Annotated in this window: 41 protein-coding genes and 1 tRNA gene (2 of these 42 cut by a window edge); 19 read left to right on the top strand and 23 right to left on the bottom strand. The window is 36.9% G+C overall.

All coding sequences use genetic code 11. The features are described from left to right. The 3 genes from HW347_RS00445 to HW347_RS00435 all read right to left on the bottom strand — a co-directional run. Positions 1 to 669, bottom strand: the 5' portion of a protein-coding gene (locus HW347_RS00445; RefSeq protein WP_214610002.1) for a YihY/virulence factor BrkB family protein. Its footprint begins 237 nt before the window's first position; the window shows 669 of its 906 coding nt (coding positions 1-669); it begins with the start codon at positions 667 to 669; its stop codon lies beyond the left edge, outside the window. A gap of 242 nt (positions 670 to 911) precedes the next feature. Next, a complete protein-coding gene (locus tag HW347_RS00440) occupies positions 912 to 2,396 on the bottom strand; it encodes a mannitol dehydrogenase family protein (protein WP_214610001.1) in 1,485 nt (494 codons plus the stop codon). A gap of 13 nt (positions 2,397 to 2,409) precedes the next feature. Continuing rightward, on the bottom strand, positions 2,410 to 4,134 hold the full coding sequence (locus tag HW347_RS00435) for a purine-cytosine permease family protein (protein ID WP_214610000.1): 1,725 nt from the start codon (positions 4,132 to 4,134) through the stop codon (positions 2,410 to 2,412). 367 nt (positions 4,135 to 4,501) lie between these two features. Between HW347_RS00435 and HW347_RS00430 the strand changes: the two genes are divergently transcribed. Next, on the top strand, positions 4,502 to 5,473 hold the full coding sequence (locus HW347_RS00430) for a bile acid:sodium symporter family protein (RefSeq protein ID WP_214609999.1): 972 nt from the start codon (positions 4,502 to 4,504) through the stop codon (positions 5,471 to 5,473). A gap of 8 nt (positions 5,474 to 5,481) precedes the next feature. On the opposite strand, the gene HW347_RS00425 is transcribed toward HW347_RS00430, so the two are convergent. Then, on the bottom strand, positions 5,482 to 6,228 hold the full coding sequence (locus HW347_RS00425; RefSeq protein WP_214609998.1) for an IclR family transcriptional regulator: 747 nt from the start codon (positions 6,226 to 6,228) through the stop codon (positions 5,482 to 5,484). Between the two features lie 102 nt (positions 6,229 to 6,330). Here HW347_RS00425 and HW347_RS00420 point away from each other — a divergent pair, with 102 nt between their 5' ends. The 7 genes from HW347_RS00420 to HW347_RS00390 are packed head-to-tail and all read left to right on the top strand — an operon-like array spanning position 6,331 to position 15,647. Beyond that, positions 6,331 to 8,883 carry a glycoside hydrolase family 2 protein gene (locus HW347_RS00420; RefSeq protein WP_214609997.1) on the top strand — a complete coding sequence of 851 codons (2,553 nt, stop codon included), beginning with the start codon at positions 6,331 to 6,333 and terminating at the stop codon, positions 8,881 to 8,883. Between the two features lie 25 nt (positions 8,884 to 8,908). Then, on the top strand, positions 8,909 to 10,048 hold the full coding sequence (locus HW347_RS00415; protein ID WP_225901786.1) for an extracellular solute-binding protein: 1,140 nt from the start codon (positions 8,909 to 8,911) through the stop codon (positions 10,046 to 10,048). Positions 10,049 to 10,050: 2 nt separating this feature from the next. Further along, positions 10,051 to 11,196 carry a CaiB/BaiF CoA transferase family protein gene (locus HW347_RS00410; RefSeq protein ID WP_214609996.1) on the top strand — a complete coding sequence of 382 codons (1,146 nt, stop codon included), beginning with the start codon at positions 10,051 to 10,053 and terminating at the stop codon, positions 11,194 to 11,196. 2 nt (positions 11,197 to 11,198) lie between these two features. Continuing rightward, complete coding sequence (locus HW347_RS00405) at positions 11,199 to 12,341, top strand: CaiB/BaiF CoA transferase family protein (RefSeq protein WP_214609995.1); 1,143 nt, start codon at positions 11,199 to 11,201, stop codon at positions 12,339 to 12,341. Between the two features lie 2 nt (positions 12,342 to 12,343). Continuing rightward, the gene (locus HW347_RS00400) at positions 12,344 to 13,123 is read left to right on the top strand and encodes an enoyl-CoA hydratase/isomerase family protein (RefSeq protein WP_214609994.1); all 780 of its coding nucleotides are present in this window, start codon (positions 12,344 to 12,346) and stop codon (positions 13,121 to 13,123) included. Between the two features lie 16 nt (positions 13,124 to 13,139). Next, positions 13,140 to 14,597 (top strand): aldehyde dehydrogenase family protein, encoded by a 1,458-nt coding sequence (locus HW347_RS00395; RefSeq protein WP_214609993.1) that lies wholly within the window; start codon positions 13,140 to 13,142, stop codon positions 14,595 to 14,597. A 24-nt stretch (positions 14,598 to 14,621) separates the two neighbouring features. Next, positions 14,622 to 15,647, top strand: a complete 1,026-nt coding sequence (locus HW347_RS00390; RefSeq protein ID WP_214609992.1) for an L-rhamnose/proton symporter RhaT — start codon at positions 14,622 to 14,624, stop codon at positions 15,645 to 15,647. Between the two features lie 90 nt (positions 15,648 to 15,737). Here the strand turns inward: HW347_RS00390 and HW347_RS00385 are convergent, their stop codons facing one another. The 5 genes from HW347_RS00385 to HW347_RS00365 form a co-directional block, all read right to left on the bottom strand. Beyond that, positions 15,738 to 17,105, bottom strand: coding sequence for a DEAD/DEAH box helicase (locus tag HW347_RS00385; RefSeq protein WP_214609991.1), 1,368 nt, complete (start codon positions 17,103 to 17,105; stop codon positions 15,738 to 15,740). 120 nt (positions 17,106 to 17,225) lie between these two features. After that, the gene (locus HW347_RS00380; RefSeq protein ID WP_214609990.1) at positions 17,226 to 19,226 is read right to left on the bottom strand and encodes a DUF4962 domain-containing protein; all 2,001 of its coding nucleotides are present in this window, start codon (positions 19,224 to 19,226) and stop codon (positions 17,226 to 17,228) included. Between the two features lie 217 nt (positions 19,227 to 19,443). Then, positions 19,444 to 19,665 (bottom strand): hypothetical protein, encoded by a 222-nt coding sequence (locus HW347_RS00375; protein ID WP_155598212.1) that lies wholly within the window; start codon positions 19,663 to 19,665, stop codon positions 19,444 to 19,446. A gap of 63 nt (positions 19,666 to 19,728) precedes the next feature. Further along, complete coding sequence (locus tag HW347_RS00370; RefSeq protein ID WP_225901785.1) at positions 19,729 to 20,511, bottom strand: arylamine N-acetyltransferase family protein; 783 nt, start codon at positions 20,509 to 20,511, stop codon at positions 19,729 to 19,731. 55 nt (positions 20,512 to 20,566) lie between these two features. Then, positions 20,567 to 22,411, bottom strand: a complete 1,845-nt coding sequence (locus tag HW347_RS00365) for a PLP-dependent aminotransferase family protein (RefSeq protein ID WP_214609989.1) — start codon at positions 22,409 to 22,411, stop codon at positions 20,567 to 20,569. 192 nt (positions 22,412 to 22,603) lie between these two features. Between HW347_RS00365 and HW347_RS00360 the strand changes: the two genes are divergently transcribed. The 5 genes from HW347_RS00360 to HW347_RS00340 all read left to right on the top strand — a co-directional run bounded on the left by HW347_RS00360 (position 22,604) and on the right by HW347_RS00340 (position 25,668). Further along, positions 22,604 to 23,416, top strand: a complete 813-nt coding sequence (locus tag HW347_RS00360) for a glycoside hydrolase family 16 protein (protein ID WP_214609988.1) — start codon at positions 22,604 to 22,606, stop codon at positions 23,414 to 23,416. Positions 23,417 to 23,541: 125 nt separating this feature from the next. Next, the gene (locus HW347_RS00355) at positions 23,542 to 24,123 is read left to right on the top strand and encodes a Crp/Fnr family transcriptional regulator (RefSeq protein WP_214609987.1); all 582 of its coding nucleotides are present in this window, start codon (positions 23,542 to 23,544) and stop codon (positions 24,121 to 24,123) included. A gap of 81 nt (positions 24,124 to 24,204) precedes the next feature. After that, positions 24,205 to 24,555 carry a YciI family protein gene (locus HW347_RS00350; RefSeq protein WP_214609986.1) on the top strand — a complete coding sequence of 117 codons (351 nt, stop codon included), beginning with the start codon at positions 24,205 to 24,207 and terminating at the stop codon, positions 24,553 to 24,555. 13 nt (positions 24,556 to 24,568) lie between these two features. Beyond that, a complete protein-coding gene (locus HW347_RS00345) occupies positions 24,569 to 25,012 on the top strand; it encodes a DUF1569 domain-containing protein (protein WP_214609985.1) in 444 nt (147 codons plus the stop codon). Positions 25,013 to 25,020: 8 nt separating this feature from the next. Beyond that, a complete protein-coding gene (locus tag HW347_RS00340; RefSeq protein WP_214609984.1) occupies positions 25,021 to 25,668 on the top strand; it encodes a hypothetical protein in 648 nt (215 codons plus the stop codon). A 120-nt stretch (positions 25,669 to 25,788) separates the two neighbouring features. Here the strand turns inward: HW347_RS00340 and HW347_RS00335 are convergent, their stop codons facing one another. The 7 genes from HW347_RS00335 to HW347_RS00305 form a co-directional block, all read right to left on the bottom strand. Continuing rightward, positions 25,789 to 26,910: a methyltransferase gene (locus tag HW347_RS00335; protein ID WP_214609983.1), complete on the bottom strand. Its 1,122-nt coding sequence runs from the start codon at positions 26,908 to 26,910 to the stop codon at positions 25,789 to 25,791. Between the two features lie 359 nt (positions 26,911 to 27,269). Then, the gene (locus tag HW347_RS00330) at positions 27,270 to 27,992 is read right to left on the bottom strand and encodes an adenine nucleotide alpha hydrolase (protein ID WP_214609982.1); all 723 of its coding nucleotides are present in this window, start codon (positions 27,990 to 27,992) and stop codon (positions 27,270 to 27,272) included. 396 nt (positions 27,993 to 28,388) lie between these two features. After that, positions 28,389 to 29,276, bottom strand: coding sequence for a glycoside hydrolase family 16 protein (locus HW347_RS00325; RefSeq protein WP_214609981.1), 888 nt, complete (start codon positions 29,274 to 29,276; stop codon positions 28,389 to 28,391). A gap of 83 nt (positions 29,277 to 29,359) precedes the next feature. Continuing rightward, positions 29,360 to 30,142 (bottom strand): glycerophosphodiester phosphodiesterase, encoded by a 783-nt coding sequence (locus tag HW347_RS00320; RefSeq protein WP_225901784.1) that lies wholly within the window; start codon positions 30,140 to 30,142, stop codon positions 29,360 to 29,362. A gap of 91 nt (positions 30,143 to 30,233) precedes the next feature. Further along, entirely contained in the window at positions 30,234 to 31,838 is a 1,605-nt protein-coding gene (locus tag HW347_RS00315) for a RagB/SusD family nutrient uptake outer membrane protein (RefSeq protein WP_214609980.1), read from the bottom strand. A gap of 11 nt (positions 31,839 to 31,849) precedes the next feature. Further along, positions 31,850 to 34,924, bottom strand: a complete 3,075-nt coding sequence (locus tag HW347_RS00310; protein ID WP_214609979.1) for a SusC/RagA family TonB-linked outer membrane protein — start codon at positions 34,922 to 34,924, stop codon at positions 31,850 to 31,852. Between the two features lie 305 nt (positions 34,925 to 35,229). Then, positions 35,230 to 38,061 carry a triple tyrosine motif-containing protein gene (locus tag HW347_RS00305; RefSeq protein ID WP_214609978.1) on the bottom strand — a complete coding sequence of 944 codons (2,832 nt, stop codon included), beginning with the start codon at positions 38,059 to 38,061 and terminating at the stop codon, positions 35,230 to 35,232. Positions 38,062 to 38,760: 699 nt separating this feature from the next. Here HW347_RS00305 and HW347_RS00300 point away from each other — a divergent pair. Beyond that, positions 38,761 to 41,397: a WD40 repeat domain-containing protein gene (locus HW347_RS00300; RefSeq protein WP_214609977.1), complete on the top strand. Its 2,637-nt coding sequence runs from the start codon at positions 38,761 to 38,763 to the stop codon at positions 41,395 to 41,397. Between the two features lie 158 nt (positions 41,398 to 41,555). On the opposite strand, the gene HW347_RS00295 is transcribed toward HW347_RS00300, so the two are convergent. Further along, positions 41,556 to 41,774 carry a hypothetical protein gene (locus tag HW347_RS00295; RefSeq protein ID WP_214609976.1) on the bottom strand — a complete coding sequence of 73 codons (219 nt, stop codon included), beginning with the start codon at positions 41,772 to 41,774 and terminating at the stop codon, positions 41,556 to 41,558. Between the two features lie 47 nt (positions 41,775 to 41,821). Between HW347_RS00295 and HW347_RS00290 the strand changes: the two genes are divergently transcribed. The 3 genes from HW347_RS00290 to HW347_RS00280 are packed head-to-tail and all read left to right on the top strand — an operon-like array spanning position 41,822 to position 47,165. Then, positions 41,822 to 44,935, top strand: coding sequence for a SusC/RagA family TonB-linked outer membrane protein (locus HW347_RS00290; protein WP_214609975.1), 3,114 nt, complete (start codon positions 41,822 to 41,824; stop codon positions 44,933 to 44,935). Between the two features lie 16 nt (positions 44,936 to 44,951). After that, positions 44,952 to 46,691, top strand: a complete 1,740-nt coding sequence (locus HW347_RS00285) for a RagB/SusD family nutrient uptake outer membrane protein (protein WP_214609974.1) — start codon at positions 44,952 to 44,954, stop codon at positions 46,689 to 46,691. Positions 46,692 to 46,703: 12 nt separating this feature from the next. Next, entirely contained in the window at positions 46,704 to 47,165 is a 462-nt protein-coding gene (locus tag HW347_RS00280) for a hypothetical protein (RefSeq protein ID WP_214609973.1), read from the top strand. Between the two features lie 402 nt (positions 47,166 to 47,567). Here the strand turns inward: HW347_RS00280 and HW347_RS00275 are convergent, their stop codons facing one another. The 6 genes from HW347_RS00275 to HW347_RS00250 form a co-directional block, all read right to left on the bottom strand. Next, positions 47,568 to 48,869 carry a glycoside hydrolase family protein gene (locus tag HW347_RS00275; RefSeq protein ID WP_214609972.1) on the bottom strand — a complete coding sequence of 434 codons (1,302 nt, stop codon included), beginning with the start codon at positions 48,867 to 48,869 and terminating at the stop codon, positions 47,568 to 47,570. 64 nt (positions 48,870 to 48,933) lie between these two features. Next, positions 48,934 to 50,526 (bottom strand): sulfatase-like hydrolase/transferase, encoded by a 1,593-nt coding sequence (locus tag HW347_RS00270; protein WP_214609971.1) that lies wholly within the window; start codon positions 50,524 to 50,526, stop codon positions 48,934 to 48,936. Between the two features lie 42 nt (positions 50,527 to 50,568). Then, positions 50,569 to 52,101, bottom strand: coding sequence for a sulfatase family protein (locus HW347_RS00265; protein ID WP_214609970.1), 1,533 nt, complete (start codon positions 52,099 to 52,101; stop codon positions 50,569 to 50,571). A 21-nt stretch (positions 52,102 to 52,122) separates the two neighbouring features. Beyond that, entirely contained in the window at positions 52,123 to 54,168 is a 2,046-nt protein-coding gene (locus tag HW347_RS00260; RefSeq protein ID WP_214609969.1) for a family 16 glycoside hydrolase, read from the bottom strand. Positions 54,169 to 54,202: 34 nt separating this feature from the next. Beyond that, positions 54,203 to 55,135, bottom strand: coding sequence for a sugar phosphate isomerase/epimerase family protein (locus HW347_RS00255; protein WP_214609968.1), 933 nt, complete (start codon positions 55,133 to 55,135; stop codon positions 54,203 to 54,205). Between the two features lie 381 nt (positions 55,136 to 55,516). After that, a tRNA-Met gene (locus HW347_RS00250) sits at positions 55,517 to 55,589 on the bottom strand. A 192-nt stretch (positions 55,590 to 55,781) separates the two neighbouring features. Here HW347_RS00250 and HW347_RS00245 point away from each other — a divergent pair. Both HW347_RS00245 and era read left to right on the top strand, forming a co-directional pair. Further along, positions 55,782 to 57,146, top strand: a complete 1,365-nt coding sequence (locus HW347_RS00245; protein ID WP_214609967.1) for an alanine/glycine:cation symporter family protein — start codon at positions 55,782 to 55,784, stop codon at positions 57,144 to 57,146. Beyond that, a protein-coding gene (gene era / locus HW347_RS00240; RefSeq protein WP_214609966.1) for a GTPase Era crosses the window boundary here: on the top strand, positions 57,133 to 57,671 show its 5' portion. It continues 346 nt past the right edge of the window; 539 of the gene's 885 nt are visible here — the first part of the coding sequence; its start codon is at positions 57,133 to 57,135; its stop codon lies off the right edge, out of view. The genes HW347_RS00245 and era overlap by 14 nt, the downstream gene beginning before the upstream one ends.

Genomic DNA, 57,671 nt, shown 5'->3' with positions numbered 1-57,671 from the left:
CCAGACGGTTTTCCAGCGTATTTTAGCATCGGGAAGATAGCGAAAGATTAAAGCAAAGAGCACTGTAATAATCCCTACAGAAACTACAAAATCTAGAATATAGGCAATGTAGACAATGACCTCTGGGAGTATGCTCCTGATATATCCGTTCAATGCTGAAATGGCTGCGGTAACTAAAAAACTAATTAATAATAAAAATCCGATTGCGAGAATAAAAGCGAAGCTCCTAGCCCTGTCAATCAACATTTTTATAAAATTGGAATCAGGTTTGGGCTCAACTCCCCAAATTTGATTAAGTGAGAGTTGTAGATGATAAAAAACCCCGGTAGCACCAAAAATTAGGGTTCCAATACCAAGAATACTGGCCATGGTGCTACGGTCTTTATTTTGTGTTTCAACCATCATAGATTGTATAGCTTCAGCAGCATCACGACCTAAGGCACTTGATATTTCTTGTGTTAATTCTCCTTGCACAATTTCCGTACCCCAAACGGAGCCTACCACATTAATGATGATGACCAAAAGTCCGGGTAGTGAAAGCACCGCATAGTAAGCCACAATCGCGCTAAGGCGAAAAGGGTCATCTGCTTCCCAAGCTTTGTAGGTGTCTACAATTAACCTAGGTAGATGTTTTAATTTGAATTTTTCTTCGGTACTGGAAGATGCCATAAATGCGATTTGGTTTAATCCTATGAGAGTACAAAATTAAAGGTTGAACTTAGTAGGGGTTGATGTTTTTGGAGAAGATTTTAACCTTAAAAATAACTTCGAATAAAATAGGGATATCCCCCGTAGACCATTAATTGGGGTATAAAATTTCAGATAGAGTTATAGAAATAAAAAGGGCTTCGATTTACCGAAGCCCTTAACAAAATATATTATGCTGTCTTGTTAATTAAAAAAAAGACATTTTAAATCATTTTTTTCATTTGCTGAGCTACATCAGGATTGGTATAAATAATGTCAATCATTTGAGTATATAAATCGGTGAATTCTTTTTTATTCACCAAATCCCCAAATATAGACTCCAACCGAATAAACGATAGTTTATCTGTGGCTGTGCCTTTTGCAGCAGTATGAAGTTCATCTTTCATAGCGTCAACAATGTCCAAAGGTTCGTTATGTTGATTCACTCCTTTATCGCTATAATAACACCACGCGGCAATTACTAGGGTCGCATATTTAATACTACCACCGTTTGCAAGATTATCATGAATAGTGGCAATTAAAAATTTGGGAAGTTTAGCAGAGCTCTCAAGACAGATACGAGCAAGGTTGTCCTTAATGTTGGGATTGCCAAAACGTTCTATTAAACTATCCTTATAGGCATTCAGGTCTACGCCTTCTACTGTATCCAATACTGGAGTTACTTCAATATCCATAAATTTTCGAAGATAACTGCCAAAAAGAGGGTCGGAAACCGTATTGTCTATAGTATCAAATCCTTGAATAGATCCTAACAGGCCAAGAACGGAATGTCCAGCGTTTAAAAGGCGGATTTTCATCTTTTCGTAAGGCGTAACATCGGGAACAAACTGCGCGCCTACATTTTCCCATGCCGGACGGCCATTGCTGAAATTATCTTCAATAACCCACTGGTGGAAAGGCTCACAGGTTACGGGCCATTCATCTTTTAAACCAAAGGTCTCGGTAAGGTAATCCATATCATTCTGGGTAGTAACCGGAGTAATTCTATCTACCATTGCGTTAGGAAAACGCACTTCTTTTTTGATGTATTCTGCTAATTCCGGGTCTTGTTTCTCAGCAAAAGCAGAGAGCATCTTAGCGGCCATAGTACCATTATGCTGAATATTATCACAAGATTGAACGGTAAAGGCGGGAATACCTGCGTTTTTACGTTTTCTTAAAGCAGCAGTCAAATACCCAAATACGGTTTTAGGAGTTTCAGGATTAGCTAGGTCATACTTTACATCTGCATTATCAAAATCGAATTCACCATTTGAAGGTTTAAAATTGTAACCACCTTCAGTTATGGTCAGGGAAATGATTTTAATATCCTTATCCGCCATCTTATCAATAACCGCTTGTGGATTGTCCACAGAGAGCATAAAATCTATGATGGAGCCTACTACTTGAGTTTCTACTTTGCCATCTGGATGCTTGACAATTAAAGTGTAGAGGTAATCTTGTTTTTTTAATATATCGGCCATGTGGCGGTCCCCTTCTCTAAGGCCTACTCCACAAATGCCCCACGAGGAAGCATCTGGTCCGTGTAATAACGTATCTGTATAAACAGCTTCATGCGAACGATGAAAACCGCCTACACCAATATGAACTATTCCTGCCGTAACCGAGTCACGGTCATATTTTGGTATGCTAATGTCCTTTGGTAGACGAGATAGATTTTTTTGGCTTAATTCTATAGATTCCTTCATGATAAGTGTGCGTTTAATGATCGCTTTTATTCAGTGCTTTATTTCTTTGCAAGACCCAATAGGCCGTTGCAAAATAAGTTAACGTGCAGATAAATGCATAGGTGTAAAAAATATCGCGGTTAATTTCGTATTGTGCCATATCCGGACTCCAGAACATGGTGATGATAGCAAGAACCATAGTGATGATTAAGCTGCCATAGGCAACTACACGAAGTAGTTTTGTAAAACCGGATTTGTCATCCAAATGAGGAGGATCATTTTCAGCTTGTTCGTCTTGGTAGGCTATTATTTTTTCATTTCGCTGTTTGTCAAGTGCTTCTTCTGCAGGGTAACTTTCTGCTGCACCATATTTCTTTGCCAAAAGCGTATAGAGTAAGATAGTGAATATCCAAGTAGGTATAAATAAATAATAGAAGGATATAACGTTCATGGCATTGAGACCAAAACCAAAGACTAATCCTAGCCCCCACGAAGCAACGGCCGGAACACTAGTTTTTACGTTTTTATAGGATACCCAATATCTGGTAAGACCTATGCGAGGGAAAATTACATGCTCGGCAAAAACAATGGCGCCAACAGGTACAACTAGAAGTCCTGCGTAAGTTAATAAGGGAAGCATTTGGGTGAAAACGAATGGGAAGCACGCTACCACAACAGTAACAATACCCACCACCAAGGTTGTTTTTCTTCTTGAGTGTTTGTAGAATATGGCCTGAGCAGCTAAGCCTGCTCTATAAAGGTTGGCATTGGCGGTAGTCCATCCAGCAATTATAACGATAACAAAACCAGAAAGGCCAAGCGCGTAATAGGCAACATCGCCAGGATCAAGTTCAGTAATACTTTTCTTTAATAAAACGGCCGTACCTGCACCCATAATACCTGCACAGATCCAAGCAACAAAATGTCCGAATAGCATACCTGAACTGGTAGCTAGTCCGTATGAACTTTTCTTTGCGTAACGGAGTAAAGCCATATCTATTAGACCAAAGTGCGTAATGGTATTTGCGGCCCATGCAAATCCTATAACCTCTAGTAGACCTATGCCCGGTTCTCCAGCACTGTTTATACCGGTCCAAATAGATTGGTCTCCAATAAGTAAAAAGTCGCTCCATCCGTTCAACTCAGTTTTACCTAAAACGGCTTCGGATAAAGCAGGCATAAGCACAAGGGCTCCACTACTAAACATAACAAAAAGCCAAGGGGCACAAATGCTAGAAAATTCAGAAACGGCCTTAAAACCATACATAGCAACAAAGACAACTATAGTTCCCACTAGGAGTACCACTATTACAAAAAATGCATTGGTGGGATACCAATTAAGCTGTGCGGGAATATCAAACGCGAATCTAACGGCTGTAGAGGAAACTGTAATCATAGCCGCAGATATTACGGTGAATATAATTACGTTAGCCCAGTTATATAGCTTGGTCATTGAATCGCCCGCAATTTTATTCAAATAGGTATAAAGACTCTGGCGAGTCTCTACGGCAATAGGCGCGGTAATGAAGGTCCAGCTTAAAATAGCTAAAATATTACCAACCAAGAGGCCCAGTATAATATCTGTCGTTTTAGCGCCAAGGGCAACAAAGGTGGCGCCTATTACAAATTCTGTTGCGGCTACATGCTCACCTGCATATAGGCCCAAAAAATGTGCCCAACCATGTAATTTATGTTTTGAAATTGGTAGCTGCTCCTCATTCAGTTGTTTTAATGCACTATAATCCTCCGAAGCGTTCATAATTTGGGTGGTTAAATGTATAAAATGGTATGAGCGGAAACTAAGCCAGAACGAGAAATGTTCTGAACCAGTCTGCTAACTTAATGAAAGCTTTTTGTATAAGTATTATTTATGTTTTTTTTAAAGAAATTTTAAGATTTCATGTTTTAAGAGCTAACGTTTTATATTAAAATTTTAATATGGATAAAGTAAATATTGAAAGAGCAATTAAACAATGGATACTGTACTATTTTTGCAATAGTTTAATTTAGTCACATAAACGATACTTAAAAAGCAGTAAGGTTCAAAAGCCTATAGCAATTGTGATTATTGGAATTTTTTCCTGTTTTGACGAGAATATTATTAGAGCGTAACAAAGCAAATATTTATGAAATTAAAGGTTGATGGATTTGTTTTGTCTGTTATAGCGGTAATTGGCATAGCATATGTTTTTCCTCAATGGGGAACACCTGAAAGTAAAATTCCAATAGACACAATTAGTGCGATAGGAATTTCGCTTATATTTTTCTTTTATGGACTTAAATTGAGTCCTACAAAATTAAAAGCAGGAATTAAGAACTGGAAATTGCATCTTCTGGTGCAAGGGTCTACCTTTTTGATATTTCCGCTGTTAATTTTGATATTTAGGCCATTTATTCAAAATGAAGCACAGGAAACCATTTGGTTGGCATTTTTTTTCTTGGCAGCGCTACCATCAACCGTATCTTCATCTGTTGTTATGGTTTCTATGGCAAAGGGTAATATTCCTGCAGCTATTTTTAATGCCAGTATATCTGGGATAATAGGTGTTGTTCTTACTCCTTTGTGGATGGGCTTGTTTGTACAGAGTGCGCAGACAGATTTTGATTTCACCGATATTTATATAAAACTATTTATTCAAATAATTTTACCGGTAGTAGTGGGTATTCTTCTGCAACGCTTTTTAGGTGAATTTGCTCAAAAGTATAATAAGCGCTTAACCTTGTTTGATAAATCCGTAATTCTACTTATCATCTATAAGAGTTTTGCAGAATCGTTTGAGGGGGATATATTCAGTACGGTATCTGTTTTGGATTTATTGATGCTTTTTGTAGCCGTTTTAATATTGTTTGGTATCGTCTTTTCTTTAACGGGTTTCTTGGCAAAGAAGATGAGGTTCAATAAAGCAGATCAAATTACTGCCCAATTCTGTGGAACAAAAAAATCATTGGTACACGGAACAGTGTTTTCTAAAATAATATTTGGAAACCTAGCTTCTATAGGTATAATCCTTTTGCCACTTATGATATTCCATGCCATACAATTATTAATAATCAGTACGGTGGCATCCAGAATGAGTAGGAAGAATATCTTAGGGTAACTGGTTTATCAACTTAGTTCTGCCGTTATTTTATCGGCAGTCTGCTTTAACTCTTCAATGAGTATGTTGTTATCTTGTTTGCGGGTTATTGGGTTTAAACTAGATATGGCCAAAACACACATAATATCTTTGTTCAATCCAATTACAGGTACTGAAATGTCCGTTACCCCAACTGTAAGTTCGCTACTGGTTAGGTGATACCCGTTTTTCTGAATGGCATTAATATCCTTCAGAAAACCACTTCTATAATGTTCATCTTGTTCTTTGTAATAATCACTGGTTTCTAAAATGTAATTTCGTTTCTCTTCATTTTCAAAAGCGAGTAAAACTTTTCCTGATGAGGTTTGTAATAACGGAAATAAGCTTCCTACTTTAATGGAAAGCGATACGGCACCGGGGCTTTCAGATTGTGATATAATTAAAAGTTCTCCATAATGTAAAATACTTAAATGGCAAGATTGATTGGTTCTGTTGGCCAAGTCGTCCATATGTTGCTTTGCGGACCTTACCAACCCTTCTACAGGACTATGTCTGTGTGATAGCTGATACATTTTCATGGAAAGTGAATACTGGCCGGTAGAGGTTTTGTTTATGTATTTCCGGTCTTCTAAGCAAGCTAACATTCTGTAAATTTCATTAGGACTCTTGTCAAGTCCTTGTGATATTTCTGCCTGAGTTTGGGGGATAGCTCTTTCGGACAAATACTCTAAAATGTCTAATCCTTTCTCTAAAGCAGGTGCTTTGTATTTACTCATCAATTGGGTTTTTTATTTTTATTCAAATATAAATCTTTAATTTATATTTAAAAAATTAAAGATTTTTTTACATCTTTGTATTCTACTTTAATTGTAAAAATTATGGAACATATTTTCAAAAATGGAAAAATTTGGTGGTCTATACTAACAATAATGCTGTTTAGTTCCGGGGGCTACTCGCAGCCTAATACTACTTTCTCGCATGAGAACAAAGAACAGTCAGTTAGGGATTTTAGTGGTATGAAATGGCGGATGAAAATGATGCTGCCAGGAGAGGGTATCAAAAGAGGGCTGCACAAATTGCCTTCAGAAGATATAGAAACCTTGGTTTGGAACAATGCAGAAGTGCCTGGAGATGTCTATACGGATTTATGGAAAGCCGGTGTTATTGATGATCCTTATTTTGGCAGAAATAGTGTAAAAGCACAATGGGTGCAGCAATATGAATGGTGGTATGCATACCAATTTCAAGTAAAAGAGGGTGTTGAAAACCAAGTAGTGGACATCAAGTTTGAAGGAGTTGATTACAGTTGTGAGGTTTGGCTAAACGGACATTATTTAGGAAAGAATGAAGGGGCACTTTCTGGATTCTCTTTTAATGTTAACGACTATTTACGAATAAGTGAACACGATTATCTAAAAGGGCAGAATATGCTAGTGGTCAAGATTGACCCTGCGCCACAGGTAAATGCGTTTGTTGCGGGTAAAAAAACACCTTGGTTTGGAGATTATTGGAGAGATCTGGCTCCTATGGGTATTTGGCGCCCTGTAAAAATGGTGCGTAGTGGTAAAGTTCGTTTTAATGATGTCTACGCAAATACTACAATAAACGAAGATGGCTCTGCAGATGTTAGCATGGAGTTAACTATTGAAAACACAAATGCTACGGCCAAGGACATGAATTTTGCTGTTTCTTTAAAAGGGAAAAATTTTGAATCCGAAGAAACTAAAATAGAATTCAACCAACTAGTGGCTCCTGGCTTACATAAGGTAGTGAAGAATATTCATTTAGATAAACCCAAACTATGGTGGCCATGGGATTTAGGAGACCCTAATTTATATCTGGCCCGTATTTCACTTAAAGACAACGAAGTATGGCACGATTATAATGAAACCACTTTTGGAATCCGGGAGGTTACTTCTAAATGGAACCCTGGTTTTGTAAAAGATGTAGATGTTACGTTTCCAAGATCAACCTATATAAATGGCAAATTTCATTTCATTCGTTCTGCATGTTGGGGTGGTCCAGTAGATATTTTTACGGGAAGAACATCTAAAGAAGAATACTTTGAGCTGATTAAAATGGCCAAAGAGATGAACATGAACAACATTCGAATCTTTGGATGGCACCCACCGGAAATTCCTGAATTCTATCAATATGCAGATGAAATGGGCTTGACCATTTGGCAAGATATGATTCCACTTGGGACAGGTAATATCCCAATGGAAGAGGAGAATGTTGCTCAGATATTCAATGAAGGTGTTAAGGTGATTAAAGAGCGTAGAAACCATCCGTCATTAATTATGATGGAAGGAGGAGAAGAAATGATGTTCCGTACGCGTGATCCAATAGCAGGAAGAAAATTTTTGGAGCGTTTGGGAGATTCATTACAGGCGTATGCCAAGTTACCTTATGTACCAGATTCTCCAATGACAGACCATGTTGCTCAGCAAGCAGGTTTTAAGCCTAAAGAAGCGGTACACGCACTGCGTTATTTTTATGATATGGGCGAGTGGCTGCATGAAGATTGGTATCAAACCAAAGCAGATGGCTATCCTATTGTTCCAGAATTTGCTATTACTTCTGTACCTTCTGTAGAGAGTTTAAAGAAATTTATTCCTAAGGATGAAATGTGGCCTCCGGGATTAAGCTGGGGACATCACTGGGCAGATTTAACACGTCTACGTATGCAGAATTGGGATGTGTTTGGTAGTGAAATGAAAGGCTCATTAGAGGAATTTGTAAATGCCACACAAGATGCACAAGGAATCATTTTTCAAAATGGAATAGAACACTTTCGTAGAGATAAACCAAGTTTAAGTGCAATTGCATTGTGTCATTACATTACCTACGGACCGGATATGAAATGGGCCATTGTAGATAATTATCAAAAGCCTAAAAACTCGTACTACTATGTTCAAAAAGCATATCAGCCATTATTAGTGAATTTTGAATTTAATAAACGTAGATGGCATACAGATGAACCTTTTGTAGGGAATATATGGGTGGTTAATGATTTCTATAAGTCCTATGAGGATTGCACCATTAAATTTAAAGTTAGTAATGACGAAAAGAAGACGTTGTTCAAGAAAACTTATGATGTTGCTGCAATAGATGAGAATAGTGTAAAGCAATTGTTTTCAATCAGCGAGGATGTTTTAGGTAAGGTGAAAGGGAGATTTTATGTGGAATTGGAATTGTTGGATAATGACGGAAAGCAAATTTCGCATAATGACTATTTCTTCTTGATAGGAGATCAGGCCCAAGCAACAAAACGTTTTCAAGAATGGAAAGAAGAACGCTTAGAAATGGAAAATGGCAATGCCCATGGAGGGTATGGTTCTTACTATTTCTTCTTTGACGAGTTTACCCGCGAAAACGGAAAAGATTACGATAGTGGCATTCAAAGACCAACAGCAATAGGTTTTGATTAATAGTAAGGATTTAAAAAAAATAAAATTGAAAAATAAGAGAATACAATTAAAGGGAATTACTTGGGATCATAGCAGAGGATTTACTTCGGTTGTGGCAACTGCGCAGCGTTTTCATGAGTTAAATCCTAATGTAGAAATTACTTGGGAAAAAAGGTCTTTGCAGGCGTTTGCTGACGAGCCTATTAATGAATTAGCGAAGCGCTATGACCTTTTAGTTATTGATCACCCTTGGGCAGGTTTTGCGGCCCGTACGGGAGTTATTGTTCCTTTAAACGAACATTTGCCAAAAGCTTTTTTGGAAGACCAAGAGAACAATTCTGTGGGTAAATCTCATGAAAGCTATTGTTTTGAAGGGTACCAAAGTGCTTTGGCTATTGATGCTGCAACACCGGTGGCCGCTAGTCGTCCGGATTTATTGAAGGAAACTCCAAAAACATGGAATGATTTGGTGGATTTGGCAAAAGAGGGTAAAGTAGCTATACCCGGTATTCCACAAGATACGCTCATGAGCTTCTATATGGTATGTTGTACCTTGGGAGAAGACGTGTCTTTATCTCAAGAATATTTTATATCTGAAGAAATAGGGATAAAAGCATTGAAAATGCTACGGGATTTAGGACAGTATATTGCAGACGAATGTTATGATATGAATCCTATTAAAGTCTATGAAGCAATGACTTTAGGGGATACGTATGCTTATTCACCATTTGCTTATGGTTATACCAATTACTCTCGTAAAGGATATGCAAGAAAATTACTGAAGTTTCATGATATGACTTCTATTGGTGGTCAAAAGCTAATAAGTACTCTGGGGGGTACAGGTTTAGCAATTTCGGCTAGTAGTGAGAATACAGAAATGGCGTTAAAATATGCGGAGTACGTTGCAGCACCAGAAACGCAAGCGGGACTTTTCTTTGATAATGGCGGCCAACCGGGACACCGTTCTGTATGGACAAATAAAGAAACCAATGCAGTTTGTATGGATTTCTTTAAGGATACGCTGCCTGCTTTAGATAGAGCTTTTTTACGCCCACGTTATCATGGGCATATGTTCTTTCAAGATAATGCAGGAGCACCTATTCATGAGTACATGAAAAATGGAGGAGATGCAAAAGAGGTTTTAGATACCTTGAATACCTTGTATTTAAAATCAATAAAATTATAGACATGCTACCATTAGAAGGAATTACAGTTTTAGAATTTGCACAGTTTATGGCTGGACCTTCCGCTGGATTGAAAATGGCAGATTTAGGGGCTAGAGTAATAAAAATTGAGCGTCCTAGAACAGGAGAAGCAGGTAGGCAAATTGCACTCAAAAATTTGTTTATTGATGAAAGTAGCATGGTATTTCATACGGCCAATAGAAACAAACAATCCTACGCAGCAAATTTAAAAGATGCCAACGATTTAGAGCGTGTTAAGAAACTAATTGCGCAGGCAGATGTCATGACACATAACTTTCGTCCAGGAGTAATGGAAAAAATTGGGCTGGATTATGATACGGTACATAGCATCAATCCTAAAATAATTTATGGTGTGGTTTCGGGCTATGGTCCTGTTGGTCCTTGGGCCAAAAAACCGGGTCAGGATTTATTAATTCAATCTTTATCGGGATTTGTAAATTTATCTGGTAATGCAGAAGATAACCCCACCGCATCAGGATTGGCTACTTCAGATATTTTTACTGGGGTTCATTTGGTACAGGGAATTTTAGCCGCTCTTATCAGCAGAACAAAAACCGGTAAGGGAGCTAAGATTGAAGTTAGTTTACTGGAGTCTACGTTAGATATTCAGTTTGAATTATTAACTACCTATTTAAACGATGGGAATCAATTACCAAAGCGTGTAAAGAAAGGAAGTGCACATGCTTATGTTGCTGCGCCATATGGACTATACCAAACAAAAGACAGCTATATGGCTATAGCCTTAACTCCGTTAGATGAATTGGTTAAAGCAATGGGGCTGTCATTGCCCAATCAGTTTTTAGCTAAAGAAACTTGGTTTACAGAAAGAGATGCTATTATGGATTTTCTAAGAGAGCATCTTATAAAAGAAACTACCCAATACTGGTTAGACCTTTTTGAACCATTAGATTTTAGAGTTTCGGCTGTTTTTGATTATAAAACGATTCTAGATCATGACGCTTATAAAGTGCTTAAAATGGACCAAGATGTAGAAACTTCTGATGGTATTATCATGAAGACCACTCGTTGTCCTATTCGTATAGATGGAGAGCGAATTTTTAGCAGGAAATCTGCACCAAAAGTAGGAGAAGATAATGGTTTAATTGATAATGAGTTTAATCTGAATTAGTCATGAAAAAACCATTAGAAGGCATATTAGTAATTGATTTTAGTCAGTATTTATCAGGACCATCGGCAAGTTTGCGATTAGCCGATTTAGGAGCAAGAGTAATAAAGGTCGAAAAGCCAGTTAGCGGCGATATGGGAAGACAATTATATTGTTCCAACGTGATTATGAATGGTGAATCCTCTATGTTTCATGCCATCAATAGAAATAAACAAAGTTACGTTGCAGATATGAAATCTGCGCAAGAACGAGAAAAAGTATATACGCTTATTGCAAAAGCAGATGTCCTATTGCATAATTTTAGACCAGGAGTAGCAGATAAATTGGGAATCGATTTTGATACGATTCAATCTATCAATTCTAATATCGTTTATGCAGAATTAACGGGCTACGGAAAAGAAGGTGTTTGGAAGAATAAACCAGGGTTGGATTTATTGTTGCAATCCGTATCAGGTTTGACCCAACTAAACGGAAACGATGGTGCAGGACCCGTGCCTATTGGTTTAGCAGTAATAGATATCTTATCTGGTGCACATTTGGCCCAAGGTATTTTGGCTTGTTTGTATCGAAAACTAACCACCGGTAAAGGTGGCAAGGTTGAGGTTAGTATGCTAGAATCGGCTTTGGAATATCAGTTTGAATCCGTAACCTGCTTCTTTAGAGACGGTGGGCAACCTACTGAACGCCCAAAAACTAATTCTGCACACGCTTATTTGGGAGCGCCGTATGGTGTTTACAAAACCAAAAATGGAAACATAGCTTTGGCCATGGGTTCTATTCCTTTTATAGGGGAGTTGTTGGGTTGTTTGGAATTATTAAACTATCCCGAAGTTGATAGTTGGTTTAGCCAGCGTGATGAAATTAAGGGCATTTTGGCAAATCACTTGAAAACAAAAGATACCAAAGAATGGTTGGCAGTTTTAGAACCTGCTGATATTTGGTGTGCCGAAATTATGGATTGGAAAACCTTGTTTGACAAGGAAGCTTTCAAAATTTTAGAAATGGTTCAAAAAGTCCAAATGTCTGATGGATATGGATATGAAACTACACGTTGCCCCATTCAGATAAACGGAGCGTGGTTGAAATCTGAAAAGGGAAGTCCTATTTTAGGAGAGCATACAGAAAAGATAAATACGGAATTTGCATAAAGATGAGTTTAGAAGAACAGGTAGTAGTTAAAAAAGAAGCCGCTGTAGCCATCATTAGCTTAAATAGACCTAAGGCGAACAGTTATTACAAAGGCTTCTTAGAAAATATTAGTCAATCAATAAAAGATGCAAGTGCAGATGCCGCTGTTAAAGTAATATTGATAAACAGCACTTCTGAAAAGTTTTTCTGTGCTGGCGCCGATATAAAGATATTCAGTAGCAATACAACGGAGCAGAATGCCGAAATGGTGGTAGCTGCTAATCAAGTTTGTAAAGCAATGGTATCAAGTAAAAAAATAATTGTTTCCGCAATAAGAGGCCATGTATTGGGAGGCGGATTAGAAATGATAATGGCTTGTGATATCCGCTTGGCTGCCCAAGGCGATTATTTAATTGGACTCCCAGAAGTTAAATTGGGATTGATGCCGGGTAATGGAGGAACTCCTCGTTTAATAGATTTAATAGGCGCTAGTAGAGCTATGGAACTGTTAGTAACTGGAAATTCCATTTCGCCACAAAAAGCATATGATTTTGGTCTGTTTAATCAATTGTATGCAAAGAAAGATTTTGAACAAAAGGTTGCTGATTATGTGAATGCATTAGCGCAAGGAGCAGGGCAAGCTATGGCGGCCATTAAACATTATGTGCAGGAACATAAAGGAATGTCATTACAAGAGTCATTAGAGCATGAAGCAACTTTGGTAGCTACTCTGTACAATACATTTGATGCTAAAGAAGGTTTCCAGGCATTTGTAGAAAAGCGAAGCCCAAAATTTAAGTAACGGAAAAAATAAGAGTATGCAACAAGATATAAAGCATTATAGGTGTTACATTAACGGAGAATGGTTAGACTCGGCTATCCGAGAAAAAATAGAGGTTGAAGACCCTGCAAACAATACCGTATTTGCTACGGTTACTGCCTGTACTACAGAAGATGTTCAGTATGCATTGGAAACCTCAGAAAAAGCTGGATTTGAATGGAAACTTTTACCGGCACAAAGCAGGGCTAACTATATCTATGCTATTGCAGACCGTCTAAAATTAGAACGAGAGCATTTTGCCAAACTTTTAGTACATGAACAAGGTAAAACCTACATGGAAGCCTTAGGGGAAGTAGATGACACTATTCGCTACATGACCTACGGAGCCGAAGCTGCTCGTAGAATTCAAGGAGCAGTATTTCCATCGGATAATGCAAATGAGCGCTTAACCATATATAAAGTGCCTTATGGGGTTACCGTTGCTTTATGTGCTTTTAATTACCCATTGGCACTAATAGGCCGAAAGTTAGGGCCTGCGTTGGCCACCGGGAATACAATTATCTTAAAACCACACGAATTAACGCCAACTACGGCATCAGAATTTTGTCGTTTAGTAGCTGAGGCCGGGTTACCTAAAGGAGTGGTAAATATGGTGTCTGCCAAAAGTGTAGAAGTAGCTTCTTTATTAGTAGAAAGTCCTATTACAAAACTTATTAGTCTTACAGGTAGTACCAATGCGGGTAGAGCTATGTACCGTGCTGCGGCAAATAATATTACCGGTTTAATATTAGAGCTAGGAGGAAAGGCCCCTTTTATTGTTTGTGCAGATGCAGATGTGGATAAGGCGGTGGAAGCTGCCGTAATTTCGCGTTATGCGAATTGTGGTCAAGTATGTATTTGTAATGAAATGGTCATGGTAGATGAAAAAATTGCGGATGAGTTTACAGACAAACTTGTACAACGCGTGAAACAAATAAAAACAGGAAATCCGTTTGATAGTACTATTAATATGGGACCAAATGTGAGTACCAAAGGGTTAGAAAGAGTAGACCAGTTGGTAAAAGATAATATTGCCGAAGGAGCAGAATTAGTGCTAGGAGGCAAAAGACCTCAAGGAGCAGAGTTTGAAAGGGGTAATTGGTATGAGCCAACGGTTTTAACTAATGTAAAAAACGGAGATGCTACAACTAAACACGAGTTATTTGCGCCAGTATTACCCATTATGAAGGTTTCAGGTTTTGAAGAAGCAATGGCCTATTCTAACGCAAGGGAAGAAGGCTTGTCGGCTTACTTATATTCTAATGACTATAGAACCCACCAGAAAGCAATTGACCAATTAGAAGTGGGTACAATCTTTATAAACAAACACATCGTAGGTTATATTCAAGGCTATCATTCTGGTCATAAAACATCAGGTACAGGAGGTGAAGATGGTGTATACGGTATAGAAGACCACTTACAGAAAAGAACTATCTATCTAGATTATTCAGAATAAAAATTTTCATTAAGAAAAAGGAATATGATACTAGGATTTTTCTGGGTGCTTTTGGCAGCAATTATGCTAGGTTTTTATGCTTTTCCAAGTAAATACATAAAACGTTATGAGGTAGCTAATTTGTGGGGTAGCTTCTGGCTATTCGCCATGTTCATTGTTCCCGTACTAGCTTCTTTTATTTTAGTAAACGGATTAGGCGATACCTATGCACAAGTTCCATCTTCAGTTTTTGTAAGCGTATTCTTTTTAAGTCTGCTCTGGGGAATAGGCAACCTTCTTTGGGGAATTAGTATTTCTAAAATAGGAATGGCTTTAGGCTTCTCTTTGCTAATAGGAGTTGCCACCTTAGTAGGCTCTATGATACCTTTTTTTATGGGGAATATGGAACAATTGCAAACTCCGGGTGGAATGGTGATTGTGCTAGGGATTTTGATAATCATGGGCGGAATTATACTAAACGGAAAAGCAGGACTTTTGCGGGAGTCTAATGAATCTATCACGAGTGATAGTAGTTCTTCTAAAAATATGAAGACAGGTATTATTATGTGTATTGTAGGGGGTATTTGTGCCGCCGGTTTTAATCTGTCCTATCACGTAGCAGATAATATTGGTCATATAGGAGCTATTTCTCAAGAGCAATTTGGTAATGCTCCATGGATAGCAAGATTGGCTGTAATGCTTCCGTCCTTTATTGGTAGTGGTGTTGTTACGGTTTTATATTTTGTATATCAGTTAAGCAAAAGTAAATCATGGAATAAGTTTGCTTCAATAGCAAGCACAAAAAACATTGTATTAATTGCTATAATGGCAATTATTTATGTGGCCTCCTTGATTATATATGGCTTGGGAGCCTATAATTTGGGGCCCTTGGGTACATCTGTTGGTTTTGCAGTATTTCAAACAGGCTGTATTATGGTCGCTAATTTATTAGGGGTATTCTCTGGCGAGTGGACAAATGCCGGAGGGAAGAGCAAGCGTTTTTTATACTCGGGATTACTTGCAATGACAGGTGGTATTATTGTCATTGCCTATGGTAACTTTATATCTTAATATATTTCTTGGTCAGGTTATAAATCAGACCTATTATCCAAATGAGTACAAAAAGAAATTTTATTTTTTAGCTTAGGATTTATTAGAAGGTTACCATTTCTTCTTGCTACTATTTTTATTTTGGATTTTATCTCCTCGTTTCTGTGGTTTTTTATACTTCTTTTTTAATTTTCTCTCGTAGCTTTTTACCTCTGCTTGTACTTTGCTATTCTTGGCAGATTTCTTATGAAAGGAAGCTCCTTTTTGAATAGGAGAATCATCGTCATCTAGCTCTGCGTGGGGATCTACAGGTTTAACGTCTTCTTCAGGTGTTAGTTCAGAGCTAATTTCTACTTCCTTAGGAAGCTCATTGAAAGGTATTTTGTAGTTCATTAAGCTTTCAATAGCCTCTTTTAATTCAGTCTCTTTTTCATTGTAAAAGAGAATAGACCTTCCTTGTTCGCCCGCTCTACCGGTTCTACCAATCCTGTGGATGTAGTTTTCTGGGTAGTAAGGTGTATCAAAACTAATTACCGTACTAATTTTATCAATATCAATACCACGAGCAATTACATCTGTCGCGATAAGGATTCTACTTTTACCGTTTTCAAATTTCTCTATGGATTTTGTACGGTGGTTTTGTTCTTTACTTGAGTGAATTACAGAAATTTCAGATTCGAAATTTTCTAATGTTTCAGCAAGTCTATCGGCACTGATCTTACTGCCTACAAAGATTAATACTTTGTTGTACTCATCTCTATCTTCTAACAGATGATGTAATAAGTTGGCCTTGGTATAGAAATTAGGAACAGCATAGGCTTCTTGACTAATACTTTCCAAAGGTGTACCACTTATAGAAATGGTTTTCTTAACCGGGTTAACTAGGAAATCGTTCATTAATTGGTCTACGTAAGTAGTCATAGTGGCAGAAAAAAGGATGTTCTGACGCTTTGTTGGTAGATACTCAAAGATGTTTCTTAGCTGCGTTTTATAGCCAAAATCTAACATAACATCAACTTCATCAATAACTAATTTTTTGATTGATTTTAGTCGAAGTACATTAGCAAGCACCAAGTCATATAATCTTCTAGGCGTACCTACAATAATATCTTGACCTTCCGCTACAGCTCTTTTCTGATTGTTTATATTGTTAGAGCCACCGTACACACCCAGTGCCCTTACACTTAGATATGGCGTTAGTTTTTCTATTTGCTCTACTATTTGAATTACCAGTTCTCTAGTAGGCGCTAGGATTAAAACCCTAGGGTGTTTTTGATCTGAATACTTCAATTCCTGCAAGATAGGTAGCAGGAATGCAATTGTCTTTCCCGTTCCGGTTTGGGCAATCCCAACAAAATCGTTACCGCCAAGAATGGTGGAGTAGGACTCTTGTTGAATAGGTGTTGGTTCATCAAACCCTAAATCTACAATAGCCTTTTGTAACTGCTTTTTAATTTTGAAATCTTCGAAAGTATTCATTTTGCAAAAGTAATCAAGAAAAATCTGAAAGTGAGGGCATTTGCACCAATAAACGTCAAAGTGTCTTTTAGTTCATACTATAAGAGTGCTTTTGCTTGATAAACCATCAAATGCCTGAATTTATTTTTCTTTCTTAATGGTTAACTTCATTGCAAATTCAGCTGTAGAAACCTTTTCCTTTGTTGTGATAGCAAGCTTTACGCCTCTTTCTTCATCACCACCTTCGTCTACAAATCCTGGTTTTCCTGGTGCCGTTAAAATATTAGCATCCACTTTTGTTTCAAATATTTTAGGAGCGATAATTTTTACCAAAAGGCTGGTTTCTTTAGGCTCAAATTCAAATGTGTTCTCTGAAATCTGATTTATAGTATTATCTGCGTGTAAAAACGAAGTGATAATTTTAGGGGAATTTGTTTCAATATCATCGGTTATAGTAAAACTACCCGGAGCCTTAAATTCAAACTTACGAGTGAATTTTTTAACGCCAACCTCAGGTTCGTACGCTGCGGTAACATCAGCTAAAATAGAAACTTGATTAGCATCTAACTGAGCATCTATAATTCTAATTTTATTGATTCTCTCATAAGGAATACCGTAAAAAATATCATGTCCTTCACCTTCATGATTCTGTCCTTTTCCGTCAAATACAAGGGTATTATGACTTTGCGTCATTGTTAGTCCTTCATAACCGGAATCTCCGGTTAAATATTCTCCATTTGCCCAGATAATAAAACTGCCTGCGTCTGGGTGAGCATGTCCACTAGATAAACGCCATTCAGGATATTTTAGCTGTTTTTCTATTGCAGCGTGACCTTCAGATGGTCCGCATTTAAATGAAAATGCAGTAGCATCATCATCCCAACTCGAACGCCAAAAAACAACATCATGGTCTTTAAAATAGTGCCATGTTTCTTGTTTTTCAATTGGTATGGTTTTTACGGTAGGGTTATACCAAATAAAAGTCCACATTTCTTCTGCGCTTACTTGCCCTTTCTCCTTCAGCCAATTAGCAACACCTTGCGCTTCCCCATTCTGAAACTTGTTGGCAAGATTATACAGAATGTTATAGCTACTTTGAAAGTGACCGTCTATGCGCTCGCGACTATAATCTTCACTTTTTTTAGAACGGGTAAGACCTCCGGTATAGGTGTCACCATAATCAAAATGGAATTCGCCGCCTGGTAATGTTGCGTGGGCTATATATTTATGAATCAATTTTAAACCTGGTGCTGCTTCAAATAGGTCCTCTCCTGTAGCATGCAATTGCACATCTAAATAATGAATAAGCCATGGTGTGGAAAAAATCCAATATTCAATACCTTCATAGTAAAATCCGTCATCAGAATAGGTTCCTAAAACACCTTCGTAAATTGCTCGTGGTAAAGCTGCCCAGTCATTAGCTTCCGGTGTTTCGCCTTGTAAGGCATAAGCGGCTACTGCCAAACCGGTCATAGGAATGAAAGTGTGGTTTTGACTATAAGCGTATGTTTTACCTGATTTTGGCTTATAAAAATCATACAGCAACCTAGCCTGTCGTATTAATTTTGCCTTGTATTTTTCGCGTTCAGTAGGAGTTAAATCGTGGTAAAGTAAGTCGTAACCCCAACCCAGCCCATAGAGTAGATGGCCGGCAGCTAAATCAACATCTGGTTTGTTATATACATATCCCCAAACGTCATAGGAAAGTGCTGCTTCCATATATTTCTTGGCAGCATCTAAGTATTTTTTTTCGCCTGTTATTTTATAAGCAAGAGCTGCTTCGGGAATTCCTAGACCAACTGGGTTTTGAACCCTACGGTCTTGCGCTGGCGCCGGCGTTGGTTCAATAGTCATAGCCCTAACTCTGGAAAGGGCGGTTTGCCAAAGTTCTTTTTGAGATTTGGTTTTATCTTTTAATCCTTCAATTTCAGATTGCGTTAGAAAAACTCTTGGATGTACACCTTCAAGCTCTTTTTTTAATGAAGAGTTTTTTGTTTTCATCAAATTAACAAGCACACTTTCACCTTTTAATTTTTTATTTGCTGCCTGTTCGGCTTCTAATTCTTGAGTGTCTTGAGCGAATGTAAAACTCGTTAACAATAAGGTGAAGAGGAGGGAAGAAATAGATATTCTCTTGTACATAATATTTCGTTTTGTTGAGATACACGCTTGAAACATTTAATGTACAAGCAATCAAACCTAAGCGAAAGATTACAACTTTCCAAAAACTAAAAATACAATCCCTATAAATTGAAAAATTAGCTGTTTAGATACGTAACGATATAGTTTACTAGTTTAAAGTACGGTGATTGCTAGACCTTGAATAGAGTATTGTAAAGAAATGGAATTCAGTTTTGGCTTATTCTATAATTTCGTAATCAACACTTAATTTACGCAATGCTCTTAGGGCAGAGCCAGAATTTTTATCCTCAACTTCAATGTCTACGGCATCTCCTTCTAAAAGGATATCGGTAAGTTCATGAGCTAAAGAGTTACCTACATTAGAAATTTCTGTAATACATTGGGCAATTGCTCTTTTATCCGGTCTCTGAGCATCACAAGACAACAAGTTTAATTTCATAATGACGGTTTATTATTGCAAGATACTAGAGTTGAGATAGGTTTGGAATGGTTTTATACTTTATTAGTAACTATCTTTTTTAATTTCTATGTCAAAGTAGTGCTTCAATTTCGTTTCAAACTCACTTTCATCAAACTTTACCTCTTCCTCTATTCCTGCTTTGGTAATTTTTAACTGCGAATTGTTGAGCGTTATTCTTCCTTCATTTGTTGCAATGGAGATTAATTTCTTCTTGCTGAAATGAGACTCATCGCTTGTCTGGTGGAATGCACATCTTTTAGCGAATTCAGATAATTTCCGCTCTTTAGTTTTAAAAATGTATTGTGGGATTAAATCACTGCTTTTTAGTTCGTTTACACGGTAGTAATCCTTTTTATAGGTGTCAAACTGAAACTGGCCAAGACTATCAGTAATCTTTTGGTTTGTTATTAATTCTAGAGGTTCTAAAGTGAATTTTCCAAAACCAACATCTACCAAGTAATCTTGATTTTCCAAATCAACGATAATAGCCATATGGTCATACTCAGGACTATATTCTTCATTTTTAACATGAACGCGAGCTGAAATCAGTTTTGCTTTAAAACCAATTTCTTTTAGAAGTTGATGAAATAATCCGTTTAGCTCGTAACAGAATCCGCCACGTTTATCAAGGACTATTTTCTTATAAATATGAGCTATCGAAAGATTTATTTCTCTTCCATAGTGGATATCCAAATTTTCAAACGGAATATTTAGAAGGTGCTTTTTCTGAAGGTCATAAAGAACACGTTTATTGACTTCCGGACAGTCAGTAAAGTTTATTCGGTTTAAATACGGCCTTATATCCATTTTACTAATGTATTTCATAGCTACAAAACCAGCCGTTTCTTAGTTCTTGGGCAGGAGTATTTCTTCTGCCAAATCAAATACTCTCAACAAATTTTGAAAACACTTTTTTGTGAAGGTCCAGGTCCAAACTTGGTGAAAGTGATACTCTTACTATATAATCTTTGTCGCCTTCTTTAGTCGTTCCTTGAGTAGAAGTAGCAGGTATAGTCCAATAACAACCTTTTAACTGCCCGTAGCTCACACAGAACTTACTCTCGTTAGGAATTTCGGTAATCATTAAGTTGATTAACTTAAGGTTCATTGCTCTCTTATACGCTTCTTTTTCCTCAGGGGTATTGCCTTTGGTGGGAAGGTCTAATGAAAAAACAGATGGCGTAAATCCTTCTGAGGCCAATTCTTCTGAAACAAAATTAATTTTTGCTCCTGGTAAGGTCTCATGAATATAGTTTACAAATTCGCGAGTGTTTTTATAAGCATCATGAATTCTTTGATTCATAGATGGTAATTGCTTTGCCAATATTTCAACTTGATAATCTGTAGCTTCATTATCGCAAAGTCTAAGATGTGTTTCTATTTTGTCCATCAAAGCTTCCGTTTTTGTATTCCCTACACAATAACCAGCAGTACATTGCCCGCCACTGGGGAATTTAGAGCCACTAACATATGAAATGGTTCTAACGGTAGAGAGAATGGCATTTTCGCCTAAAAAGTGAACATTAGGGCAAAATGTTTGGTCTAAAATAAAAACGGGATCAATAGCAAATTCACCGTTATCCGTTTTACGCTCTTTAGTTAAAACAGCCTTTAAATTTATGAGATTGGGAACCTCTACTCTAGGGTTTGTTGGAATCTCTGCAATGATGTACGGAACGGCATCTTCGTGTGCTATTTTATTTAAAATGGTATCAATACTTTGCACCATATCATTATCACCATCTACTAGTAAATCTACAATTTCTACATTGTCAATACAAGCAGCTACACGTCTTGCCTGATCATTGGTGCCACCATAACAGTTGGGAGGAACAATAATCTTGATTGCCTTTCCTTTATGATTGTCTAAAGCATCATGGATCAGACCCATCATAATGGCATACTGCATAGAAAGTCCACTAGAAGCAAGCAAAGCCTTTGTATTTGAGCCAGTAACTGTGGCAATGGCGTCCAAGACCTGTGTTTTGTTAGCCTCAGTACTGGTAATTTTGATATTAGCAGAAGATTGCCTGATGATTGACTTTAAAGCAATTATAGAATTTGCTGGTGTCATGGCAATGGTCTCTCTTCTTCTTACATGCTGAATGTCTGAAATATAGCTCTTATTTTCCTTGCCATTTACTATTAGGATACTTCCTAGTTGAGAATTTAAGTTGATGAAAAAATCAATATTTGGATTATGGTCAATTGAGCCAATTTCTTCTTGTTCAGAAATGAAGATGGTACTGCCATCAAACTTTGTAATAGTTGAAGCTTTTTCAATTTTCCTCAATTCAAAGTTATAGCCATAAACCCGTTTTACAACTTCGGCATTAAAACATTCTGGTAATTCACCTGAATAAGTTATTCGAGTATTTTTACCTTCTAATAAGTTTTTTCTTAGAATGGCTAAAACGGGAATCGTCTTTGATGAAAAGCTAATTACATTATCTGCTTCCAGATTATTTAAGTGAGCAATTACCCATTCTAGAATACAAGATAAAGGGTGGCCTAATCTAATATAATCGTAAGCGGTGGGTAAGTTGCTTAACGCTTCTGATGTAGAATTAGCATCATTAAATAAGGCTTCAAACTGCTGTAAGAATTGAGTTTTTGCTAAATTTTCATTATAAATATCTAGCCGGTGTGTTGTTAGATTCAACCATCCAGCAGGCATATTTTCTAATACTTCTTCAATGTAATTCAACACTTTATTCGCGTCCATAAAATTCACCTTTAAATAGGTTAGCAAGATACATTAATTAGACTTTTTAAGTGAACAAGATGCGGTTTAAATGGTGCTCAATTACTAAGGGGAATTTAACTTTTGGGGAGTTGATTGTAACAAAATAGTTGATGATGTTTCTGTATATTTGATTGATTATCAATTTGATAAATCAGCCCTAAATCTATTTTTATGAAAAATTATCTTGTTATACTCTCATTTTTTAGTCTTTTGGCTTGTAAGGAAACTAAGGAAGATGATAGTATTGGTCGTAATGAATTGGAAACGGAATATAAATTGGTCTGGAGCGATGAATTTGAAGGCGTAGGCCAGCTAGATTCGGAGAAATGGGAATACGAAATTGGATTTATTAGAAACGAAGAAGAACAGTATTATACAGACAGTCTAAAAAATGTACGACTTGCCGATGGTTTTTTAATTATTGAAGCGCATAAAGAGCCCAGACAAAATGACGCTTCTTACACTTCTGCGAGTATAACAACCAAAAATCTTGCTGAATGGCAATACGGAAAGATAGAGGTGAGGGCCAAACTCGCCAAAGGCGTCGGAATGTGGCCCGCCATTTGGATGTTGGGTGAAAATTGGGAAGAGGTTGGATGGCCAGAGTGCGGCGAGATTGATATTATGGAACATGTAGGTTTTGATAAGGATGTAATTTTTGGTACTGTCCATACGGAAGCCTTTAATCACACCATAGGAACCGAGGTTGGTAAATCGGTTTTTGTAGATTCCCCATATGAAGAATTTCATGTGTACGCTGTTGAATGGACACGAGAGAAAATAGATTTTATTTTGGATGGTACCGTATATCATCAATTTGAAAATGTAGGAAAGACAGAAGCAGAATGGCCATTTGACCAACCTTTTCATTTGAAATTAAACCTTGCTGTTGGTGGTTCTTGGGGTGGTCAACAAGGTATTGATGAAAGCGTGTTCCCGCAACAAATGACTGTAGATTATGCAAGGGTTTATCAACTTCAGTAAAACTTTTACAAGTGTTTGAGGCTTGGTTCTAATAGATTTATGAAATATAAATTTGGGCTTCAATATAGTTTTGTAATAATGTATTTTGCACTATCAAAGAAAACTACCCAAGTGAAATACAAGATATGAAAGACCAACATTTTTTGAATAACATTTTCAGAGCTCAAGATTTCTCCGCTGAAGAAATAGATTTAATTTTTCCTGAATTCAAACAAGTTTCCTTTACCAAAAGCGATTTTCTTTTGCAAGAGGGTACTACGGAAAATCAATATTGGTTTGTAGAAAGTGGGTTTGTGCGTTCGTTTGTTATAGATACGGAAGGCAATGATATCTCAACTAATTTTTATTCCACGGGAGATATTGTTATTGACTGGACATCCTTTTTCCTGCGAAACCCTACAAGGGAAAATATTCAGGCTTTAACGGATTGTATTTGTTGGCAATTAGATTTTGATACATTTCAAACGCTTTTTCATAACATAAGAAGTTTTAGAGAACAAGGCCGTACAACACTTGTGAGTAGTTACTTCTCATTAAAACAGCAAAGTGTATCCATGATTGCAGATCAGGCAAAGGATAGGTATTTAAGGCTGATGAAAGAAAAGCCACACGTAATACAAAATGTTTCTTTAAAGCATATTGCTTCCTTTCTTGGTATTACGGACACTTCTCTAAGTAGGCTCAGAAAAGAAATTTCTGAGGAATAGGTTTTCTTGCCATAGGACAAGTTTTATGTTCTCTGTTGTTCGCAACTTTACAACATAGATAATTAGTAAAACTGTAAACGAATGGAAAATCAAAAAGAATTTATGTTTCTCTTCCATATGGAACCGAGCAACAAACAACCTACTGCAACACAAATTGCTACAATGCAGAAAGAATGGGGTGCATTTATAGGCACTATTGCTTCGCAGGCTAAATTAGTAAGTACTTGCAGAATAGGTTTTGAAGGGAATCTAATACTTAAAGATGGTCAAGTTGAAAACACTATTAATGTTTCTAATAATGAAACCTTAAGCGGTAATATGGTCGTTAAATCCTCTTCATTAAAAGATGCTACGGAAATGGCTAAAGGTTGTCCTATTCTCACGCTAGGTGGGTCTGTTGAGGTTAGAAACGTTATTCCTATGGAATCTTAAAACCTGAACCCATATGAAAACGATATTTGACCAAAATACAATAGAGGAGTTGGTTTTAAGAATCAATACATTAGAGGCTAATGACATTGCGCAATGGGGTAAAATGAATGCCTATCAAATGGTGAAACATTGCGTTTTGGGTGAAGAGATGTTTTTAGGAAAGAAAACATACAAACGTTTATTTATTGGCCGGTTGTTTGGTTCAATGGCTTTAAAGGGAATTTTAAAGGATGAAAGTTCCATAAAAAAAAATCAGCCTACGCATCCTGAAATGAAAATTACGGGAACCGGAAATTTTGAAAATGAGCAAAAGAAATGGGTTGCCTTTTTACAGGAGTACCCAACATTTTCCAACATCAACTTTGTACATCCCTTTTTTGGGAAAATGAGTAAAGAGCAGATTGGACAATTTGTTTATAAGCATACAGACCATCACTTAAGTCAATTTGGGAAATAACTTTAAAAATGCTCAGTCTAATTTTTATACTCATTACCATTTTATCGCTAGTTTTCTTCTATTTGGGAACTGGTCGTAACAGGAGAGTCCTGTTTTTGAGTGTGATACTGCTTATAGTAACTGGAGTACTGGCGTATTCCGGATTTTTTGAAAATACAGAAACCAAGCCTCCAAGATTTTTACTGGTGATATTTTTGGGTATAGTCGTGGCTACATATTTTTATAAAGTAGTCAGGAAGGATTGTTTGAATTACAGCATGTTATTGGCTGTACATATATTAAGAATACCAGTGGAATTAGTATTGTATCAACTCTTTTTAAGAAAGTTGATTCCGGAATTGATGACCTTTACCGGTTATAATTTTGATATTTTAGTTGGTATTTCAGCATTGATCGTATTCGTAAACCTTCTAATTACAAGAAACAAATTGCCAAAATTGTTTGTGATACTATGGAATAATGTTGGAATACTTTTCTTGACGATTATTGTTGTAATTGCAATTCTATCTTCTCCATTACCAATACAGCAATTCGCATTCAATCAGCCTAACATAGCCCTATTGAAATTCCCTTATATCTATTTACCAGCTTATATTGTTCCTGTAGTTTACTTGTCCCATGTACTATCTATTAGAAATGAGATAAGTCAAAAATAAAAGCTATTCATAGAATGGTTGCAGTTTGCTGCTCTAAGAAGGATAAGATTTATCAAAATCTAATACCATCTTAAAACTGCTTTAAAGCTAACATGCTGAATGAAAAAAAGCTATTTGGGACTAGTTTGTCAATACCCAAAGCTCTATTTCTTCGGTAGGGCGAGAATCTTTATCCTCCTTTGTTTTGTCTGAAGTACCCTTCACATCTTTTGTCCAAGACTTTTCTAATTTAAACCTGCCGCCAGACTCCAATTCCTTCTTAATAGGGTGTTCTTTAGTTGACTTTGTTAACTGGGCTATATTAGAAAAGATAATTACAAGCTTCCCGTCTGGTAACAAGCGCTCTTTTGCTGCGGCAAAGAAATCAGGAAATAGTTTTTTATCGTAATAAACAGCCTCATCATTTTTATCCGAACTATCTATTTTTGGTAACCAAGGCGAATTAAAAACAATTAATTCGGTCTGTTTGTCCCATTTTCCAAAAAGAGAACCATAATCCAGCTCAATTTTTCTGGAAAGCTTCGTGTCTCCCAATTGTTCTTTTAGGCCTATGATGGCATTAGGATTTGTATCCGTGGCAAAAACCTTTTGAAAACCATGCTTAACCATCTGGAAGGATAATACGCCAGTACCAACCCCTACATCAATAGCAGATTTTTTAGGTCCTTCATAACGTTTTAACCAGTTATCAAAAAGAATCAGTTTTTCAAAACGGGTAGAGAAATATGTACCGTAATAAGGGTGTATTTTGTTCCGTAACACAGGAGTGGTAATTCCGTTTTTGTACCATTGCCAAGCACTGTTTAGGCCTTGAACTTGCGGAAAGGATAATATGAAATCGTTGTCTTCTGGATATAATTTTTCTAACCAACCAATGGAAGGAGCTTTTTTTACGGCCAGTTTATGGTCTACAATTTCTATTAAAACTAGATTTGAAAGTTTGTGAAAAGCAGAACGGAATTGGTGTTGTTCTTTAAGGGTTTTATTAGGTAACTTTTTCTTTAGATGTAATTGCAACTCTTTAAGAAGCAGTAAGCCATCACTATAAAAAGCAGTTATTAAAATAGGCTTCCCACCTTCTAAAATTTTAATAGTACGCTTAAGGTCTAAAGAGCCGTCAAAGACTATTATGGGTTTTCCTGTTTCAGATACAAAAGGTTCTGGCTTGTTTACAAGAATTGGCTCAGACTTGTCATCTTCTTTTTTTGAAGTTTTATTTACTGTAGATTTTGAAAGCGCCATTTTTTTGAATTGAAACGAATTGCAAAGTAATGAGCTGAGCAAGGCGTAAGGATTAAAACCACTATATGAGTTACTTGCTAGCAATCAGGCATTAAATTGGTTGCTAGAGTTTTATTAATCAAAATAAGGACTTAAAATAGCCTTAGCAATTCGCTAGTGCGAAAGGGTATTGAAAAATAATACGAGGACAAAGATACTTCTTTATGAACCAGCACCAAGATGATAATAAATGAAAATAGATTGACTTAAACGGGATATTGCAATTCTGGTTATTTGGAAGAATTATTGAGATTATTGGTACTATTTCTTTTCCTTGGGCTTTAAGAAATAAGAAATCCATGTAGATGTTTATTTATCATTTATTCATCAACCGGTATTAAGTCGCAGAACCAGAAACCCATTAAATCCGGTTTTTTTGCTTTAGTGTCTTTTTCTGGGTTCTTATACTCCCGGTAAACTTTCTCGCCTACAGTAAATTTGACAGGATTATTGAAAATAGGACCATCATAACAAAAGGTATGAAATTCACCATTTTCGCCACATGGGTCAACATTCGCAGGCAAGTCTTTAATGAAATTTCTATCAATTTCTCTTCCCACAAATGAGGCATCTAATAATTCAGATTTTATACAGATAACTATGGCTTTGAAGCCTAAGTCTAAAAACTCTTCTAAGAGCTCTTTAGTGTCTCTTTGCCAAAGAGGAAAACAACATTTAATATCATATTTTTTTAGTTGCTCTTCTCTATAAGCCCTAAGGTCTTCTAAGAAAATATCGCCAAAACCGCAATGAGCGTATCCTGCGGACTTTAGTTTGGTGACAGCGCGCTCCATTTGTGCGTTGTATTCTTCCATTGTAGGTTCCTCTGGAAGTTCAATTGTTGTAACCGGAAGCCCAACTTCTTGAACCTGTTTTAATAACAATTCCCTTCTAAGGCCGTGCATGGAAACTCGGTTGTGATGTGTATTTATAGAGGTGATAAATTGGTCTACTTGGTATAGGTCATCTCTCTGAAGGTGGTAATATGCTAATGCGGCATCCTTACCAGTGCTCCAGTTAAAATATGTTTTTAGCTTTTTCATCGGGAGCTAATTTTGTTGAATATTAGGGGAAGGTTTTTGTTTCTGTTTTTCTTGTCTCAATTTGCAAGGTTAAATTGAATTGATTGTGTTTTTTCGATTGTATAATCGGACAGATCTGAATTCTAATACTAAGTTTCTGTAAAAGTGACAAAAAAAACCGTCACCTCCTTGATAATTGGATACTCCATTTTGTCGATTTTCTCAAATGTAAACGAATGTCGATTTTTGTAAAGTCTAAATAAAAGATGATATACTTTTTTTAATGGTAACCTAGAAAAAAGATGGTTGTAATTTCTAGACCATAATAATCTGAAATGAAATTTACGTGTAATGAAGATTGTTGCAGAATCTGAAATTGATAATAGAATTAACTTTCTTACGAATTCAATGAATAATTTACTCCTTTTGATATACTCTGGCATAATCAATTATCATTTGTTGAGGAAAGATACTGTCGTCTATACCCTTTTGTCCTCCCCAACTACCACCGATGGCTAAGTTCAATTTTAAATGAAAAGCTTGGTCAAAAGGCCATTCCGCATAGGTTTTGTTCAGGTTTTCAAACTGATGGTAAGCATTGCCATCTAATATGAATACAATTTTCTCGGGAGTCCATTCTATAGAATATTCATGGAAATTATCATATGGGTTTTCAATGAACACAGACTTGCCAACTTCGGTTCCTTTAATGTGGTTGAAAGATTCAGTATGAACGGTACCGAAAATCGAATCGTTTTGATAGCCAACGTGTTCCATGATATCTATTTCGCCACATTTTGGCCAACCTACTTCTTTCCAATTCTCACCCAACATCCAGATAGCCGGCCATGTTCCAGTACCCTTCGGCAACTTGGCTCGAACACTAATTTTGCCATATTTCCATTCGGTTATATCCTTAGTAGTCAAGCTGGCGGAGGAGTACTCTCCAAACTCCTTATTTTTCATCCAGTTGTCAGCCTCTTCAGAAACAAATGCCTTGTTTGTTACCTTTTCCTTGTGGGCTTCTATAATGAGAAAGCCATCCTCGAGACGAACGTTCTTAGAATTGTCGGTATAGTATTGTCTCTCGTTATTTCTAATAAAACCTGTTTCGTAGGCCCAATTAGCAGATTTTGGTTTGCCAGTACCATCAAATTCATCCGCCCATACCAATGTGTAGGCTTCGGACGATTCTTCCACTGGCTCAATGTTTTTGTTTTTCTTAGGGTTGCTTTCGCAACTGCCAACAATAAATCCTACAAAAATTAAAAGTAGAAGGTATTTGAAAATAGAGGGCTTTTGCATGGGATTTTAGTTATATAAACAAGATAAGAAACTTGGGGAAAATGTAATGGTCATAACTGAATTCTTCATGAAAGAACTCTTTTTTAAGGTTGTGTCGTTTTCTTAAGTAACAACTCTGGTTCGTTTGTGGTGATAAAATCAAAATTATTTTTTAAGAACCACTCCATTTCATCTTCTTCGTTTACCGTCCACGCATTTAGGGCTATTTTGTTCTTTTTGGCACTTGTAATCCATTCCGGATGTTTTTTAAAGACGGATAAGTAATAATCGGCACCATCGATGCCATCACGCTTTAGTACCTCGGGAGATTTGCTGCCGTCTAGATACTGCGTGTGTACTTCAGGATTCAGTTCTTCCAATCGCTTTAAAATATCATAGCTAAAACTAATATATATAACCATGTGTTGTGCTTTGAGTTCATTAACCATTTGATAGACTTTTTCGGCAATCAATAGTCCTCTTTCCTTATTTTTGGATGGCTTTATTTCACAAACAAGACGTGTAGTCGTATTATTTTCAAGGCCGGCCAAAATATATTCTCTTAGGGTAGGTAATATCTCTCCATTCTTTAACGGAAATTTGCTTAGGTCTTCATAACTGGTTTCTTCTATATTCAGACTGGCATAATCTGGGTCATGGGTAATTATTAAAGAATCGTTCACAGTCATGCGTACATCAAATTCGGAACCTGCGTATTGTTTTCGAATCGCTTCCTTTAGCGCAGCAATAGAATTTTCTGGTAAATTTTTAGCCTTCCATGCACCTCTGTGGGCGACGACTTTATTTTGTGAAAAATTGACAGTTTCTTTTGTAGCTGAACACGAACCGATTAGAATCATTGTTATCAATAGAACAATACATCTCATACTTTACATTTTAAACATTAATATTTAGGCACAGGCCCTAAGACCCATGCCCAAATTACTCAACTCACTTAAGTATTACTCGGGGGTATTTTTAATTATAACCATCATTCTGTGGATAGCCAGGTCCTAATAAGTCAAGATCAATTTCTGCAATAGGAAAATGGATATAGTAGGGTTTCCAATTAGAGCGTGGGTCTTTTTCTCCTAAATTGGCAGGAAAGTATTCGCCATCGCCAGCATAGTTCGTAATTTGTCTATTTATTACCTCTTGCCCCATTCTTTTTAAGGTAAACCATCGTTCACCTTCAAAGGCAAGTTCGCGTGCTCGTTCATCTAATATAGCTTGTTCATCTACAGTGGTTACGGGTGTGGCTCCCGCTCTTAATCTTACTGCATTTAAATAGGGTAGAGGGTCTCCACTAGAACGCATTATGGCTTCTGCCGCTATTAAGTAGGTCTCCGCTAATCTAAATACCATTATATTGCTTCTTTGAAGATAGGAATTTGGATTGTCATCTTCTTGAGCAAACTTTATACAGGATGGGTGAAGTCTTTGGTAATATGAAGTGTAAGTTTCACTAGGATTATTTAAATCTGTAATGGGTTTATAGATTTTAATTTCTTGGTTGATGCTGTCACCAGATGTGTAATAGTATTTTAATCTAAAATAGGTGTCCTTATCTCTGGAGTCATTGGGATCTTCTGCAAGAAGATCCAGTAAATATCTGTTGGGTAGGATTCTAGAGAACCCTCTGCCACCTTGCGCTATATTGGCCTCTATACCCGAAATTTGAAAGTACTGGGTGACATAATTAGCATTCATCATAGTGTTGTCTCCACCGCCCAATAAATCATCTTGGGATTGTACGACGAACAATGCTTCTTCGTGATTTCTATCACCCGAAAAGACATCTTCTGTAGTTGGCATTAAACTGTGAGGTCCTTCTTCAATTAGAGAAACCGCTTGGTATTTAGCTTCTTCCCAATCCCCTTCCCACATGGCAACTTTGGCTTTGACGTGTTTTGCAGTCCCCTTCGTTATACGACCAAAAGTATCGTTCCAGTCTAGATGTTCTATAGCGAAATCTAAATCGCTATTCAATAGTGCAAAGATTTCTTCTTTCGACGATTTATCGTTAATAACATCAAAAGCATTGTCTACCGTGACCGTATTTGTGGTAACGAAAATGTTATTGAACATTCGATATAAATAAAAATAAGAGTTGGATCTAAAAAACTTGGCTTCGGCCAAAACTTGGTTTCTTGTATCGTCATCAATCTCTTCCAATTCCTCGGCGGCATTAATGATTTCAGTTGCCTTATTGGTAATGTTATAAAAATGCTTCCAAAATAACGATGACACAAAATTGGCACCCTGGTCTACAGGAGAGACTCCTCTTTCATATCTACCCATTAAGCCAGTGTAACCTGTTCTGCTAAAGGCGAGATCGCTTCGTGACGACATTAATACGGCTCCCATAAAATCTTCGGTGCCGTTGTCATATCTGTCCCTATTAAACTTGTATAAACTTACTACTCCTGACTTTAATCCTTCTTCGGTAGTATATATGTAATCAGAATCTATTAAGGTACTTGGTTGCTCTTCTAAATAATCTTCGCATGATATGGCAAAAAAGACTACCGTTAGTAAGGCAAACCCCTTCTTTAATCTTATATATAGTTTTTCGGTATTCATAATTTCTTATTTTAAAATTTAACCCTTAAACCAAAAGTGAAACTTCTTGCATCTGGATAGCCAGTGTCGGCATTTGAAAAGGTATTTCTAATATTAACTTCAGGACTATAGCCGATATAATCGGTATTGGTGAACAAGTTGGTTCCGGTAACGTAAAACCTAATTTGCTCAAGACTTAAATCAGAGGTTATAGCACTGGGCAACGTGTAACCTAAACTAACTGTCCTTAATCTTAAATAGGACGCATCTGTTACCGCCAATGCATTTAAATATAACGGAGTACTATCAAAATCAGGTCTAGGAAATGATGTGGACGGGTTCTCGGGAGTATAATAATCTACCTTTACACCATTTAGCTTGCCAGAAAGTGTGCCACCGTTATTGAAATCTGACAAGAAGGGATTTACTTTGGTAGTACCTTCAACAGCATAGAAATCTACAAACAAATCAAAGCCTTTATATTCTATTGTAGTGGAAAACGAACCGAACCATTCTGGATTGGAATTTTTATAGACTCGATCTTCAAGTGTTATCTTTCCATCGGGTATTCCAGTTTCATTGCCATTATCATCTACCCCGTTAGTGTCTTTAATTTTAATATCTCCGGGTCTTAGGTTTTCCTGTGGTAACGCCGACTCTGGGTTTGCCTGTGGAGCATTCGCAAAATCTTCGCCTTCTTGCCAAATACCATCAAACTCATATTGGTATATAACCCCAACGGGTTGTCCTACATAATACCCATAACTATCATCTGTAGTAATGGGGTTATTGTCTCCATCGTTATAAAGTTCTAATAATTTGTTTTTGTTTTTGGACCAATTGGTTGAAACCGACCATCTAAAATTATCGTTATTAATAATATTTGCTGTTAGATTTAATTCTATACCAGTGTTTTGAAGCTCTCCTGCATTAAAGAAGGTGTATTGGTAGCCTGTTATAGAAGGTACACCTCTACGGAGCAACAAATCTGTTGTTCTTGCATCGTAATAATCGACATTACCTGTCAAAATCCTATTGAACAATGAAAAATCAAGACCTAAGTTCAGTGTTGTTATTCTTTCGAATTTTAAATCTGTGTTAGGAAGAATTACTGAAGGTGAGTAGCCTGAAAAGGATTCGCCGTCAAAAGTGTAATTTTGTCCGTCTGCAGTAAATAAAGAGGTATAAGCACGCCCAAGGTCATTTACTAAAGAACCATAACTTGCTCTGAATTTTAGTTCTTGAACAGAATTTACATCTTCCAAAAAGCCCTCATTATGTATTTTCCAAGCAAAGGAAGCTGCGGGGTTAAAGCTCCATTTATTATCTTGTGAATTAACGGAAGCACCATCGGCCCTAGCGGTTGCAGTTAATAGATATTTATTATTGAGATTGTATCTGGCCCTAGTCATAAAGGAAGCCAGTCGTTGTTGATTTTTGTCGCGTTCAACAGTCACGTTCCCTACTGCATTAGAAATACCGTCGTAACTAAGACTTTCATTGGTAAAACCTTGTCCTTCGGTAAATGTTCTACTGTATTTATTTTCTTGAGAAGATTGAACGAAAGTCAGATTCAGCCTATTATTTTCGTTAAAGGCCTTATCATAGGTTAATATGTTTTCTATTAAATAAGACTCTGTCAAACTATTGTCAATTCTAGCTATGCCATTGACATCATCACCAGCGGAACTTAGTGAAGATTGGTACTGTCCTCTTTCCGATGTTCTTCTGGTAAGGTTGGTCTTTAATTGATATTGTAGGTCTTTGGTAATTTGCCAAATAGGAGTAACATTTATTACATAATCATTTCCCTTTTCATCATTATCTTGCTCCCTTAAATTCCAGATAGGGTTTACTGCGGACAGTTCCTCGCCACTTGGAAATTGTGTTAGGTTACCATCTTCATCATAGGCCCTGCCCAAAGGTGAAGTAGTGATTACATTTACGTTTGCAGCCCTTTCGGTATCATCGTTCAAGATGTTTAGATCAAAATTTACTGAAAACTTATCACTGATTTTTTGATCTACGTTTAGGCGTAACGTTTTTCTAGTATAATTGGAAGTTGGAATAATACCCTCTTCCTTAAAGTAATTGACACTACCGAAAACCTTTGTGAATTCAGTACCGCCACTTACGCTAACAGACTGACTGTTTACGTAACCGTTTTTTACCAACTCATCTTCCCAGTTAATGAATTCGTTGTTGGCGATGGAGGCCAATTCTAATTCAGAAAAGATATCCTCTTCGTTGGGGTAAGTTCCATCCGCAATATTAGACCTAGCGGCTTCTCTTCTTAATTGAGCAAACTCTTGTCCGTTATAGACGTCAAAATTACGCTCTATGGATTTTGATGATACGAACCCGTGATAATTTACACTGACTTTGCCGCTCTTGCCTCTTTTGGTAGTAATTAGAACTACACCATTGGCCCCTCTTGAGCCGTAAATAGCTTGTGCAGATGCATCTTTTAGGAACTCCATTGATTCTATATCATCAGAATCTATATCTTCAATTCCTCCATCTCTGATGATGCCATCTACAACATAAATGGCACTAACGCTACCCTCAATAGAACCTTGGCCCCTAAAGATTATATTAGATGTCCCTCCTGGCCTTAAAGTACCTCCTCCTACATCTACTTGTAAGCCTGCTATTCTACCTCTTAGCATCTCATTGACATCTGCTGTAGGTGTTAATATAGCTTTTTCAATATCTGTTGTGGCTACTGCGTTTACCACATCACTTTTATTTTGCGTACCATAACCAACTACTACGACTTCTTCTAGTTGACTGGAATCTTCCTGTAATTTAATAGTTATGGGGCTGTTTGAAATGGGCACTTCTGCATTGGCGTAACCAATGTACGAAGCGGTTAAGGTGGTGGCATCAAGAGGCGCATTCAAGATGAAATTACCATCAAAATCGGTAGATGTACCTTGAGTTGTACCCTTTATCACTATGGAGGCCCCTGCTAAGGGAATTCCATTTTGATCAAGAACTAATCCTGTTATTTTTTGCTGATCTTGTGAATAGAGGATTACAGCAGAAAAAATATTTAGCAAAAGCCACACTAGCTTTTTTCTTGGGTTAAATAATTTGGTGATCATAGCGTATTGGTTTTGTTCAAAACTAAAGTTGGATTTTTTTAGACAGTTGTAGATTGTTGTATAACAAGAACATAAAGTTCCATCTGTTACCAAAGTAGAGAGATTTATCTTTTGAAAAAGAAAACAGGACACTACAAAAACATACATATTGCAATAGAACTCCCTCATGTTCCATAAACTCTATTGTTTATAGGGTTTTATGCTGGTCAGATTTTTATGGAACTAATAAAAAATGTTAGTTAAATATGAGGATTTAGGAAATTTGTGGTGGTAATGTAGTGGTGTTATTTGGGTTATCTTAACTATTAAATGGAGAGAATGTAGTCTGTAAGTTTTATTTCTCTTTTTAAATCAAGTTTTTTTCGTAACCTAGAACGCCTTACTTCTACACTTTTTACTGAAATATTAAGTAGTGGAGCTATTTCCTTTGATGAAAGGTTTAGGCGTAAATAGGCGCAGAATTTTAAATCGTTTGATGATAAATTGGGATGCAGTTCTTTGGCCCTTGTTAAAAATTCTCTATCGGTATTATTAAATGCCTCCATGAAAATTTTTCGGTCTTTTGAACTATTTAGATTTTTGTCTATCAGTTTTATGACTGGATGCGTTTTATCGAATAGCTCATTACTTTTTTTGAGTTCTTTTTTAACTCTTCTTAATAATTCATTTCTTTTTACTAAGCTCATTGTGGAAATGGCCAACTCACTATTTTTGTTTTCAATTTCTTGGTTTAGTTTTTCATTTGTAAGGCGTACCATTTCCTGTTCGCTTTTAATGTATTTTAGTTGTATTTCCCGTTGATTTTCAAGTAGCGCTTTTCTGTTCTGTCTACGATAGTAGCTTTTGTAAGATTTGTGAACAAGGAAGCCAAGGCTAAATATGAGTAGTGTGTAAGCTAATAAAGCTGTGTTGGAGAGGTAAAATGGTCTGGCTATAGCAAACCTGTATTGTATAGTATTCATTGATTGATGGCTTCCGATTTTTGAACGGGCCCTGAATACATAATCTCCAAATGGTAATTTTTCAAATGTAATGGATGGTGTTGGGGTCCATTCGCTCCATGAATCGTCCAACCCTTCTAGTTGATATTGATAATTAACGTTCGTGTACTTGCTGTACTGGGGAACGCTATAATTAAAGTTGATGGTTGATTCGTTATAATGAAACTCACCTTCGTCAAATTTGGAAACATTCTTAGTGCCATTTTCATTTTTTGTAACCATGACCTTATCCATAACTAGTTGATGGGACTTGTTTGGAATCTTGTCAAGGTCTATCAGCAGGTATCCATTAGTTTTGCCTATTAGGTATTTGTTATTATCTAATTGGGTGATATTTTCAAAGCTAAGGGTCATTTCTCTCCAATTGTTTTCAATAGGAATTGAGTTGAAGTCTAGCATATTGTTCAATGGACCTTTTTGGGTATAAGCTATATGGTTTTGGTTAAAACTCCATAGTCGTTCTTTTTTGTCAAATACTAATTTACCTGATAGGTATTCTCCATTTGGAATGAGTTGGCTTAAAGTTGAATCCCTAACAAATTTTTTTGTATTGGGTTCAAGTTTAAAAACTCCTTTTCGGTTTGTATAGAGTAAATCGTTGCCCATCTTTATTATTCCAGAACCTTTACTTTTTTCAATATTGGGAATAAGCGTAACTGAATCAAAAGACAACAGGTCATTATTTAGTTCCAATCGATAAATTCCTTTGGTTTCATGGTTTACCCAAACTTCATGAGTATCTAGAATTTCGAAAAAGCGAGAAGAAATTTCAAATCCTTCTATTTTATGACTCAGTTTCCAAACGCTCCCTTCATTTTTCATTATTGCTAAACCTGAATAATGGCCAAGCAGAAGCTTGTCAGGTTGATTGGGAATAGTCCTAAAGTCCCATACCCCATCAACATGCGCAACTAATGATGCCTTATTGTCATTAATAGAAAAAACTCCGTTATTGTGTCCACATAGTAATTCGTCGTTCGCGGCGTAAAGTGACCAAACTTGTCCTTCTGTTCCTTTGATAAATTTTAAACTTTCATTAGAATCTACATTTTTGTAGAATAGTCCTTGATTGGTGCCAATATAAAGTTTTTCATTGTGTGTAATAGAAGCATAAGTTGTTCCAAAAGTACCGTCTCGATCATTATATTCCCTGATATAAGATTGCCTGTTTATGCAATCCAGACCATTGTCTAAGGCGGCCCAAATATTAGCGTTGGCGTCTTCAAATAAATTTAGTACAGTATTGTTAATTAAACCATTCGTTTGGTTAATTATGCTGGTTATTAGACCATCCTTTGACATTGAAACAATACCCTTTGAGATGGTACCCAACATAAAACTATTATCTCTTAATTGAATACCTCTGAATACACGTGTGTTCTTAAGTAACGTATCTGCGGGAAGATTCCATTTTTCAAGCGTTTGATTTTTTATCTTGTACAGCCCTTTGGTTCGTGTCAATACTACCAGCCCGTCATTTGCGGAGAAGATGTTAAGTAGAAATTTAATGTTGAGGTTTTTCGGTATGGTAGCAATTAATTTTTCCGTTCCGTTTTCAAGATTAAATATTCTTCCATCATATTTCTGAAGATAAATTTTCTGACCAACCTTGAATAACCTGTAGTTGTTTTCTTTGTCCGTAGTAAAGTTTAATTCTTTTGAATCTGTATCATAAAAATAAAGGCGATCGTAAGACTGAAAGATCACGTATTTATCCAACCCTTCAATATTCCATATAATTTCATCTTCGAACAATTCTTCTTTTATAGATCGGGAGATAGAATGGTACTCCATAACCCCATTATTGGTTTTGGTCCAAAAACCAAACTCCATATAACTACCTGTATAAATTTTATCCTTATAGGAAGATAGGGAACGAATTGCAGCACTGTGGACAGACGGGTATAGAGCCCACCTAGATCCATTATATTCCAATAACCCTTCATTATTTGCCACAAATATGTTGCCTTGATGATTTTGTGTTACGTCCCAATTTTGATTTTCGGCACCATATTCTGAAGCTGAAAACTGTATGATTGGCGGTGTTTCTTGAGGATATAAAAATTGAAACACCAAAAAAAATATGGCCGTAAGTTTGTAATATCTTTCAAAACTTAAGGTTGTGGAGTTAAGCATGTTTTATATTATGAAATCTATAGTTCTTCAAACAAATTTATAAATATGAAATTTGGCGACAGAGCTTGCCATAGATAATATAGCTTATTTAATTCAGACACACTCTATATCTATCTCAATCATAGTATAAGTTAGGAGTAAGCTCATTTCGGAGCGGAAGACTATTTTTTTTTCAAGCTATTTACTTGTTTTTTATTACTATAATACCTTGTATTGAAATTTTAAGGTACTGGATTTCATTTCAGTAATTTCAGCATTTTTTTTATTGGTAACCAATATGGATAACTTATCTTCTTTTGTAACATTCTTATTGACCTACCCACGAAAAGGAGGTTTGTGGTATTAGTTATCTGCATTAGGGTACCGGAAGAAAAATAGACATTTCAACGTTTTTTTTTAATCACTATTTGTTGTATATATTTTAGGGGAGGAAAAGTTTTACTTCATTTATTACTACTCAACATATTCTTTTTAGAAGATAGTCACTTTATCTATGAATATACATACAACTACATTTCGTTTACTCTAAGATACAGGTATGGTAATTTTAATCATGAATTTCCCTTTTAGTTCCGGTTGGGAATTGTGAAGCCTTTAGACTGTTTTATTCTTATTGCTGTTTTTGAGATAAACACACAGGAAAATGACTCTGCTCCAGCGAATAAAGTTAGTCCTCCATTAACTGTTAAAAACAAAAAAATGATTATCCGTCTTGTCATAATTTCATTCTTTTTATGCACTACTTGTTTAAAGTCACAAGTTGTTGAAGATAATGCGGGTGTAACCCATGTTGTTGTAGCAAAGTCTGGTAGCACTTCATTTTTGTATACCTCAGAGCTGGATGGTGCTATTTCGGCCCACGATATTAAAGGAAAAAGATTGTGGAGAATGACTCTAGAACCAAAAGCTGTGTTGTTTGAAATTAATGCTGCGGATATAAATAATGATGGTATAGACGAACTTATTTCGGCCAGCGCAAATGGAAATATTTACTGTCATGACGTTGATGGCGAATTACTTTGGGAATTTAAGCCGAAACACAAGGTCCGATTCTCGGAAGTGGCAGTAATAAAAAATGAAAAGGTTCAGATCTTTGCTGGAGGCAATGATAATAAATTATACGAGCTGGATGCAAAGGGAAACTTAGTTTCCGTTACCAAAATAAAAGGTGTTGTAAGAAAAATAGAGTCAGGTAAATTTTTAGACGCAAAAAAAGAAAGTCTATTTATTATGACTTACTCCCACGATAAATTTAGGTGGGATTATTTTGGTTTCATGGACCCACTATCCAAAAAAACAATAAAATCCTTATCTATAAAAAAGGTGCCAGATGCAAATATGACTCGTGCTATGGTCACCGATATTACTATTGCTGATATCGACCATGACCAAAAAGACGAAATATTATTATTCGGGGACCTGAATTTCAAATCTTACATAATGGTTTTAAATAGCAATTTTGAGATTCTTATGCAGTACCAAGGCACGAAAAAAGAAACCCAACGCTATGCGCATTCACAAGGAACTTATATTGAAAATCAAGAGTTGATTATGTTTCAACATGGTGGAATATCAAAAACTCTTGATATAAAAGGTAAAGTCTTAGGACAAAGCGGTGAGAGGTATGGTGCAATGGTATATAATGACTTTGCCGTTGATGCTAACACCAATCAACTCGTAGCAGCCGGTACGGTTGACGGCGGTGACGACTTACACTTTTTTGACTTGAATAAACAAGATTGGATTACGACTAGATATGAAGAGGGAGGAAGAATGCTTGAGGTCGAGAAAAACATACAGAAGCTTTATGAACAAACTTTAAATTTTAAGTTACCTGAATACCAAAGTTCATCCAAAAAGGAATGGGTAATGATTACTGCCAAGCAACCCAATGACAAGGTTCTAAAGCTTAATGGAGCACCTATAAAAATTATAACTCAAAAAGCTCCAAAAGAGAGTACGGAACGCTCAGAACTGGAACTCATTATGGGGCCCATTGCATTAAAAAAAGATAAGCGGGGGAACTATAAAGATTCTCGGGAAGATATTATACAAATGGCTAAAGAATTTGAAGCCAACGGACATCCATTTACTTTTTGGGCAGGGCATGGTAATGACCCTTTTTATATTCGGATAGAAACACTAGAAAAAATATTAGAGGTAGCTCCTAACACCTGTTATGGCTTTATTTATGCCGAAATGGACAATGTAGAAGACCCCAGAGTGATACATTTTGTTAATGATTATATGCCTAGGCTTGCCAAGGCAATTCGCAAACACAATCGTGCAAAGCTCTATTTTAGAAATAAAAATATGTTCTGGGCGGCAACATCTCATTTGCCATTATGGAAGGAACTCTTTTTCTCTGACCGGTACAATGATATTTTGGTTCCCGCTTCTGAAGACACAAGTAACAGAATACAAGACTTAAACTTAGCGGGTCGCATTGGTATGTATGCTTGCGGCTATATAAATGATTTTGCAATGCGTTTGGTGGATGACAACCCTACTAGTTGGAGACCACTTTCTCCAGGGGGACAAAATTCTATTTCCCCCTTTTTAAGGCAAGGAGTTGTTATGGCTGCTTACGGAGCTCGTTATGGTATCATCTTTAATAACCCCTTTGTTGAAGAACCAAATTACGATGTGCTTTTTGCCTTAATGACATCGGGGGTGCTACCAGTTGTAGAAAAAGAGAATATACAGTCAATAGGGTCATGGCATTTAATTAAAAATATAGATGAACATCTAGTCCATTCGGTAGATAGTCATCATAATTTACTGCAATATCAGGAAGATGATGATGAAGCAATTTTTTCGGTTGCGCAAATGCATTGGGCGGGCACCAATATACCGGATTATGATTTTTCCAAAATGCTGGGGGTAAATTATCGTTGGCTAAACTATATGCCAACATTACCTTATGGAATGATTCCAATAGCGCCAGTGGAATACCAGCCTGATTTAAAGAAAAAAGACTTCCCATATATTGTAACTGATGGAAAAAATGGATATAAAAATGACCAATCTATTATTGCTTCTAAATTTGGACAAATCATGAAAGAAGCCGCAGGAAAAGGTGTAGAAAACCTAGCCGTAATAGTCTCTGGGGTATCTTGGTCAGTCATTAAAATAGACGAATACCATAGTAGGGTAGTATTGGTTGATCCAGGCTATATCAACCCTAAAAAGAGAATCGCTACCATTCAATTTCAAAACAGGTATCCTAAATCAGTAAAAGATATTTTGAGCGGGGAAGAACTCATACATAAGGATAACTCTTTTAGTGTAGATGTCCCTGCTGGGTCAATGCGCTTTATTGACATATCCTACTAAATAAAAGTGTAGCTAACTCGTGCCAAATTAAAAGCTGTTTATAAGACCTAAAGCGTTTCTTTTCAGGAACAAATTTTAAAATGAACTTGGTTTAAAGTCCATTTAAAGACTTCTTGCAAAATATAATAGTATAACAATTTAGTCCTAACAGTTTAAAATTATTGGATTACCCCCTTTCTTAAAATAGGCCTTATTTCTTCACATATATTATCAGACCTATAAATCTCATAAACCCACTCATATTGTATAAAGTGAGCTTTAGGAATACTACTCTTTAATTGAGAATCATATAATTTATTGAGATTCAATTGATTGTATTTGTGTTTTTTACGGATAGCTACATTTTTTTTACGCTTGGATACAGTTTTATACTTCATATAATGGAGTTTTAACAAATAATTAGCACACCGTTAAATAAATCAAAATGAAAAAAACTCAAAAAAAAACCAACCCTGTAAGACGCAAATCGTTCCGTTTGCTCATACTTCTGTGCCTCTCATTTTCATGGATGCACGCACAAGAAATTACAGTAACAGGAAAAATCACAAGTTCAGATGATAGTATGCCCTTGCCTGGCGCCAATGTAGTTGTAAAAGGAACTTCCGTTGGTGTAACCAGTGATTTTGATGGACTATATAGCATAAATGTGCCACAGGGTGGTACTACTTTGATATTCTCGTATATAGGTTATAAGAACACGGAAATTGCAATTAGTGGTAAAACAACAATTAATGCTGATTTGGAAATTGATGCCTCTGAATTGGACGAAGTTGTCGTTATCGGATTTGGAACTGTTAAAAAGAAAGAATTGACCGGAGCAGTGTCTCAGGTAAAGGCAGAAGCTATAAAGGAGTTTGTAACTCCGGATTTGGGCAGCGCCCTTCAGGGCCAGATTGCCGGTGTAAACATTACGGCATCTTCAGGCGAGCCTGGAGCCCAATCTAATATCCAAATTAGGGGAATTACATCGCTAAGTGGATCAAATACACCACTATTTGTTGTAGACGGTATTCCACAGCAGGGAGATCCACGTTTGAGTCCTAATGAGATTGAAACTATAGACGTATTAAAGGATGCTGCTTCTGCCGCTGTTTATGGTACACGTGGTGCCGCGGGTGTAATTCTCATCACCACCAAAAGAGGTAAGGAGGGGTCTATGAAAGTAGATTTTGATCATACTTACGGCATACAAAGATTGGGTTCCGGAACGCCTATAATGAATACCGAAGATCAGTTGTATTTTGAAACACAACAGAACAATTATTTCCCAGAAGCCTTTTCGCCTGGCCCAGCTAGACCAGAATGGTTGAATAATGATAATGATTTTACCGATTTTGTGTTGGTAGACCATGCAGAAAGCCAAACATACGGCCTTAACGTTTCAGGTGGTGCCAGTGGGTTTACCTATAATGTAGTCGGAGGTTATTTTAGTGCGGATGGAGTGCTCACTGGCTCTAACTTTAAAAGATACAATGGTAGAGCTACTACAACTTATAATACGGACAATTGGAAGATAGATGCTAGTGTAGGCTATATTTTAGAGGATAATAAAAGAGCTACGGATAATCTATTGACAAACGCAATTAGGTATAGGCCTTACTTCCCCATTTTGGATCAAGATTCAGATGTCTTTTATATTGAAGAGGGTAATGGAGGGGTTACAACTCCTTTGAATACTGTGGCCCAAAATATTAAGCGTAGGGATAGGGAAAGGACAGATAAAATTAATGCAAGTTTAAGTGTTACCAGAAATATTGCTGAGGGGTTAAACTTTACCTCCAGAATAGGAACGAACGTAACGAACACCATTCGAAATATATTCCGTCCAAAATTTGAGCTTATTGATATAGCAACGGGATTTTCTGAAGTAGACCCCTTAAAAAGTGGTGTTTCTGCAGAAGCTTCTAGATTGAGCACGTTTAGTTGGGACGGTAGTCTAAACTATAAAAAGTCGTTCGGGAACCACAACATAGATGCATTGGTAAGTAGTTCTTTTGATGAGAGAAATTTTCAATCCTTTCTTGCAGGACGAAATGGGGTAGTGTCCAATGCAGTCCAAGTTTTAAACGGATCATCTCAAGACCAAACGGCAGATTCAGGGTTTAACTATGTGAGAAAAAATGTTGGTTTTCTTGGACGACTGCAATATAATTATAAAGGTAAATATCTGCTGAGCGTACTTGCTCGTCGTGATGCCTCAAGTAAATTTGGGAAGGACTTCAGATGGGGGACATTTCCCTCAATATCGGCAGCTTGGAATGTTTCCGATGAAGGCTTCTGGAAAAATTTGCTACCAACAATCAACAATTTTAAAATTAGGGCCAGCCAAGGTACTGTGGGTAATGACAGTTTTGGCGATTACGTTTTTGCATCAACGGTATCGCAAGAACGTGACTATATATTTGATGAGAACGACCTGAATGTCACATTGGGATCGGCAATTGTTCAATATGCCAATCCATCCGTTAAATGGGAAACTTCGGTTTCAAATAACATAGGAATAGATCTTGGGTTTTTTAACAACAAATTTACTTTAACCGCAGATTATTATGTAACTAATAAAGAGGATATGTTGTTCCCTATTCGTTTGCCTGGGTCAACAGGAGTGGTAAATGGCCAGCCTCAAAATGTTACGCTTAATATTGGGGATATGACCAACAAAGGTTTGGAAATTGGAGCCAATTATAGAGCCAATTTGGGCCAAAGTACTTTAAGTATGGGGGCCACCTTTACAAAAAATAGAAATGAGATTACTAGAATGGCAGAAGGCAATGATTTGATTTTTAATCCTAATGCCCAATTGTTGGGATCTCCTGTAACCGTCTTTGTAGTAGGGAGGGAGGCTGCAGCATTTTATCTACACCAAACCAATGGTACTATAAAGAACGAAGCACAATTGGAGGCGTATAAAGAACTGGACATAAACGCACGTTTGGGAGATTTAATGTACACGGATCAGCCTACAGTAGATACTAATAATGATGGCATTCCTGATGCTGGGGACGGCGTAATAAACGATAATGACCGCGTTTATTCCGGTAGTGGTCTGCCTGATTTTGAACTTGGTTTTAATCTAAACTGGGCTTACAAAAATTTTGACCTATCTATGAACTGGTATGCTTCTGTGGGTGCTGAAATTCTTAATGGAACAAAGGCAGATGCAATGACAAGGGGTCGGCACCAAAATCTGGTTAACATGTGGACACCTGATAACACCTCTTCCAATATACCTTTTTATATAGATAGAGCAGGTAGACACCCTAATTACAATGGGGATACTGATCTTTGGATAGAAAACGGCGATTACTTTAGACTGAAGTTAGTTTCATTGGGGTATACGTTGCCCGCTGATGTTTCCGAAAAAATTGGAATGAACAAACTGCGACTTTTTGTCTCTGCCCAAAACCCTTTAACATTAACCGGTTACGATGGTTATGACCCAGAAGTAGGCGGAGGAAATATAGCTCAAAGGGGATTAGATCTATCAAAATTTCCTTTGACACAGTTGTATTCATTAGGTGTTAATATCTCATTTTAATTGTAAAATATAAATCATGAAAAATAAAATATACTTCGTAATAGTAATGCTGGCAGGAACCTTACAATCCTGTTCGGATTATTTGGATGAACAAAACCCCAATTCACTTTCTACGGATACGTACTGGACTAGTTTAGAAGAATCGGAATCTAACCTAACATCTGTTTATGGTGCCATGCTAGACAATTGGGTGTTGGATATTGAAGACGAATTTTTTCGCACCGATCTAGCCCACCCCGGTAAAAGAACCAACCCTACTGGAGCCTATCTACCTTGGTACCAACAGCGTTTACTGGCAGATAATGCCGCTGTGGGAAAACAATGGGATTCTAAGTACCGTGTAATATGGAGGGCAAATCAGGTAATTGAGGGACTTAACGGAATGTCCCCAGATTTAAAAAGTAACGAGCGATGGACGGAACAAATGGCTCAGGCTCGTTTCTTTAGAGGACTAATGCACTTCTATCTGCACAATATTTTTAACGATGGTAAAATAATTATTCGAGATAAAATTCCTCAAGAATCTACTGACTATTCCAAAAAGCTTTCTACTTCAGAAGAGGTAATCAATTTTTTCAGGGAAGATTTGGAGTACGCTTACCAGAATTTACCGGCACAATTTGATCAAAAAACGCGTGTAGATGCCGGTGCAGTAGCAACCATATTGGGTACTAGTTATTTATATGAAGGCAATTATGAAAAGGCCATGATATATTTTAAAGATGTAATCAATAATGGAGCTTATGGTTATAGTCTGGAAACAGATGTATCTATATTATTTACGAATACAGGTGATTTTAATTCGGAATCTATTTTTGAGATAAACTATTCAATAGATCACCAATTGGAGGACGGCAATTTTGACGAACAATCATTTTTTCATAGGCTTTCCCGTTATTCAGCACCTAGCGGTAGAAACGTGGCAGCAGGTAGAACTATTGGAGGACAGGGTATTCTGCTACCTTCGGCATGGCTTACATATGAATACTCCAATGAACCCATGGATACTCAGGATTCCCGGAATTATATTAATGGTGATGTAACCGGCCAATTGCGGACTATACCTTTAAGAGGCTCACAAAGTATAGCAGTAGTAAACGATACTTTGTCACCTTATTACTTATTCAATGCGCCCCAGGTAACTGCTTTTGACAAGACCTCTTTTTCGTACTATAAAAAATATACAAACCATGATATTGTTAGTGCCGAATTTGATACAGGTACCAGCCCTTGGAAATCTGGTAGAAACATTGTTGTTAACCGCCTTTCGGGGGTTTATTTAATGTATGCTGAGTGTTTGACTAAAACTGGGGATATAAACGGAGCACTTTCATACATCAACCAAATAAGACAACGTTGGGGGTTACAACTTTTAGGAGTTTCGGATGGTTTGCCGCATGATTTTGATGGAGAGGTTTATACAGAATCAACTTTAATGGAGCATTTAATGTATAAAGAATATCCATTAGAATTATCCGTAGAAGGCTTTTCAACACGTTTTATAGATCTACGTAGATGGGGAGTTGCACAAGAAAGGTTCAGTGAGTTAAGCATGACACCTTTTCATCTAAACGATTTTAGCTATACAGATGCAAAGGGTAAGGAAGCATTACGGAAACAAAGTTTGCTAGAAAAAGGTCCAGGAAAGAAAGAGTTTGTAGAATATACAGATGCAGCAAATGCATGGGCATCACCAAACCCCGCTTATCTACCAATTCCCCAGAGTGAAATTCTTAATAATCAGGAAATCAACTAAAACTTAGAAAAAATGAAGTACATAATAAACCTATCTATTTGCCTGCTAACAATGGTCTTTTTGACCAGTTGTGAAGAAGAAGATTATACAGCACCTTATGGAGATTTTTCAAGCTTTACTTGGTGGGTGTCGCCTACGGATACCTATAATGAAATAGAAAAAACGGTAAGTATAAATAAATATTTGGCCTTTAAAGATTTATCACGTGGAGCAATAAGTCATGAGTGGCGTATTCCGAAAGGAAGTAGGTTCTTAAACTCTAATTTTAAGGAAACAGACACTATATATACTCCGTTCATTATACCTAATGGAGGCGTTGTTACTTCGGAATCTATTGCCTATGTGCTATTTACAGAGGTTGGCGTACATGAAGTGCAACTAGTAAATACTTTTGAAGAATCCGTAACTGGTGCCACAAATGTTGAAGGTACATGGAAAGCGGAGCAAACATTTACAATAACAGTGATAGACTAATTTATATTGAATAGAGAACACCATATTAAGCAGTATAGCTGAGCCAATTCTGCTTAAGGTTTGAAGCGCACCTATTTAGATTTTAATCTTATTGAAAGATGGGAATTTTTTCATTGATATCCCATAATGTTGATGAATGTGACGCTGATAATTAGGGTTTAATTAAATTATATGGGCACAACTGCCAGCGGTTGGCCCATAAATATCATATGTAACATATAGAATGAGCTCAAACTTGAGTTCAACGTAAGAAGGTGAAGTTATTGTCGTAGATATAGATAAAGACTAAACGTATTTAAGAATTTTAATTTTAGGTATAATAAGCTCTGATTTTTTTTGCTTAGGGAAAACCACTGAAATTTTTTGCACGTTTTTTAAGGTATTGTTTTCTCAATGTACTGCCTAATTTTTATCGCATCCGGTTAAAAACTCTTTGGTGGATGCCACAAACTCTTTATTCTCCATTTGTCCATTTACTAACGGAAAATTTTTCAACTCCAAACCGGGTGTTTTAACGGTATAAAATCCTCTATCTGTTCTGGTTCCTCCTTTAGCAAAATAAATAATACCTGCAATTGTAGGTCCTGTGTAACTTTCTTGGTCTGGACTTTTATGTGTACTGATCAAATTTCTCTGAGCACAGGGTACAAAGGGTCTTCTTGAAGGTCTTAACTGTGCATTGGTTCCGTAAATTACTTTTAAATTGGAGATTACTGAATTTGCATCAAAATATCCATAAGTGTGGCCATTGATTGCATTTCCCTTTTTATCTCTTTGTTCTTTTTTTGCACTTAAAAACCCTGCAGCAACAATGGCTCCTGCCTCACAACTATCCGCAGTGAGGTCATCTATAAACACTTTGCCATTTTTAATCGTATGAGGAGAAAGTGTAACAGCTGCTTGTCCATTTTTACAAACTATATTTTTACCATATACGTTGTTTATAATAATAGATTTATCTGCTAAATAAGGCTTTCCTATAGCCCCGGTTTCTAACCTAAGTGTGGCGCCACCTTCTCCAATCAAATTACGGTATAAAACATTTTCTGCAGCTTGACATTGTACCAAGCCATAACCGTAATGACTATTGGTAATTTTAATATTCTCAACAATGCCATCCTTGGCAAATAGATATTTCTTTCTAGAAACTTCTAATAGGTTTACTGTAATTCCTGAATGAGGTGTAGAATTATCATTGATTTTGAAATTTGAAACCTTGAAGTTTTGAACACCACCAAGGGTTAAGGCTTTTGTAGTAATTTTTTTTCCAGCAGGTCGGTTCAAGAAATCAAATGTAAAGTACTTCTTTGCATCTGTAGAGGTTAAGCTAAAATTGGTAACTCTTTGAGGTTCGTATTTTCCTGCCGAAAAAAATGCAATTTTCCTTGGGCTAGTGCTCTTAAAAATTACATTAGGATTTACTTTAATGTGAACATTGGACTTAATTCTAATTTCTTCGTTTATGATATAAACATTGTTATTTCCTGCTTCAATAGTTAGAATACCTCCTCCTTTTTGCTCAATTTCATCAATGGCGTCTTGAATGAGCTGGGAGTGATTATTTGAATGGTTTGGTTTTTTGATTGTCCTATGATAAGGTTTAATATCAGGATTATAAAAAGATTGGTCTTTAGGGATGGTTACAGATTGTGAAAACAGCGAATTAGCTATTACAAATACTATCACTGATACTAGTTTTTTCATGTTTTTTATTTTATTCAAGCCGCAAACACTGCTTACAGGTTATTTTTCCTTGGTTGAGGTTTACTTAATTTAAAATTAAATAGCCTAATTTTTCGGTAATGGCTTTGTTATCATCATTGTTGTTTTTCATGTAACCCTTTAGGTCTTTCGCCATTTTTTTTATTACCTGAACATATTCCGCATTATTGATAAAATTTGTCGTTTCATTGGGGTCCGCTTTAATATCTAATAGCCAAGGTTCTTCTTTAGCTGTTACATAAAGTTTGTATTGATCACTAATAGCTGCATAAAAACCTAGTTTTGAAAATGTAACATCATTCCATTTTTCTGGTTGTTTATTAGATAGTAGAGGAGACAAGTCTCTTCCGGCTACGTTGGGGCAATCTATATTTAACATGCTTAAAAAAGTAGGCATCCAATCAGTATTATTAGCAGCTTTGTTTACTACAAAATCTCTTGGAACTAATGGTGATTCACCTTTACTTCCTTGCGCCATTATAAAAGGTATTTTAGCAGAACCTTCATGAATTGTTCCTTTATTAACACGCCCATGTTCTCCTAATAAATCGCCATGATCTGATGAGAAAACAACAATTGTGTTTTCAAAAATGCCATCATCTTTTAGCTTTTGTATGATACGGCCAACATTGTCATCAATAAGTTTTACCATGCCCAAATATTGCTGTATTTCCTTCTTTAATTTTTCGGGATTTTTGGTTTTCCCATCTGGCTTTTGCCACTTAGGCAATGCTTTGTTATCCTTGTTTTTATATGCATTACCGTAAGTTCCAGGTAATTCTATGTTTACATCTGCAAACATTGTATCATAGGGAGCTCTTACGGTATTTGGAGTATGAGGATCTGGTATACTAACTACATAATAAAAAGGTTTGTTCTTATGCTCATTTATAAAGTCTATAGTTCTATCTGCCAACCAATCTGTAGTATGTTTAACATTGTTAGACTTACTGTCTTTAAAAAGAGGCTGTCCGTATTGATCGGTTCCAATTAATTTTACTTTTTTATCAGCTCTGTATGGGTTTCCGGCAGCGTCAATTCCTTTGTACTTATCATGTCCGCCTAGGAACATGAATTTAGTATCTTGAAATCCGTAATGGTCTTCTGGGACACCAACGGGATATGGTGACCACCACTCATCTTTATCTTTATTTCCAGATTTATCTCTGCTTTCCGCTAAATGCCATTTTCCTGAATACCCTGTAAAATACCCCGCTCTACTTAAAACATCGGCAATAGTTGTAACATCTGGTTTTAAATATTTACCATCTCCTATTTTATTGGAGTTATTAGGAATTCCTAGTGTTGCTGGGTAAATACCTGTAAACATAGAAGCTCTGGACGGTGTGCAAACGGGTGCACTAGCATACATGCGATTGAAAATTGTTCCGTTTTTTGCTAACGAATCAATATTAGGTGTTTCTGCAAAGGCATCTGGTCCCCATTGCAATGCTTGGTCTGGAGTTAATTGATTGCGATAGCAGCCTAAGGTTCTAAAGTTGTGCTCATCGGTAATAATCCAAATTATATTTGGTTTTTGTGCTGTAAGAACCTCGTTAACTTGAGTTTTTGTATTTGCGCTTTTACAATTTATTAGAACGACGAATAAGAATATTAGAAAATATTTTGGGTGATTCATTTTAGCTAGACTTTCTATAATTATTATTCAGAATTTAAAGGTTTATTTGCCTTCGGTTTTATTAATAATACTTCTCAATTGGGCATCCATTTCCTTGGCAATGTCCACGTGAAGTGCAATAATATTATTCTGCTCGCCGGGATCAGTCTTAAGATTGTAGAGTTCTGGTCCGGTATCTTTAGTTTTCTTGAATGCCCCAATAATATATTTCCAATCGCCTTTTCGTATTGCCTTTTGCGTTCTATTTTCTTCAAGCATATATGTAGCTCCTTTTGGATTGATTCCCAAAAAGGCATTGAGTGTGTTTTGACTATCCATGGCTTGATTATCCGGTATTTTTTGGTCAAGTAGTTCCGAAAAAGAAGCGATAAAGTCAATCTGGTTGACCATGGCGTCAGAGACTCCCGGTTTTATCCGTTCAGGCCATCGAACAATAAACGGTACTCGTGTTCCTCCTTCATAAATTTGGTATTTACCTCCTCTATAGATTCCCGAAGCATCGTGGCCTCTATCATTCTCCCCGAAAGAACGGTCAATGGTCGTGCCATCATCATATCCATCATCGTAAGTGGGGCCGTTATCACTGGAGAAGATAACAATGGTATTCTCGGTGAGTCCGTTTTCTTCCAAGGCTTTCATAATTTCCCCGGTAGCCCAATCAAATTGCACCATGGCATCTCCACGGTAGCCAAGTTCTGTTGAGCCTCTAAATCTTGGATGTGGAGCCCTTGGCACATGTATATCCTGCGCGGCATAGTACAAAAAGAAAGGTTCGTTCTTGTGCTCTTTGATATAAGCCTTTGTTTTTTCTATAAAGACATCAGAAATGGTCTCATCGTTCCAAAGTGCAGATTTTCCTCCTGACATATATCCAATACGCCCAATACCATTAATGACACTATTGTTATGGCCGCTTCCCGAATTTAAATAATACGTCATTGCCTCAGGATTTTTTATCCCATCTGGGTATTGGGTGTTCTTTTGATTCTGTACAGGTTCCAATTTGCGATTAACGAAAAGCGGATCTTTCCTATCCAAACCAAGTACAGTGTAATTATCCAAAAAAACGCAGGGAACCCTATCATTGGTGGAAGGCAACAAAAAGCTACTGTCAAAGCCTATTTCTAATGGGCCGGGTTTTACATTGCCATTCCAATCGGTCTTTACATTTTTAGAACCAAGGCCTAGATGCCATTTTCCTATTACGCCTGTGGTATACCCGGCCTCTTTAAAAAGTTTAGGCAACGAATATGCGTCGGTAGAGATGGTCAACGGAGCATCGGGAGGCAGAACATTTATATTATTTCGAAAAGCATATACTCCTGTGAGCAACGAATAGCGTGACGGGGTACAGGTTGCTGCAGAGCAATGTCCATCCGTAAAACGAATGCCCTCTTTGGCTAGTTTGTCAATATTAGGTGTTGGAATCATAGTAGAACCATATGCCCCAACATCGCCATAACCTACATCATCGCCATAAATGATAACTACATTGGGCCTTTCTTGGGTTTGTGCAAGAATTGTGGTGGTGCCCAAGAATAAGAATTTTACAAAATGGAATATGTGCTTAATCATCAAGTTTATGTTTTTGTTCGATTATTTCTTTAGTTTTTCATTGAAAAAATTTACAACCTTAGCATGTTCCTTTTCACCCGTAAAGAAAGTATGTCCGGCATCTTTTACGATGATGTATTCAGAATCCACTCCTTTTTTTTGCAACGCTTGGTAAAACAGTTCACTTTGTTCAATTGGCACTAAGGGGTCTTTATTGCCATGCATAATTAAAAATGGCGGATCGTTGTTTGAAATGTAGTTTATGGCGCTAGCTTTTCTTGCAGCCTCTTGCTTTTCTGTAAAAGGTCCTCCAAGGAACTTCACGATGGGTTTAGTGTTTTGTTTTTCGCCTTTTGATTTGTCTGTTGAAGAGGCGTTCATTTGATTTAAATCTGATGGGCCAAACCAATCGCAAACGGCTTGCACCTCGCTAGAAGCATCTGTCACGCCAAGGCTTCCTTCTAATTCTTGTAAGCCGCCGGTAGTACCTATCAAAGAAACCAAGTGTCCACCTGCCGATGAACCCCAGAGTCCGAACCGGTTGGCATCTATTTTATATTGATCGGCGTATTTTCTGAGGTAGCGGATAGCTGCCTTACAATCATAAACCTGTTCTGGGAATTGCGATTCTCTAGTAAGGCGATAATTTATTGAAGCCATTGCAAAACCATGCTTTAAGAGAAAGGCCTGCTTCCCAAAAAGTTGCTTGGTGCCTTTTTGCCAACCACCTCCATGAACCCATATTACAAGCGGATAGGGCTTTTTGAACTTTGTACTATCTGGTAAATAAAGATCTAATGTGTGTCTGTTATGACCATCTTGTATATAAGGAATGTCACTAAATGCTCTTGCGTTTTTAGGTATCAGTGCGCGTTCGGACTGTATTCGTTTTTTATAGGCGTTATAACTTTTAAACTCTTTCATGGATAATTGCCAATCAACATTGGCATCTGCTTGGTCAAAAACATCTTGTTCGAATAAAGGAATTTCTGTAGCTATTAAATTGTTGTCTCCATTGATGTCAAACTTTGAAAATTCGGAATCACTGGAATCCTTTTGTATATAATTTGGGTTGATTCTAGGACTAAGCATGATATTTCTATAGTTAACAGCTGTATGATCGCCCTGAAAGTAAATGGGACCGGGTTTGGTATCGTCCGCATCAAGTGCTCCCTTTGTAGCCCCTAAGATCGGAGCATTATCTACCACTTTTTTGCCGTTAAGGACAATAGTAACATGTTGGTCAACCAAAGTAATATCATATTTTTGCCATTCTCCGCCAACTTTTCCTGCATTTTCAGAAGGCGCTATTCTAGCGAAAAGGGCACCTACACCTTGTAGACCTTGCATTCTACTATCTCTATCTACAACTTGTGTCTCATATCTTCCACAAAGATATATACCACTATTTCCACCCTTTGGTACATTGAATTCTAGTTGCAGATTAAAGTCTTTAAACTCGCCATCCGTCCGCAGGTTGCCATATTTTGAAAATGGGTCAAAATTGAGTTTTGGAGTTTCGTTAACCAAAACGCCATTTTCGGCCCTCCAGCCATTAATTTGATTTGGATTGGTCAAACGCCATCCAGATAAATCCTTCCCGTTGAAAAGGGCGATAGGCGCTCCGAATTTTACTTTATCTAAATCAGGTTTCAGGGGTAAAGGTGGTAGCCGTTTTCCCTTAAATTCTTGAGTATCAAAAGTGCCATCTTGCAATGGTACATACATTATCATTTTTATGACATCTCCTGTTATCACTGCTTTGTTGGAAACCTCTACTTTCTCTCCAGTTGGTGGCCCTCCAGGATAATTGGGAGCTCCTGTTTTTAGTTTTCTTTTATAATAAAGTGTATCGGCTTTGAACCTTAAGTCGGAAATGGCATTTCCCAAACCCACAGTCCAGATTTCTCCGTTCATAACACCTCCGTTTATATTAAATGAAAACCACGCCGGATGACCGTTAGGTAATATGGTTGCCCAATTTCCAATAAATTCATCATTTATTTTAGAGGAGTCTTGGCCGTTTCCCTGATAACTAAATAGAAAAGCAGTAATTGCACTAAGTAGAATAGACTTAAAATTTATCATAATTTACTGTTTTCAATGGGTTTAAATTGCAAAACTAAACTTGAGAACCGGCACGTATAAGCAGGTCCCGCGTCATTTTTATTCCTTCTTCTTCTGAAGCAGAGGATGTGCTGAATTCGATGCCGATAAAGCCTTCATATCCTGATTCTTTGACCAGTTTCATCATTTTTAAATAATCTATGTTCTTTTCATTTCCAGCAGAATCAAATTCACTTGCTTTTGCACTTACTCCTTTAGCAAAGGGCAAAATCTGGGCAATCCCTTTGTACTTATCATACTCTTCTAAACATTCTCGATTTTTATTTTTTTTGATACAGAAATTGCCAAAATCTGGCAAAGTGCCACAATTTTTACGCTCAACATTTTTCATAATATTCGCCAACCATGTGCCATTGGAAGAGAACCCGCCATGATTTTCAACTAAAATATTGATATTAGAACCTGCGGAGAAATCCGCAAGCTTTTGTAATGAATCAATAGCTGCTTCATTGGCCTCTGTCTTTTCAACTCCCCCGCCTAAATTCACCCTAATGGCATGGCATCCAAGAAAGTGGGCCGCATCAATCCATTTGCGATGATTTTCTATGGCCTGTAAACGTTTTTTAGAATCTGTATCAGCCAGTTGTCCTTCTTGGTCAATCATGATTAAAACATTCTTAACCCCTTCAGAATTGGCTCTATTATTCATTTCAGTAAGATATTTTTTATCCTTTGCCTTGTCCATGAAAAATTGGTTAACATATTCCAATCCTTCACAGTCTAGGCTTCTGGCTTTTATAGGAAAATCAAGGTTATCCATTTTTCCCGCGCGTAGGACATTGTGGAAAGACCACTGTGCCAAAGAGATTTTAAAGAACAAATCCTTTTGCATAAAATTTAAATTCTTCATTCCGAATCCAGGTGTTGCAGACATTGCAACAAAAGTTCCCGCTTGCAGTGTATGTGCTATAAATTTTCTTCTATCCATAATTCTTCCGATTTAATATTTTTTGCCTTTTAATACGTGTCTTTCAACCTCATAATTAGCAAAAAGAGTTGGTTCTTAAAGTGCATTTGAATATGTCCACTTTTGTTTCTCAAAAGAACTTTAAATTAAGTATGGTTATGTATCAGGCAATTAATTTGTTGTATTTGCTGGTAAATGATTCCATTAATAGAGGGAAGACTATTGACTTAAAGGGTGTTGAATAGTAAATTTTATTTGTGAATCTTAAATATGGAGTCTCTTGTTCTTGTATTGGCATCAACTATTCTAGTACGAATGTGGAGCTTTTCTGTAGGCAGATAACCAACCCTAAAAATTGGGTATAAAAAAAAGCTCTTGATTTCTCAAGAGCCTTTTTTCTAGTAGCGGGGACTGGACTCGAACCAGCGACCTTCGGGTTATGAGCCCGACGAGCTACCTACTGCTCTACCCCGCGATATGGGTTTTTATCTCACTTGTCTTGCGACTTCAGGTCATTAAGCTGACGAGATAAAGGTGCGCTACTATTTGTAACGGGCTGCAAATATACAACTGTTTTTTACTTAAAACCAAACTTAGAGCAGAATCTTTTTGAGCATACCTTAAAAAATATCCAAATTCCATATCTTCGGGGCTTGCAAGCCTATTTATGGATACAATAAACGATTTTATTTCTGCCGCGCTGCCTTATACAGAGTGGCCCATGTTTCTTTTACTTATTGGAGGCGGTCTCTTTTTAGTATTTTACTCCAAGTTTTTACCATACCGTTACTTTGGTCATGCCATAGCTATAACGGCGGGTAAGTACGATAATGATAAGGCTGAAGGAGATGTTAGTTCTTTTCAAGCGCTTTCCGCAGCAGTTGCTGCTACGGTAGGTCTGGGGAATATCTCTGGTGTAGCTATTGCCATTCATGATGGTGGTCCCGGTGTTGTTTTTTGGATTTGGGTTACTGCAATCATCGGTATGTGTATTAAATTTTATTCGTGTAGTCTGGCGGTTATGTTCCGTAGTACGGATTCTGAGGGTAAGGTACAAGGGGGTCCTATGTATTACATCACTCAAGGTCTTGGTCCAAAGGCAAAGCCTTTGGCTATATTCTTTGCAGTCTGTGGGTTATTCGGTTTTCTGGGCGTCTTTACGGCGAATCAGTTTACGGAAACTTTCATGAGCGTAGTTGAGCCGTCCGAAACTCTCTTCCATATGAGCGATTTAAATTGGAAGTTGAGCATAGGGGTAATTCTCGCAGCCGTTACTTCTTTTGTGATTTTTGGAGGATTAGAAAAGATAGCCAAAGTAGCATCTGCTATTGTACCTTTTATGGTAATGGTATATTTAATAGCTGTTGTGGTTGTGATGGTATTGAATGCTTCACAAATTATTCCATCTTTAAAATTAATAATTACAGAGGCATGGAACTTTAATACTATAGTTACCGGAGGTTTCTGGGGTCTGGTTATAATAGGTGTCCGCCGGGCCATGTTTTCTAACGAAGCAGGTTTGGGTAGCGCTCCTATGTACCACGGACAATCAAAGACAGATAATCCTATTAAGGAAGGTCTTGTAGCAATGTTAGGGCCATTTATAGATACTATTTTGGTATGTACCTTTACAGCAGTTGTTATTATTTTAAGTGGCGCTTATTTAGAAGATGGTAGCGGAATTGTAATGACACTTTCGGCATTTGAAACTACACTTTTTGGTTATGGCGATGTTTTGCTGATGGTAATTGTAACTGCCTTTGCCATGTCTACCTTGTTTACGTACTCATATTACGGTGTAAAGTGCCTTTCTTTCTTGACTAATGCAAAAATTGGGAAGTTTTACAACTGGTATTTCGTAATCATGATTATTTTTGCAGCAGTAGCTTCGCTAGATTTGGTTAAAAACCTGATAGATCTATCGTATGCACTTATGGTCATACCAAATATGATTGCCGTTTTATTACTGGCACCGAAAGTTAATGCAGCGGCGGCCGACTATTTTAAAAAAATGAAAGATGCAAAAGCATAAAGCAGGATTCGTAAATATTATTGGCAACCCCAACGTGGGCAAGTCTACTTTGATGAACGCTTTTGTGGGCGAGAAGTTATCCATCATTACCTCTAAGGCTCAGACTACAAGACACCGTATTCTTGGTATCGTTAATGGCGATGATTTCCAGGTAATTCTTTCGGATACTCCGGGTATCATTAAGCCGGCCTACGAACTACAATCTTCAATGATGAATTTTGTAAAGTCTGCTTTTGAAGATGCAGATGTACTTTTGTACATGGTGGAGATTGGTGAAAAGGCTTTAAAGGACGAAGCTTTTTTTGAAAAGATAAAGAACAGTAAGATTCCGGTTTTGTTACTGCTGAATAAAGTAGATACCACTACCCAGGAATTGTTGGAAGAACAAGTGCAGTATTGGCAAGAAATGCTTCCAACGGTAGAATTACATCCTATTTCGGCTTTATCTAATTTCAATATTAAGAATGTTTTTGAACGTATTATAGAATTACTTCCAGAAGCACCTGCATATTATCCTAAAGACCA

Source organism: Zobellia barbeyronii (genome assembly GCF_018603515.1).
GTDB classification, from domain to species: domain Bacteria; phylum Bacteroidota; class Bacteroidia; order Flavobacteriales; family Flavobacteriaceae; genus Zobellia; species Zobellia barbeyronii.
The sequence above is the reverse complement of the archived record's forward strand: the minus strand, read 5'-3'. Positions and strand labels throughout refer to the sequence as shown.

Coding starts and splice junctions, on each gene's coding strand:
- HW347_RS00440 (WP_214610001.1), bottom strand. CDS start 2,396: ATGAAGGAATCTATAGAATTAAGCCAAAAAAATCTATCTCGTCTACCA.
- HW347_RS00435 (WP_214610000.1), bottom strand. CDS start 4,134: ATGAACGCTTCGGAGGATTATAGTGCATTAAAACAACTGAATGAGGAG.
- HW347_RS00430 (WP_214609999.1), top strand. CDS start 4,502: ATGAAATTAAAGGTTGATGGATTTGTTTTGTCTGTTATAGCGGTAATT.
- HW347_RS00425 (WP_214609998.1), bottom strand. CDS start 6,228: ATGAGTAAATACAAAGCACCTGCTTTAGAGAAAGGATTAGACATTTTA.
- HW347_RS00420 (WP_214609997.1), top strand. CDS start 6,331: ATGGAACATATTTTCAAAAATGGAAAAATTTGGTGGTCTATACTAACA.
- HW347_RS00410 (WP_214609996.1), top strand. CDS start 10,051: ATGCTACCATTAGAAGGAATTACAGTTTTAGAATTTGCACAGTTTATG.
- HW347_RS00405 (WP_214609995.1), top strand. CDS start 11,199: ATGAAAAAACCATTAGAAGGCATATTAGTAATTGATTTTAGTCAGTAT.
- HW347_RS00400 (WP_214609994.1), top strand. CDS start 12,344: ATGAGTTTAGAAGAACAGGTAGTAGTTAAAAAAGAAGCCGCTGTAGCC.
- HW347_RS00395 (WP_214609993.1), top strand. CDS start 13,140: ATGCAACAAGATATAAAGCATTATAGGTGTTACATTAACGGAGAATGG.
- HW347_RS00390 (WP_214609992.1), top strand. CDS start 14,622: ATGATACTAGGATTTTTCTGGGTGCTTTTGGCAGCAATTATGCTAGGT.
- HW347_RS00385 (WP_214609991.1), bottom strand. CDS start 17,105: ATGAATACTTTCGAAGATTTCAAAATTAAAAAGCAGTTACAAAAGGCT.
- HW347_RS00380 (WP_214609990.1), bottom strand. CDS start 19,226: ATGTACAAGAGAATATCTATTTCTTCCCTCCTCTTCACCTTATTGTTA.
- HW347_RS00375 (WP_155598212.1), bottom strand. CDS start 19,665: ATGAAATTAAACTTGTTGTCTTGTGATGCTCAGAGACCGGATAAAAGA.
- HW347_RS00370 (WP_225901785.1), bottom strand. CDS start 20,511: ATGAAATACATTAGTAAAATGGATATAAGGCCGTATTTAAACCGAATA.
- HW347_RS00365 (WP_214609989.1), bottom strand. CDS start 22,411: ATGGACGCGAATAAAGTGTTGAATTACATTGAAGAAGTATTAGAAAAT.
- HW347_RS00360 (WP_214609988.1), top strand. CDS start 22,604: ATGAAAAATTATCTTGTTATACTCTCATTTTTTAGTCTTTTGGCTTGT.
- HW347_RS00355 (WP_214609987.1), top strand. CDS start 23,542: ATGAAAGACCAACATTTTTTGAATAACATTTTCAGAGCTCAAGATTTC.
- HW347_RS00350 (WP_214609986.1), top strand. CDS start 24,205: ATGGAAAATCAAAAAGAATTTATGTTTCTCTTCCATATGGAACCGAGC.
- HW347_RS00345 (WP_214609985.1), top strand. CDS start 24,569: ATGAAAACGATATTTGACCAAAATACAATAGAGGAGTTGGTTTTAAGA.
- HW347_RS00340 (WP_214609984.1), top strand. CDS start 25,021: ATGCTCAGTCTAATTTTTATACTCATTACCATTTTATCGCTAGTTTTC.
- HW347_RS00335 (WP_214609983.1), bottom strand. CDS start 26,910: ATGGCGCTTTCAAAATCTACAGTAAATAAAACTTCAAAAAAAGAAGAT.
- HW347_RS00330 (WP_214609982.1), bottom strand. CDS start 27,992: ATGAAAAAGCTAAAAACATATTTTAACTGGAGCACTGGTAAGGATGCC.
- HW347_RS00325 (WP_214609981.1), bottom strand. CDS start 29,276: ATGCAAAAGCCCTCTATTTTCAAATACCTTCTACTTTTAATTTTTGTA.
- HW347_RS00320 (WP_225901784.1), bottom strand. CDS start 30,142: ATGAGATGTATTGTTCTATTGATAACAATGATTCTAATCGGTTCGTGT.
- HW347_RS00315 (WP_214609980.1), bottom strand. CDS start 31,838: ATGAATACCGAAAAACTATATATAAGATTAAAGAAGGGGTTTGCCTTA.
- HW347_RS00310 (WP_214609979.1), bottom strand. CDS start 34,924: ATGATCACCAAATTATTTAACCCAAGAAAAAAGCTAGTGTGGCTTTTG.
- HW347_RS00305 (WP_214609978.1), bottom strand. CDS start 38,061: ATGCTTAACTCCACAACCTTAAGTTTTGAAAGATATTACAAACTTACG.
- HW347_RS00300 (WP_214609977.1), top strand. CDS start 38,761: ATGATTATCCGTCTTGTCATAATTTCATTCTTTTTATGCACTACTTGT.
- HW347_RS00295 (WP_214609976.1), bottom strand. CDS start 41,774: ATGAAGTATAAAACTGTATCCAAGCGTAAAAAAAATGTAGCTATCCGT.
- HW347_RS00290 (WP_214609975.1), top strand. CDS start 41,822: ATGAAAAAAACTCAAAAAAAAACCAACCCTGTAAGACGCAAATCGTTC.
- HW347_RS00285 (WP_214609974.1), top strand. CDS start 44,952: ATGAAAAATAAAATATACTTCGTAATAGTAATGCTGGCAGGAACCTTA.
- HW347_RS00280 (WP_214609973.1), top strand. CDS start 46,704: ATGAAGTACATAATAAACCTATCTATTTGCCTGCTAACAATGGTCTTT.
- HW347_RS00275 (WP_214609972.1), bottom strand. CDS start 48,869: ATGAAAAAACTAGTATCAGTGATAGTATTTGTAATAGCTAATTCGCTG.
- HW347_RS00270 (WP_214609971.1), bottom strand. CDS start 50,526: ATGAATCACCCAAAATATTTTCTAATATTCTTATTCGTCGTTCTAATA.
- HW347_RS00265 (WP_214609970.1), bottom strand. CDS start 52,101: ATGATTAAGCACATATTCCATTTTGTAAAATTCTTATTCTTGGGCACC.
- HW347_RS00260 (WP_214609969.1), bottom strand. CDS start 54,168: ATGATAAATTTTAAGTCTATTCTACTTAGTGCAATTACTGCTTTTCTA.
- HW347_RS00255 (WP_214609968.1), bottom strand. CDS start 55,135: ATGGATAGAAGAAAATTTATAGCACATACACTGCAAGCGGGAACTTTT.
- HW347_RS00245 (WP_214609967.1), top strand. CDS start 55,782: ATGGATACAATAAACGATTTTATTTCTGCCGCGCTGCCTTATACAGAG.